Origin of the sequence: Proteus sp. G2674 (assembly GCF_009915195.1) — a bacterium.
Taxonomy (GTDB): domain Bacteria; phylum Pseudomonadota; class Gammaproteobacteria; order Enterobacterales; family Enterobacteriaceae; genus Proteus; species Proteus mirabilis.
Window position 1 is genome coordinate 1 of record NZ_JAABLS010000017.1, and the last position, 57,671, is coordinate 57,671.

Annotated in this window: 55 protein-coding genes, 1 tRNA gene, 2 rRNA genes and 1 pseudogene (1 of these 59 running past the window's edge); 44 read left to right on the forward strand and 15 right to left on the reverse strand. The window is 37.4% G+C overall.

Annotated features, from left to right (window positions below):
- From GWI58_RS07420 to GWI58_RS07450, 7 genes are all read left to right on the forward strand, one after another.
- Window positions 1-1,167 (forward strand): 23S ribosomal RNA (locus GWI58_RS07420); the annotation flags it as partial.
- Between the two features lie 112 nt (window positions 1,168-1,279).
- Window positions 1,280-1,395: ribosomal RNA gene (gene rrf, locus GWI58_RS07425) — 5S ribosomal RNA — on the forward strand.
- Window positions 1,396-1,446: 51 nt separating this feature from the next.
- Window positions 1,447-1,523: transfer RNA gene (locus GWI58_RS07430), tRNA-Asp, on the forward strand.
- A gap of 227 nt (window positions 1,524-1,750) precedes the next feature.
- Entirely contained in the window at window positions 1,751-2,536 is a 786-nt protein-coding gene (locus GWI58_RS07435; RefSeq protein ID WP_049217985.1) for an endonuclease/exonuclease/phosphatase family protein, read from the forward strand.
- A gap of 185 nt (window positions 2,537-2,721) precedes the next feature.
- A complete protein-coding gene (locus GWI58_RS07440) occupies window positions 2,722-3,915 on the forward strand; it encodes an NAD(P)/FAD-dependent oxidoreductase (protein WP_004250259.1) in 1,194 nt (397 codons plus the stop codon).
- Window positions 3,916-3,927: 12 nt separating this feature from the next.
- Window positions 3,928-4,326: a hypothetical protein gene (locus GWI58_RS07445; RefSeq protein ID WP_004248702.1), complete on the forward strand. Its 399-nt coding sequence runs from the start codon at window positions 3,928-3,930 to the stop codon at window positions 4,324-4,326.
- Between the two features lie 19 nt (window positions 4,327-4,345).
- Window positions 4,346-5,527 (forward strand): methionine gamma-lyase, encoded by a 1,182-nt coding sequence (locus GWI58_RS07450; RefSeq protein ID WP_094960194.1) that lies wholly within the window; start codon window positions 4,346-4,348, stop codon window positions 5,525-5,527.
- Window positions 5,528-5,604: 77 nt separating this feature from the next.
- On the opposite strand, the gene GWI58_RS07455 is transcribed toward GWI58_RS07450, so the two are convergent.
- Window positions 5,605-6,972, reverse strand: coding sequence for an amino acid permease (locus tag GWI58_RS07455; RefSeq protein WP_004248701.1), 1,368 nt, complete (start codon window positions 6,970-6,972; stop codon window positions 5,605-5,607).
- Window positions 6,973-7,140: 168 nt separating this feature from the next.
- Between GWI58_RS07455 and queE the strand changes: the two genes are divergently transcribed.
- On the forward strand, window positions 7,141-7,812 hold the full coding sequence (gene queE, locus GWI58_RS07460) for a 7-carboxy-7-deazaguanine synthase QueE (protein WP_004248700.1): 672 nt from the start codon (window positions 7,141-7,143) through the stop codon (window positions 7,810-7,812).
- A 59-nt stretch (window positions 7,813-7,871) separates the two neighbouring features.
- On the opposite strand, the gene queD is transcribed toward queE, so the two are convergent.
- Window positions 7,872-8,237, reverse strand: a complete 366-nt coding sequence (gene queD, locus GWI58_RS07465) for a 6-carboxytetrahydropterin synthase QueD (protein ID WP_168713146.1) — start codon at window positions 8,235-8,237, stop codon at window positions 7,872-7,874.
- A gap of 294 nt (window positions 8,238-8,531) precedes the next feature.
- Between queD and cysJ the strand changes: the two genes are divergently transcribed.
- The 15 genes from cysJ to rpoS all read left to right on the forward strand — a co-directional run bounded on the left by cysJ (window position 8,532) and on the right by rpoS (window position 24,656).
- On the forward strand, window positions 8,532-10,346 hold the full coding sequence (gene cysJ / locus GWI58_RS07470; protein WP_094960193.1) for an NADPH-dependent assimilatory sulfite reductase flavoprotein subunit: 1,815 nt from the start codon (window positions 8,532-8,534) through the stop codon (window positions 10,344-10,346).
- Window position 10,347: 1 nt separating this feature from the next.
- Window positions 10,348-12,078, forward strand: a complete 1,731-nt coding sequence (gene cysI, locus GWI58_RS07475) for an assimilatory sulfite reductase (NADPH) hemoprotein subunit (protein WP_172409596.1) — start codon at window positions 10,348-10,350, stop codon at window positions 12,076-12,078.
- Window positions 12,075-12,806 (forward strand): phosphoadenylyl-sulfate reductase, encoded by a 732-nt coding sequence (locus tag GWI58_RS07480; RefSeq protein WP_004244358.1) that lies wholly within the window; start codon window positions 12,075-12,077, stop codon window positions 12,804-12,806. Before cysI ends, GWI58_RS07480 begins: the two co-directional genes overlap by 4 nt.
- Window positions 12,807-13,023: 217 nt before the next feature.
- Window positions 13,024-14,445, forward strand: a complete 1,422-nt coding sequence (cysG, locus tag GWI58_RS07485; RefSeq protein ID WP_064505971.1) for a siroheme synthase CysG — start codon at window positions 13,024-13,026, stop codon at window positions 14,443-14,445.
- A gap of 11 nt (window positions 14,446-14,456) precedes the next feature.
- Window positions 14,457-15,365 carry a sulfate adenylyltransferase subunit CysD gene (gene cysD, locus GWI58_RS07490; RefSeq protein WP_004244356.1) on the forward strand — a complete coding sequence of 303 codons (909 nt, stop codon included), beginning with the start codon at window positions 14,457-14,459 and terminating at the stop codon, window positions 15,363-15,365.
- A gap of 11 nt (window positions 15,366-15,376) precedes the next feature.
- Window positions 15,377-16,834 (forward strand): sulfate adenylyltransferase subunit CysN, encoded by a 1,458-nt coding sequence (gene cysN / locus GWI58_RS07495; protein WP_004244355.1) that lies wholly within the window; start codon window positions 15,377-15,379, stop codon window positions 16,832-16,834.
- Window positions 16,834-17,448, forward strand: a complete 615-nt coding sequence (gene cysC / locus GWI58_RS07500) for an adenylyl-sulfate kinase (RefSeq protein WP_060556469.1) — start codon at window positions 16,834-16,836, stop codon at window positions 17,446-17,448. The genes cysN and cysC overlap by 1 nt, the downstream gene beginning before the upstream one ends.
- Window positions 17,449-17,739: 291 nt before the next feature.
- Window positions 17,740-18,030 carry a cell division protein FtsB gene (gene ftsB, locus GWI58_RS07505; RefSeq protein ID WP_026090399.1) on the forward strand — a complete coding sequence of 97 codons (291 nt, stop codon included), beginning with the start codon at window positions 17,740-17,742 and terminating at the stop codon, window positions 18,028-18,030.
- A 39-nt stretch (window positions 18,031-18,069) separates the two neighbouring features.
- Complete coding sequence (gene ispD, locus GWI58_RS07510) at window positions 18,070-18,816, forward strand: 2-C-methyl-D-erythritol 4-phosphate cytidylyltransferase (RefSeq protein ID WP_017627876.1); 747 nt, start codon at window positions 18,070-18,072, stop codon at window positions 18,814-18,816.
- Window position 18,817: 1 nt separating this feature from the next.
- Complete coding sequence (gene ispF, locus GWI58_RS07515) at window positions 18,818-19,300, forward strand: 2-C-methyl-D-erythritol 2,4-cyclodiphosphate synthase (protein WP_004248690.1); 483 nt, start codon at window positions 18,818-18,820, stop codon at window positions 19,298-19,300.
- Window positions 19,300-20,352, forward strand: a complete 1,053-nt coding sequence (gene truD, locus GWI58_RS07520; protein ID WP_110229481.1) for a tRNA pseudouridine(13) synthase TruD — start codon at window positions 19,300-19,302, stop codon at window positions 20,350-20,352. Before ispF ends, truD begins: the two co-directional genes overlap by 1 nt.
- Window positions 20,330-21,094, forward strand: a complete 765-nt coding sequence (surE, locus tag GWI58_RS07525) for a 5'/3'-nucleotidase SurE (protein WP_004244347.1) — start codon at window positions 20,330-20,332, stop codon at window positions 21,092-21,094. Before truD ends, surE begins: the two co-directional genes overlap by 23 nt.
- The gene (locus tag GWI58_RS07530; protein WP_004244345.1) at window positions 21,088-21,714 is read left to right on the forward strand and encodes a protein-L-isoaspartate(D-aspartate) O-methyltransferase; all 627 of its coding nucleotides are present in this window, start codon (window positions 21,088-21,090) and stop codon (window positions 21,712-21,714) included. Before surE ends, GWI58_RS07530 begins: the two co-directional genes overlap by 7 nt.
- 153 nt (window positions 21,715-21,867) lie before the next feature.
- A complete protein-coding gene (gene nlpD, locus GWI58_RS07535) occupies window positions 21,868-22,992 on the forward strand; it encodes a murein hydrolase activator NlpD (RefSeq protein WP_004244344.1) in 1,125 nt (374 codons plus the stop codon).
- 674 nt (window positions 22,993-23,666) lie between these two features.
- On the forward strand, window positions 23,667-24,656 hold the full coding sequence (gene rpoS / locus GWI58_RS07540) for an RNA polymerase sigma factor RpoS (protein ID WP_004244343.1): 990 nt from the start codon (window positions 23,667-23,669) through the stop codon (window positions 24,654-24,656).
- Window positions 24,657-24,721: 65 nt separating this feature from the next.
- On the opposite strand, the gene mutS is transcribed toward rpoS, so the two are convergent.
- From mutS to GWI58_RS07595, 11 genes and pseudogenes are all read right to left on the reverse strand, one after another.
- Complete coding sequence (gene mutS, locus GWI58_RS07545) at window positions 24,722-27,286, reverse strand: DNA mismatch repair protein MutS (RefSeq protein ID WP_094960185.1); 2,565 nt, start codon at window positions 27,284-27,286, stop codon at window positions 24,722-24,724.
- Between the two features lie 786 nt (window positions 27,287-28,072).
- Window positions 28,073-29,185, reverse strand: coding sequence for an adhesin (locus GWI58_RS07550; RefSeq protein ID WP_052124761.1), 1,113 nt, complete (start codon window positions 29,183-29,185; stop codon window positions 28,073-28,075).
- 15 nt (window positions 29,186-29,200) lie between these two features.
- Window positions 29,201-29,734, reverse strand: a complete 534-nt coding sequence (locus GWI58_RS07555; protein ID WP_094960184.1) for a fimbrial protein — start codon at window positions 29,732-29,734, stop codon at window positions 29,201-29,203.
- Window positions 29,734-30,267, reverse strand: coding sequence for a fimbrial protein (locus GWI58_RS07560; protein WP_036895539.1), 534 nt, complete (start codon window positions 30,265-30,267; stop codon window positions 29,734-29,736). Before GWI58_RS07560 ends, GWI58_RS07555 begins: the two co-directional genes overlap by 1 nt.
- Window positions 30,260-30,667 (reverse strand): fimbrial protein, encoded by a 408-nt coding sequence (locus GWI58_RS07565; protein ID WP_237611672.1) that lies wholly within the window; start codon window positions 30,665-30,667, stop codon window positions 30,260-30,262. The genes GWI58_RS07560 and GWI58_RS07565 overlap by 8 nt, the downstream gene beginning before the upstream one ends.
- Window positions 30,668-30,719: 52 nt before the next feature.
- Complete coding sequence (locus GWI58_RS07570) at window positions 30,720-31,451, reverse strand: fimbrial biogenesis chaperone (protein ID WP_036895537.1); 732 nt, start codon at window positions 31,449-31,451, stop codon at window positions 30,720-30,722.
- A gap of 27 nt (window positions 31,452-31,478) precedes the next feature.
- The gene (locus tag GWI58_RS07575) at window positions 31,479-34,016 is read right to left on the reverse strand and encodes a fimbria/pilus outer membrane usher protein (protein ID WP_110229479.1); all 2,538 of its coding nucleotides are present in this window, start codon (window positions 34,014-34,016) and stop codon (window positions 31,479-31,481) included.
- Between the two features lie 58 nt (window positions 34,017-34,074).
- Entirely contained in the window at window positions 34,075-34,653 is a 579-nt protein-coding gene (locus GWI58_RS07580; RefSeq protein ID WP_036895536.1) for a fimbrial protein, read from the reverse strand.
- Window positions 34,654-34,866: 213 nt separating this feature from the next.
- A complete protein-coding gene (locus GWI58_RS07585; RefSeq protein ID WP_036895535.1) occupies window positions 34,867-35,418 on the reverse strand; it encodes a fimbrial protein in 552 nt (183 codons plus the stop codon).
- A gap of 223 nt (window positions 35,419-35,641) precedes the next feature.
- Complete coding sequence (locus tag GWI58_RS07590) at window positions 35,642-35,926, reverse strand: helix-turn-helix domain-containing protein (RefSeq protein WP_036895534.1); 285 nt, start codon at window positions 35,924-35,926, stop codon at window positions 35,642-35,644.
- 462 nt (window positions 35,927-36,388) lie between these two features.
- A pseudogene (locus tag GWI58_RS07595) lies at window positions 36,389-36,505 on the reverse strand (IS5/IS1182 family transposase); the annotation flags it as partial.
- Window positions 36,506-36,590: 85 nt separating this feature from the next.
- Here GWI58_RS07595 and GWI58_RS17705 point away from each other — a divergent pair.
- The 13 genes from GWI58_RS17705 to GWI58_RS07655 all read left to right on the forward strand — a co-directional run bounded on the left by GWI58_RS17705 (window position 36,591) and on the right by GWI58_RS07655 (window position 49,300).
- Window positions 36,591-36,755 (forward strand): hypothetical protein, encoded by a 165-nt coding sequence (locus tag GWI58_RS17705; RefSeq protein WP_187357461.1) that lies wholly within the window; start codon window positions 36,591-36,593, stop codon window positions 36,753-36,755.
- A 293-nt stretch (window positions 36,756-37,048) separates the two neighbouring features.
- Window positions 37,049-37,909 (forward strand): BglG family transcription antiterminator LicT, encoded by an 861-nt coding sequence (gene licT / locus GWI58_RS07600; protein ID WP_161769048.1) that lies wholly within the window; start codon window positions 37,049-37,051, stop codon window positions 37,907-37,909.
- A gap of 108 nt (window positions 37,910-38,017) precedes the next feature.
- Entirely contained in the window at window positions 38,018-39,907 is a 1,890-nt protein-coding gene (locus GWI58_RS07605; protein ID WP_161769049.1) for a beta-glucoside-specific PTS transporter subunit IIABC, read from the forward strand.
- 83 nt (window positions 39,908-39,990) lie between these two features.
- Window positions 39,991-40,815, forward strand: a complete 825-nt coding sequence (locus GWI58_RS07610; protein ID WP_161769050.1) for a PHP domain-containing protein — start codon at window positions 39,991-39,993, stop codon at window positions 40,813-40,815.
- Window positions 40,816-41,561: 746 nt separating this feature from the next.
- Window positions 41,562-41,870 carry a helix-turn-helix domain-containing protein gene (locus tag GWI58_RS07615; protein ID WP_004244333.1) on the forward strand — a complete coding sequence of 103 codons (309 nt, stop codon included), beginning with the start codon at window positions 41,562-41,564 and terminating at the stop codon, window positions 41,868-41,870.
- A gap of 185 nt (window positions 41,871-42,055) precedes the next feature.
- Window positions 42,056-42,607, forward strand: a complete 552-nt coding sequence (locus GWI58_RS07620; RefSeq protein ID WP_004244332.1) for a fimbrial protein — start codon at window positions 42,056-42,058, stop codon at window positions 42,605-42,607.
- A 59-nt stretch (window positions 42,608-42,666) separates the two neighbouring features.
- On the forward strand, window positions 42,667-43,233 hold the full coding sequence (locus tag GWI58_RS07625; RefSeq protein WP_004248677.1) for a fimbrial protein: 567 nt from the start codon (window positions 42,667-42,669) through the stop codon (window positions 43,231-43,233).
- A gap of 77 nt (window positions 43,234-43,310) precedes the next feature.
- Entirely contained in the window at window positions 43,311-45,809 is a 2,499-nt protein-coding gene (locus tag GWI58_RS07630; RefSeq protein ID WP_161769051.1) for a fimbria/pilus outer membrane usher protein, read from the forward strand.
- Window positions 45,810-45,843: 34 nt separating this feature from the next.
- Window positions 45,844-46,554, forward strand: a complete 711-nt coding sequence (locus GWI58_RS07635; RefSeq protein ID WP_161769052.1) for a fimbrial biogenesis chaperone — start codon at window positions 45,844-45,846, stop codon at window positions 46,552-46,554.
- Window positions 46,555-46,577: 23 nt separating this feature from the next.
- Window positions 46,578-47,081: a fimbrial protein gene (locus tag GWI58_RS07640; protein WP_185686989.1), complete on the forward strand. Its 504-nt coding sequence runs from the start codon at window positions 46,578-46,580 to the stop codon at window positions 47,079-47,081.
- 15 nt (window positions 47,082-47,096) lie between these two features.
- A complete protein-coding gene (locus tag GWI58_RS07645; protein WP_036895529.1) occupies window positions 47,097-47,663 on the forward strand; it encodes a fimbrial protein in 567 nt (188 codons plus the stop codon).
- Window positions 47,656-48,201, forward strand: a complete 546-nt coding sequence (locus tag GWI58_RS07650) for a fimbrial protein (RefSeq protein ID WP_094959905.1) — start codon at window positions 47,656-47,658, stop codon at window positions 48,199-48,201. Before GWI58_RS07645 ends, GWI58_RS07650 begins: the two co-directional genes overlap by 8 nt.
- A gap of 70 nt (window positions 48,202-48,271) precedes the next feature.
- Window positions 48,272-49,300, forward strand: coding sequence for a PixG protein (locus GWI58_RS07655; protein WP_161769053.1), 1,029 nt, complete (start codon window positions 48,272-48,274; stop codon window positions 49,298-49,300).
- A 131-nt stretch (window positions 49,301-49,431) separates the two neighbouring features.
- Here the strand turns inward: GWI58_RS07655 and GWI58_RS07660 are convergent, their stop codons facing one another.
- Entirely contained in the window at window positions 49,432-50,361 is a 930-nt protein-coding gene (locus GWI58_RS07660; RefSeq protein ID WP_161769054.1) for a Dyp-type peroxidase, read from the reverse strand.
- Window positions 50,362-51,055: 694 nt separating this feature from the next.
- Here GWI58_RS07660 and GWI58_RS07665 point away from each other — a divergent pair.
- From GWI58_RS07665 to GWI58_RS07700, 8 genes are all read left to right on the forward strand, one after another.
- The gene (locus GWI58_RS07665; RefSeq protein ID WP_004244318.1) at window positions 51,056-51,580 is read left to right on the forward strand and encodes a fimbrial protein; all 525 of its coding nucleotides are present in this window, start codon (window positions 51,056-51,058) and stop codon (window positions 51,578-51,580) included.
- A gap of 70 nt (window positions 51,581-51,650) precedes the next feature.
- On the forward strand, window positions 51,651-52,316 hold the full coding sequence (locus GWI58_RS07670) for a fimbrial biogenesis chaperone (RefSeq protein ID WP_094959903.1): 666 nt from the start codon (window positions 51,651-51,653) through the stop codon (window positions 52,314-52,316).
- Window positions 52,317-52,332: 16 nt separating this feature from the next.
- Window positions 52,333-54,840, forward strand: coding sequence for a fimbria/pilus outer membrane usher protein (locus GWI58_RS07675; protein WP_161769055.1), 2,508 nt, complete (start codon window positions 52,333-52,335; stop codon window positions 54,838-54,840).
- A 66-nt stretch (window positions 54,841-54,906) separates the two neighbouring features.
- Complete coding sequence (locus tag GWI58_RS07680; RefSeq protein WP_094959901.1) at window positions 54,907-55,428, forward strand: fimbrial protein; 522 nt, start codon at window positions 54,907-54,909, stop codon at window positions 55,426-55,428.
- A gap of 12 nt (window positions 55,429-55,440) precedes the next feature.
- On the forward strand, window positions 55,441-55,938 hold the full coding sequence (locus tag GWI58_RS07685; RefSeq protein WP_004244312.1) for a fimbrial protein: 498 nt from the start codon (window positions 55,441-55,443) through the stop codon (window positions 55,936-55,938).
- Window positions 55,939-55,960: 22 nt separating this feature from the next.
- Window positions 55,961-56,254 carry a helix-turn-helix domain-containing protein gene (locus GWI58_RS07690; protein ID WP_094959911.1) on the forward strand — a complete coding sequence of 98 codons (294 nt, stop codon included), beginning with the start codon at window positions 55,961-55,963 and terminating at the stop codon, window positions 56,252-56,254.
- Window positions 56,235-57,218, forward strand: coding sequence for a fimbrial protein (locus tag GWI58_RS07695; protein ID WP_094959900.1), 984 nt, complete (start codon window positions 56,235-56,237; stop codon window positions 57,216-57,218). Before GWI58_RS07690 ends, GWI58_RS07695 begins: the two co-directional genes overlap by 20 nt.
- Window positions 57,211-57,564: a helix-turn-helix domain-containing protein gene (locus tag GWI58_RS07700; RefSeq protein ID WP_004244307.1), complete on the forward strand. Its 354-nt coding sequence runs from the start codon at window positions 57,211-57,213 to the stop codon at window positions 57,562-57,564. Before GWI58_RS07695 ends, GWI58_RS07700 begins: the two co-directional genes overlap by 8 nt.
- Before the next feature lie 53 nt (window positions 57,565-57,617).
- Here the strand turns inward: GWI58_RS07700 and GWI58_RS07705 are convergent, their stop codons facing one another.
- Window positions 57,618-57,671 carry the final stretch of an anion permease gene (locus GWI58_RS07705; RefSeq protein ID WP_049198917.1) on the reverse strand. The gene runs 1,419 nt beyond the window's last position, so only the last 54 of its 1,473 coding nucleotides appear in the window; the start codon falls outside the window, past its right edge — the gene reads right to left on this strand; the stop codon is at window positions 57,618-57,620.

The following is a 57,671-nucleotide window of genomic DNA, read 5'->3' on the forward strand; positions in this document are numbered from 1 at the left end:
GCTGAAGCCAGTCGAAGATACCAGCTGGCTGCAACTGTTTATTAAAAACACAGCACTGTGCAAACACGAAAGTGGACGTATACGGTGTGACGCCTGCCCGGTGCTGGAAGGTTAATTGATGGGGTTAGCCGTAAGGCGAAGCTCCTGATCGAAGCCCCAGTAAACGGCGGCCGTAACTATAACGGTCCTAAGGTAGCGAAATTCCTTGTCGGGTAAGTTCCGACCTGCACGAATGGCGTAATGATGGCCAGGCTGTCTCCACCCGAGACTCAGTGAAATTGAACTCGCTGTGAAGATGCAGTGTACCCGCGGCAAGACGGAAAGACCCCGTGAACCTTTACTATAGCTTGACACTGAACATTGAGCCTTGATGTGTAGGATAGGTGGGAGGCTTTGAAGTGTGGACGCCAGTCTGCATGGAGCCAACCTTGAAATACCACCCTTTAACGTTTGATGTTCTAACCTAGGCCCATAAACTGGGTCGGGGACCGTGTCTGGTGGGTAGTTTGACTGGGGCGGTCTCCTCCTAAAGAGTAACGGAGGAGCACGAAGGTTGGCTAAGCATGGTCGGACATCATGCGGTTAGTGCAAAGGCATAAGCCAGCTTGACTGCGAGAGTGACGGCTCGAGCAGGTACGAAAGTAGGTCTTAGTGATCCGGTGGTTCTGAATGGAAGGGCCATCGCTCAACGGATAAAAGGTACTCCGGGGATAACAGGCTGATACCGCCCAAGAGTTCATATCGACGGCGGTGTTTGGCACCTCGATGTCGGCTCATCACATCCTGGGGCTGAAGTAGGTCCCAAGGGTATGGCTGTTCGCCATTTAAAGTGGTACGCGAGCTGGGTTTAGAACGTCGTGAGACAGTTCGGTCCCTATCTGCCGTGGGCGTTGGAAGATTGAGAGGGGTTGCTCCTAGTACGAGAGGACCGGAGTGAACGCACCACTGGTGTTCGGGTTGTCATGCCAATGGCATTGCCCGGTAGCTAAGTGCGGAAGAGATAACCGCTGAAAGCATCTAAGCGGGAAACTTGCCTCGAGATGAGTCTTCCCTGTCGCTTTAAGCGACCTAAAGGAACGTTTAAGACTAAGACGTTGATAGGCTGGGTGTGTAAGCGTAGCGATACGTTGAGCTAACCAGTACTAATGAACCGTGAGGCTTAACCTGACAACACCGAAAGTGTTTTGTCAGAGAGACGAAACAATAAAGTCAGCTTGTTCAAGATTGAATTACTGGCGACTTACCGAAAGGAAGGAAGCGAGTAATAGACAAGAATTTGCTTGGCGGCCATAGCGCGGTGGTCCCACCTGATCCCATGCCGAACTCAGAAGTGAAACGCCGTAGCGCCGATGGTAGTGTGGGGTCTCCCCATGTGAGAGTAGGGAACTGCCAAGCATTAAATTAAAGCCTTAATGTAAAAAGACATTAAGTGCGTAAAGAATAAGCGGAGCGGTAGTTCAGTTGGTTAGAATACCTGCCTGTCACGCAGGGGGTCGCGGGTTCGAGTCCCGTCCGTTCCGCCAACACATAAGAAAACCTAAGTCATTAGATTTAGGTTTTTTTTTGTTTAAAATTCAAAGTTGCTCACATTACCAGTGCTTATTTCATAATAATTCGCCATTAAAGCTATTTTTTACAAAAATAGTTACACTTATTTATCATTATATTCTTTAAAAAGGTGAGGGGAGATCCCAGCTTTGGTATACTAGATAGGTAGCAAGAGATCCTATTGGTTATCTGAGGTTGCTTAATGGCGAAAAAACCGACTTATTCAGTACGTTTTGTAGCAGGTCAACCTGTAGAAAGGATTGAACCTAGTCTACCTTTAGGCCAAATAGAAGAGATGCTACCGATTGGGATGCCACTATATACAGAAGGCACTTTAAAAATTGCTGTTTGGAATATTTACAAACAGCAACGGGTCAATTGGCGTAGTATGCTGGAAACGCTTGCCACCGATACTCAACTATTACTTTTACAAGAAGCGCAAACAACACCTGAATTAGTTCGTTTTGCGGGTAAAAACCATTTAATTGCTGATCAAGTTCCTGCTTTAGCCTTTCAACAGCACCCTGCGGGTGTTATGACCTTATCAAGTTCTCATCCTATCTATTGTTGCCCATTAAGAGAAAAAGAGCCTTTTTTAAGGCTTGCTAAATCTGCATTAATTACGGTTTATCCACTTATTACTGGTGAGCATTTAATGGTGATAAATGTACACGCGATCAATTTTAGTTTCGGTGTTGATGTTTATCAAAGACAATTAAACAGCTTATCGACTCATATCATCGATCATAAAGGGCCTGTTATTTTGGCGGGGGATTTTAACGCTTGGAGTCGTCCAAGAGTTAATGTGTTAAAGCGTTTTGCTAGAAGATTAAAACTTAAAGAAGTGATCTTTGAAAAGGATTTACGCACTCGCGCTTTTGGTAAGCCACTTGATTATATATTTTATCGTGGATTATCACTAAATAACGCGGAAATCTTAATTACAGATGCATCTGATCATAATCCTTTGGTGGCGACATTTTCTTAACTCGTGATGATTACATTCGTTAATATTAAAATATAAATATTTTAATATAATATGATTGTATTTATTATTGATTAGTATTATTACTCTATATTTAATTTATCTATCTATTTAATCTATTTGTTATATTAACTCGCTTTACTATACTTTTTTTGTCTATCTAATTCCCTACAAATATAGGAAATAATATGGCAACAAAAAATATAGTTATTATTGGCGGTGGTACGGGCGGTACTATTCTCGCTAATATCTTAGCTAAAAAGTTAAATGATGAAATATTTTCAAAAAAAATAAAAATTACGCTTATTTCAGATAATCCATACCATTATTACAAACCTGCATTTATGTATATTGCATTTAACCTTTTCTTAAAAGAAGAGTTAATGCGATCACAAAGAAGTTTATTAAGACCAGAAATTGAATTTGTTATAGATAAAGCTGAAAGTTTCGATTTTAATAATAAAACAGTTTATTGTTGTTCTAAGAAAAAATATCACTATGATTTTCTCGTATTAGCCACAGGATGTGTTCCTCGTCTTGATAGAATTGAAGGTTTAGCTGAAGCTGGAAATCATTTTTATCAATATGAAGCTGCACGAAAATTAGCAGATAAAATTGCTACCATTGAAAAAGGGCGTGTATTTATCACGGTAACTTTCCCTGAAACGCCAAATGTACCTCACCAATGTGGTATTGCGCCAATGGAAACAACCTTGATGCTGGATGAATTTTTACGTCAGCGACGGGTAAGAAGTAATATAGAAATTGTTTATACCTATCCTACTGTAGCTCAACTATTAAGAAATTGTCTTTTTATGCAGCAAGAAGTTTGTGAAGTACTTCCTGCGGTCTTTTCTGAACGAGATATCAAAGCAAAGCGTGGTTTTACATTAAGTCATGTTGATCCTGATAAGAAAATCGCCTATTCGAAAGAAGGAGAAGCAGAGCCTTTTGATATCTTAATGAGCACACCTCCTATAACAGCGGTAGAAGCCATTCGTAATACAGGATTAAGTGAATATAACAATGGTGAAGGCTGGCTACCGACCGATCCTGAAACATTACAGGTATATGGGTTAAATCAAGTTTATGTGTTAGGTGATACGGTTGATTTGCCTATTAGTAAGGCCGGTGGTAGCTGTCATAACCAAGCGGGGGTTATAGCTAATAATATTTGTGGTGAACTGCGTTATGGTTATCCGGCAGCAATTTATGATGGGCGAGTACAAGCTGTTGCCCAAATGGGATTATCAGCGGGTATGCCATTACAGTATGACTATAAACATGATGTTATTCCAACACCTCCAACAAAACTCGGTGGCATGTTACGTAACGGTTATAACCGGGGCTTATATTGGGCAACGGTCAGAGGATTATTGTAGGGGAATAAAATAATGAGTGAAAATAATTTAAGCCCAAATGAAAAACCGTTGTTATCTAATGAAGATAAAATTCATTTAGAACATTTATTAGAAAAAATAAGGCCTTTATTAGCATTAAAACGCCTAGATAATATTGTTGATTTATTATCTTTAGCCTCAGATACCGTCGATATTATGGATAACGCAACGGTAGAAAAATTGGCGGTTGCTTTTGAAGAAACATTAATTCCGGTTTGGGAATTAACTACGGCCTTTAATATGGCTAAAAAAGAATCTCTTTATCAGGATAAAAAATATACCTTAGGTGCGACTTTTTCATTATTAAAAAATCCTGACACCTTAAAAGGATTAACTATTGTATTAAGGACATTACAAATTATTGGGGAAAATAATCAGAAAATAGAAGTTTAATTAATGTCAAGGAGATATAATGACGCAAAGTAATAAGTGTTTTAATACTCAAGCAATACATTATGGCTACTCTCCGTTAGATTATCAGGGGGCATTGGTGCCTCCTGTTTTTCAAACGTCCACTTTTGCATTTCCCACGGCTCAATATGGTGCTGATTGTTTTGCTGGGAAAGAAAAAGGGCATTTTTATACTCGTATATCTAACCCTACATTGGATTTATTAGAAAAACGATTAGCTCAGTTAGAGCAAGGAGACGCCTCTGTTGTTTTTTCTTCCGGTATGGGGGCTATCACTTCAACATGTTGGTCATTATTGCAGCCAGGAGATGAACTCATTGCTGATATGACCGTTTATGGTTGTACTTTTACTTTCTTTAATCATGGGTTGGCTAAATTTGGTATCACTATCAAACATGTTGATTTAACCGATCCTGAAAAATTAGCCGAAGCAATTACAGATAGAACAAAGCTTATTTTCTTTGAAACACCGGCTAATCCTAATATGCGGGTTAGTGATATTGAAAAGATCGCTAATATTGCGCATCAACATGATGTTTTAGTCATGGTTGATAGTACTTACTGTTCGCCTTATTTACAAAAGCCACTAACCTTAGGCGCGGATATTGTCGTACATTCTATGACTAAATATTTATCAGGTCATGGTGATGTGATGGCGGGCGCAATTATCACTAATTATCAATTAGCAGATAAAATTCGCGTTGAGGGCTTAAAAGATATGACGGGGGCTTGTTTATCACCTCATGATGCAGCACTCGTCTTAAGAGGGATAAAAACGCTTAGCATTAGAATGGAAAAAATTTGCCATAACGCGCAGCTTATTGCGCAATTTCTTGAAAATCATCCTAAGGTGGCAACGATTTCATATCCCGGATTAAATTCTTTTCCTCAATATGAACTTGCCAAAAAGCAGATGGCGTTACCTGGTGGCATGATAAGTATGGAGTTGAATGGTGGAATAAAAGCTGGGAGAGAATTTCTTAATCGCTTAATGCTTTTTACTCGAGCGGTGAGTTTAGGTGATTGTGAATCATTGGCTCAGCATCCTGCGACTATGACTCATGCGACATACAGTGCACAAGAGCGTCAACGCCATGGTATTAGTGATGGATTAATTCGTTTATCAATCGGTCTTGAAGACGTTGATGATTTAATTGCTGATTTAACCCAAGCGCTAGCCTAATTGTATTGAGCGCAGATAATGGATAAAGAAAAGGCTGTGAATGACTCACAGCCTTTATTTTTCTTGATAACAGCAGATTATTTCTGCGTTATTCTTGGTTTGATACCAATATAGTAACCAACAGTTAAAATAGCCACCCATACTAACCCAACGATTAATGCCATTCGGGTTGATTCAAAGTAGCCTAAAATTGCTATCACAAATGCCATAAAAATAATGGTAATGGCGGGTGCTATTGGCCAAAATGGTACAGGGAATTTTAGTTTTTTCGCCTCTTCAGCACTCATTTGACGACGCATAGCCACTTGAGAAAGTAAGATCATCAACCAGACCCATACAGTGGCAAATGTCGCGATAGAGGCAATAAGTACGAAGATTTTTTCTGGGATAAGATAGTTAAGCACAACCCCTAATAATAGCACCACTGACATCACTAATACGGTCATCCAAGGTACACCGTTACGCGTCAGTTTCATAAAGGATTTAGGTGCTTGCCCTTCTTGTGCCATGCCGTACATCATGCGGCCAGCACCGAAAATATCACTGTTTATGGCAGAGATAGCGGCGGTGATCACCACAAGATTAAGAATGTTAGCGGCTGAATTGATACCCAGATTGGAAAAAATTTGTACAAATGGACTACCATTATGGCCAATTTGTTGCCATGGGAAGATGCACATTAAAATAAAAATGGTCAGTACATAGAATAGTAAGATACGAAATGGCACCGCATTGATAGCTTTAGGGATCGTTTTTTCTGGATCTTTAGCTTCACTGGCGGTAATACCAATAACCTCAATACCACCAAATGCAAACATCACAATGGCGAGTGAGGCAATAATGCCTTCTATACCATTTGGCATAAAGCCGCCAAACTCCCATAGGTTAGAAATACCAATTGGATGTTCTGTTTGCTGACCAAAGCCGTAGATCATTATGGCAACACCACCGATAATCATGGCAATAATCGCAGTCACTTTAACGATAGAGAGCCAAAATTCCATTTCACCAAATATCTTCACATGACATAAATTTAAGGCACCAATAAAACAGACTATGCCTAATACCCATATCCATTGGTCGACATCGGGAAACCAAAGTTTCATATAAAAACCAAATGCGGTGACGTCTGCAAGACAAACGATAAGCATTTCAAAAACGTAGTTCCAGCCAGTTAAAAATCCGGCTAATGGTCCCATATAATGGCTAGCATATTGTGAAAAAGAACCTGCCACTGGATGATGGACTGCCATTTCCCCTAATGCGCGCATAACCATAAATACTGCGGCACCACCAATAAGATAAGCAAGAAGTACAGCGGGGCCTGCTTTTTCAATCGCCGCGGCTGAACCATAAAAAAGCCCTGTCCCAATAGCAGAGCCTAGCGCCATGAAACGAATATGCCGCCCTGATAGTCCTCGTGAAAGTTTATTCTCTTTTTGCATCTAAAGTGTTTCCCATCTCTGTCCAACCGAAAAATCGGCTCTCTTTTTTTCAGTGTCTTTTCGCACGTTAGCTATCCAAAACAAAGCATGTACCTTATCATAAAGCCTCTTACGGTGAGACAGTTATCTGTAATAATCATCAGCATTCATTGGATATCAGAGTTTCTTATGCAATACCCCATTAATGAAGTGTTTCAAACCTTGCAAGGTGAAGGTGTTTTTACTGGCGTTCCTGCGCTTTTTGTTCGATTACAGGGATGCCCTGTAGGATGTAGTTGGTGTGATACCAAACATACCTGGGAAAAAGAAGAGAGCAAGAAAGTCCCTCTTGGAGATATTCCCATTAAAACACAAGAAAGTGATACTTGGGGTATAGCCACTGTCGAAGATATTTTATCACTTTTCCGGCAACAACGTTATAGCGCAAAGCATGTGGTGATAACGGGAGGGGAACCTTGCCTTTATGACTTACGTCCTTTGACGGAAGGCTTAGAAAAAGCAGGTTTTGATTGCCAAATAGAAACCAGTGGCACGCATGACATCCTCTGTAGTGAAGCAACATGGGTAACACTTTCGCCGAAAGTTGGTATGCGAGGTGGATTGAGTGTTTTATCTAGTGCGATTAATCGTGCCAATGAAATTAAACACCCTGTTGCTCGTGAAAAAGATATCGAAGCACTGGATGATTTACTGCGATTAAGAACTCAACAACCTATGGCGATCGTTGCCTTACAACCAATCAGTTGTAAAGAGAGTGCAACAGCGTTATGTATTAAAACCTGTATTGAGCGTAATTGGCGTTTTTCAATGCAAACACATAAATATTTAAATATCGCCTAGTGTGTCATTTATCGTTAAAAAAAATCAGCCTATGAGTGGCTGATTTTTTTAGGTGAAAATTACTCACCACGATAAATACATCCTGCGGTACATGTCTCTTTAACCATCACGGCGGATAACAGGGGGAGTGATGGTTTAACTTGTTGCCAAATCCATTTTGCCAGTACTTCGCTGGTTGGATTTTCTAAACCTTCAATGTCATTAAGATAATAGTGGTCGAGCCTATCAAGAGTCGGTTTAAATGCGGCTTTCACATCAGCAAAATCAATTAGCCAACCTGACTGCGCATCTACTTCACCAGTGATTTCTAATCTCACTAAAAATGAATGCCCATGTAAACGTCCACATTTATGGCCTTTGGGAACATGGGGTAAGTGGTGCGCAGCTTCAAACTGAAAATCTTTAAAGATGGTGGTTATCATCAAAACTCTCTTGACTTAAATAGTAAAAAAATACAGATAAAACGGTGTCTATTTAGTGTATCTGATTTAGTGTGTTACGCCTAATCGCTTAACCTTAGCGACTTATTATATTCTTTTTCGTTTATTCATTATATCGATAAAGGAAATCGGTAAATAAATTTAGTCTTTAAGGTTATTAGATAGAGCAAACCAGTCTTTAAGTCGTGCTCTGATCGTGCGATACCCTCATATTCATTAAAAAAGTCCAACCACAATAACAGCACCGATGCAGTGCAATGTTTTTTTAAGGCAGGATCGATGAGCAATCAACCCCCATTATTATCAATGCTTCCATTAACACAGGAGCAATTGAATAAATTACAGGATGTGACGAAAGACTTAACTCCAGCCCAATTTGCTTGGCTTTCTGGCTATTTTTGGGGGCAATTAAATCAGCATTCATCCACTAAAGATGAGCTGGTAAGTGTACAAAGTCAGGTTCCCCAACAAGAAACAATCACCGTGATATCAGCATCACAAACTGGCAATGCACGTCGTTTAGCTGAACAATTACGCGATAAATTGGTTGGTAATCAACTTAATGTTGAGCTCTATAGTGCGAGTGAATATAAATTTAAGCAGATCCACAAAACGACAACCTTAATTATTATTACCTCAACACAGGGGGAAGGTGAACCTCCTGAAGAAGCCATCACATTTTATAAATATTTGCACTCTAAAAAAGCCGCGCCAATGAAGCAAACGGCTTATGCTGTACTGAGTCTCGGCGATAGTAGCTATGAACATTTTTGCCAAGCAGGTAAAGATTTTGATCATCAACTGGCGCAACTTGGCGCGACCAGTCTATTAGAAAGATTAGATGCAGATGTTGATTATCAAGCTGACGCTGATAAATGGATAACTCAGCTGACTGATATTTTAAAAATACGTATACCTGAGCAAAATACTCAAGTATTACAACAAACACAATCAGGAACAACCGACAGTGTCGATACCGCACGCTACCATCGTGATGCACCTTTTAGTGCCACTTTATTAACTAATCAGAAGATCACCGGTCGACATTCAGATAAAGATATTCGTCATATTGAAATCAGTCTAGCAGGCTCTGAATTGCAATATCTTCCCGGAGATGCGCTAGGAGTATGGTTTAAGAATTCGGAAGAAAAAGTGGATGAGCTTATTACCCTATTATGGTTAACGGGGGATGAGCAGGTAAATGTTAAATCACAAACATTAACGTTAAAAGAAGCATTATTGCATCATGTTGAATTAACTCAAAATAGTGCACCAATTATTAAAGCGTATGCCCAATTATCCCGCCACGAAGAGTTATTATCGCTGGTGGCTGATAAAAGCAAACTTCAGCAATATGCGCAAACCTACCCAATTAATGAAATGGTACGTCAATATAGTGCGCAACCTAATGCTCAAGAGTTTATTGATATATTGCGCCCATTAACTCCACGCCTTTACTCCATCGCTTCATCACAACAAGAAGTTGATGATGAAGTTCATCTTACCTTAGGTGTTGTTCGTTATAACGTCGATCAGCGTGCTTATACAGGAGGTGCCTCAGGGTTCTTAGCTGATCAACTTCAAGAAGGCGATACAGTAAACGTTTTTATTGAACGTAATGATCATTTTCGTTTACCTGAAGATAATCAAGCCCCTGTAATTATGATTGGCCCGGGAACGGGGATTGCGCCTTTTAGAGGGTTTATGCAACAACGTGAAAGTGAAGGTGCGACGGGGAAAAACTGGCTCTTTTTTGGCAATCCTCATTTTGTAGAAGATTTTCTTTATCAAGTGGAATGGCAACGTTATGTCAAAAGCGGGTTGTTAACACGTATTGATTTAGCATGGTCGCGTGATCAAGCCGATAAAATTTATGTGCAAGATAAATTACGGGAACAAGGTCAGGAAATTTGGCAATGGTTACAGCAAGGTGCTTATCTCTACGTTTGTGGTGATGCATCAAGAATGGCTAAAGATGTTGAACAAACATTGTTAGAAATAGTAATGACCCATGGCAATAAAAATATTGAGCAAGCAGATGATTATTTAAGTGAGCTACGTTTAGCACGTCGTTATCAGAGGGATGTTTATTAAAATGAAATCACAAACTCAAGCGCCCTTAGTGGTTGAAGGAAAACTATCTGATAGTGAACGTATGAAAAAAGAGAGTAATTTCTTACGAGGCACTATTAGTGATGATCTACAAAATGGTCTAACCGGTGGTTTTGAGGGCGATAATTTTTTATTAATTCGTTTTCACGGTATGTACCAACAAGATGATAGAGATATTCGTGCCGAGCGTGCCCAACAGCTACTAGAGCCTCGTCATGCCATGATGTTACGTTGTCGTTTACCGGGGGGTGTCATCACACCAAAGCAGTGGCTAAGTATCGATAAGTTTGCCAGTGAAAATACGCTCTATGGCAGTATTCGTATTACTAATCGTCAAACTTTTCAATTTCATGGCATTTTAAAAGGTCATGTTAAACCAGCTCACCAAATGCTAGCGTCAACAGGCCTTGATGCCCTTGCAACCGCCAATGATGTCAATCGAAATGTGCTATGTACCTCAAACCCTGAACAATCTTCATTACATCAAGAAGCTTATGAATGGGCCAAAAAACTATCCGAGCATTTATTGCCACGCACCCATGCCTATGCAGAAATTTGGTTAGATAAAGAGAAAGTGGCGACAACAGATGAGGAGCCTATTTTAGGTGAAACCTATTTACCTCGGAAATTTAAAACATCGGTGGTGATCCCCCCTTATAACGATGTTGACTTGCATGCCAATGATATGAATTTTATTGCCATCGCAGAAAATGGGCATTTGGTTGGTTTTAATGTGCTAGTCGGTGGCGGCCTTGCGATGACCCATGGTGATAAAAAAACCTTTCCGCGTTTAGCTAGTGAATTTGGTTATATTCCTATTGATAAAACATTAGCAGTCGCTGAAGCGATTGTGACGACGCAACGAGATTGGGGCAATCGTACTGAACGTAAAAATGCCAAAACCAAATACACCTTAGAGCGCGTTGGTATTGAAACATTTAAACAGGAAGTTGAACGCCGCTCAGGCGTTATGTTTGATATGATCCGACCGTATCAATTTACTCACCGTGGTGATCAAATTGGTTGGTTAAAAGGGGTTGATAACAAATGGTATCTAACCTTATTTATTGAAAGTGGTCGATTAATCGATAAACCTAATGCGCCGTTAAAAACGGGGGTTGCTGAAATTGCCAAAGTGCATCTTGGTGATTTTCGTTTAACAGCTAATCAAAATTTGATTGTTGCTGGTGTCCCAGAGGCACAGAAAGAGCAGATTGAGGCGATAGCGCGTCAATATGGTTTAATTAATGATGAGGTTACACCGCTGCGTAAACATGCCATGGCGTGTGTTTCATTTCCAACCTGCCCATTAGCCATGGCAGAAGCGGAGCGTTTCCTTCCCGCATTTACCGACACCCTTGATAATATCATGGCTAAATACGGAGTCAGTGATGAGCATATTGTTGTACGTGTAACAGGGTGTCCTAATGGTTGTGGTCGTGCGATGTTGGCGGAAGTCGGATTGGTGGGTAAAGCCCCCGATCGCTATAACTTACATCTAGGAGGAAACCGCATTGGTACTCGCATTCCTAGAATGTATCGTGAAAATATTTCATCACAAGAAATCATTGAAATTCTTGATACTTTAATTGGTCAGTGGGCTATTTCACGTCAATCAAATGAAGGTTTTGGTGATTTTCTTATTCGCACTGATGTTATCAAACCCGTTGTTAATTCAGCCATTGATTTTTATGAAGTGCAGGAGGGGATATGAGTCGATTATCACTTTCTCAATTGGTGTTGCTATCGATTGAAGAGCAGCGACTGGCGCTTGATGAAATCAACCAACAATTAGAGCAAAAAACGGCGATAGAGCGGGTGATTTGGGCTTTAGAACATCTTCCTAACCAGTTCGTTTTAAGCTCAAGTTTTGGTATTCAAGCGGCAGTTTGTTTGCATTTGCTCACCAGACAATATCCCGATATACCTGTAATTTTGACAGATACAGGTTATCTCTTTCCCGAAACATATCAATTTATTGATGAATTAACCTCTTCACTACAACTTAATTTAAAAGTATATCGCGCTGAAATATCTTCATCTTGGCAAGAAGCACGCTATGGCAAGCTTTGGTTGCAAGGGATTGAAGGTATCGAACGTTATAACCAAATAAATAAAGTTGCGCCAATGGAAAGGGCATTAAAGGAGTTACAGGCGAAGACATGGTTTGCAGGGCTACGACGCCAGCAATCCAAAAGTCGAGAGCATTTACCTGTTTTATCTATAGCGAAAGGTATTTTTAAGTTACTACCGATAGTCGATTGGGATAATAAACAAATTTATCAATATCTTAAACAGCATAATTTACCTTACCATCCATTATGGGAACAAGGTTATCTGTCTGTGGGTGATACGCATACGACACGCAAATGGCAAGAGGGAATGAGTGAAGAAGAGACGCGATTCTTTGGCTTAAAACGTGAGTGTGGATTACACGAATAATATTATTCATTATTAATATCGCTATTTATTTTGAGTGGGCAATAGAGTCATCTGTTGCCCTCTTTGCCGTGAGTAAAATAATAACCATTTGAAATTATTATATTTTTGCTTATTCCTTTCTGTTCCATCACATAGCTTTTTGTCATTTCATAACCCCGAATGCACCTTTTATAGTCGTTATTCATATAAGTAAACAATAAAAATGTGAGATACGCGTATGGATTACCTACCCTTATTTGTGGAATTAAAACAGCGCCCAGTATTACTGGTTGGCGGTGGGCATGTCGCTGCGCGTAAAGCCGTACTGTTATTAAAAGCGGGCGCTCGGTTACGTGTTATCGCGCCACAGTTATGTGATGAATTGCATCTTGCTTATCAGCAAAATCAAATTGAGTGGATTGCAGGGCAATATCAGTCAGAGTATTTACTTGGCATGATGTTGGTGATCGTGGCAACAGACGATAAGGTATTAAATCAACAAGTGTATCTAGATGCGCAAGCACGCCACATTTTTGTCAATGTCGTCGACTCTCAACCCCAATGCTCTTTTATCTTTCCTGCCATTATCGATAGAAATCCGATATTAATTGCTATTTCATCAGCGGGCAAAGCTCCTGTTTTAGTTCGTATGATACGGGAAAAGCTAGAGGCATTATTGCCTACCTCATTAGGGACTATGGCGACTATTGCGGGGAAATGGCGCAATAAAGTGAAACAAAAACTGACTGGTTTTCAAGCACGTTGCCGCTTTTGGGAGCAAGCGTTTAGCGGCAAATTTGCCTCATTAGTGGCAAGTGGTCAATTAATACAAGCGCAAGCACAGCTCGAACAACAACTATCTCATCCAGATAGCCCACAAGGTGAGCTTGCTTTAGTGGGGGCAGGGCCGGGTGATGCCGGTTTATTAACCTTACGAGGTTTGCAAGTTATCCAGCAGGCCGAGGTGGTACTTTATGACAGTTTAGTCAGTGCAGACATCTTAGAACTGGTGCGCCGTGATGCTGATAGAATTTGTGTGGGTAAAAGAGCGGGGCAACACAGTACGTTGCAAGAAGAAATCAATCAATTGATTGTGAAATATACTCAGCTTGGTAAACGAGTTGTCAGACTAAAAGGGGGCGATCCTTTTATTTTTGGACGAGGAGGAGAAGAGCTTGAAATTGCGGTACAACATGGCATTCCTTTTCAAGTTGTTCCCGGTGTTACCGCAGCTAGTGGGGCCAGTGCTTATGCGGGTATTCCATTAACTCATCGTAACTATGCGCAAAGTGTCACTTTTATGACTGGGCATTGCCAATCAGGGGGGATAGAGCCAGCTTGGCAAGCTTTAGCGCAAGCTAATCATACGTTAGCAATTTATATGGGAACGACGAAAGCAGAACTTATTAGCCAGCGTTTAATAGAGCAAGGTCGTTCACCACTCACCCCTATTGCCGTCATTAGTTGCGCTACACGCCATGATCAACAGATCTTAACGGGAAATTTAACACAATTAGCGCAATTAGCTAAGCAAGCTCCCACCCCGGCATTATTAATCGTTGGAGAAGTTGCTGCATTACATCACCAACTTGCGTGGTTTGGTGATAGACAAACTCAACATACCTCTGCCATCCACTCATCTTTGGTTCATTTTGCCTAAACGAGGTTGTTATGAATGAAACACAATTAACCCATCTTCAGCAATTAGAAGCAGAAAGCATTTATATACTGCGTGAAGTTGTCGCTGAATTTGAAAATCCCGTCATGCTTTACTCAATAGGCAAAGATTCTTCGGTGATGTTGCATCTAGCACGTAAGGCTTTTTATCCGGCGAAATTACCTTTTCCTCTTTTACATGTTGATACGGGTTGGAAATTTCGTGAGATGTATGAGTTTCGCGATAAAACGGCCAAAGAGTATGGTTTTGATCTCAAAGTTTATCGTAATCCCCAAGGGGCACAATTGGGGATCAATCCCTTTATTCATGGTAGCGCTAAGCATACAGATATCATGAAAACAGAAGGTCTTAAGCAAGCTCTGGATAAATATGGTTTTGATGCCGCATTTGGTGGGGCGCGTCGTGATGAAGAAAAATCGCGTGCTAAAGAGCGTATTTACTCATTTAGGGATAGATCTCATCGTTGGGATCCGAAAAATCAACGTCCAGAATTATGGCAAAACTACAACGGCCAAATTAATAAAGGGGAAAGTATTCGCGTTTTTCCATTATCAAATTGGACGGAGCTAGATATTTGGCAATATATCTATTTAGAAAATATCGATATTGTGCCGCTCTATTTCGCTAAACACCGTCCAGTTATTGAGCGGGATGGTACCTTGATTATGGTTGACGATGATCGAATAGACCTAAAAGCTGGAGAGGTGATCACACAACAAAAAGTACGCTTTAGAACATTAGGTTGCTGGCCATTAACGGGTGCTATTCCTTCACAAGCAGACACATTACCCGCCATTATTGAAGAGATGTTAATTTCCACCAGTAGCGAGCGACAAGGGCGTTTAATTGACAGTGATCAGTCTGCTTCAATGGAACTTAAAAAACGTCAGGGTTATTTTTAATAGGAGTCACTATGGGACTTGCAGCCATCAAAACCAACCAACTGATCGCCGGTGAAATAGCACAATCAGGTGGTGTAGAAAATTATTTAAAAACACAACAGAACAAAGGGTTATTACGTTTTTTAACCTGTGGCAATGTTGATGATGGAAAAAGCACCTTAATTGGTCGCTTACTTCATGATACGCGGCAGATCTACGAAGATCAGCTCTCCACCTTACAAAACGAGAGTAAAAAGATTGGTACTCAAGGTGAAAAATTAGATCTCGCTTTGCTGGTGGACGGTTTAGCGGCTGAACGAGAGCAAGGGATCACTATTGATGTAGCTTATCGCTATTTTTCAACAGCCAAACGAAAATTTATTATTGCCGATACGCCGGGACATGCACAATACACCCGCAATATGGCGACAGGAGCATCAACGAGTACGCTTTCTATTCTGCTGATCGATGCTCGAAAAGGGGTACAAGAGCAAACTCGCCGCCATAGTTTTATTAGCACACTCCTTGGGATCCGTCACTTAGTGGTCGCGATTAATAAAATGGATCTACTTGATTATCAACAAGAGATCTTTGAGTCGATCCAACAAGATTACCTGCACTTTGCACAACAATTACCGCGCGATCTCACTATCGAATTTGTGCCTATCTCTGCACTGGAGGGAGATAATGTAGTATCTCCTTCATTAAATATGCCTTGGTATACAGGAAAAACACTGCTGGCATTACTTGAAGATGCGCCGGTTAAATTTAAATTAGGGGCTAAATCTCAAAGATTGCGTTTTCCTGTACAGTATGTGAATCGTCCTGATTTAGATTTTAGAGGCTACAGTGGCACAGTTTCATCAGGCTCTCTTTATCAAGGACAACAAATCAAAGTATTACCCTCAGGACAGCGTTCAACCATTAAACGTATTGTGACTTTTGATGGCGATCTGACTCAGGCGCAAGTGGGTCAAGCGATTACACTGCTGTTAGCGGATGAAATCGATATTAGTCGTGGCGACATTATTGTTGATGCTAACGATACTACTGCTAATGTTAGCAATCATGCGTTGGTGGATATCGTATGGATGTCAGAACAACCGTTAGTACAGGGGCAAACCCTTGATATCAAAGTGGCGGGAAAAAAAAGTCGTGCCAAAATAGAGAATATTCACTATCAAGTTGATGTGGATAAGCTCACTCAACAAGTGACCGAAAGTTTAGCGCTAAATGCCATTGGGCATGTTGAAGTATTATTTGAAGAGCCATTGGTGCTGGATAACTATCAACTTAATGCACAAACAGGGGGGCTTATTTTTATTGATAGATTAAGCAATGTCACGGTGGGTGCTGGTCTTATTCGAGAAATTCGCGACAACGTGCAACCCACAACTTCCCAATACGATGCGTTTGAAATTGAACTCAATCAGTTGATCCGCCGCCATTTTCCGCATTGGGGCGCAAGAGACTTACTGGGAGGAAAATAGTGACGATACATCAAGATATTGTCTGGCATCCTCATCAAATAGGGTTAAAAGAGCGTGAAGCACAACAGGTACACAAAGGATGTGTACTTTGGTTTACTGGGTTATCTGGCTCAGGTAAATCAACACTGGCTGATGCGCTAGAGCAAACCTTATATCAGTACTCGACAATCCATGCGCCTATTCGCACCTATTTATTAGATGGTGATAATTTACGCCATGGTTTATGCCATGATCTTGGGTTTAGTGAACAAGATAGGCATGAAAATATTCGTCGTGTAGGGGAAGTGGCTAAACTAATGGTCGATGCCGGATTAATTGTCTTAACAGCATTTATTTCTCCTTATCAGCAAGATAGACAACAAGTAAGAGAAAGGTTTGCTCAAGGGCGATTTATTGAGATCTTTGTTGATACACCTTTAGCCCTTTGTGAAGCACGTGATCCTAAAGGCCTCTATCAAAAAGCACGACGAGGAGAGATCAAACAGTTTTCCGGCATTGATTCACCTTATGAACCACCCACTGCGCCAGAAATTCATTTAGACGGCTCACTCGCGATTAATGAGCTTACACAACAAATCCTCGCTTATTTACAGCAACAACAAATTTACCGCTAATCATATCTCTACATCATTTTCTCTTATCTGGGAAAATATGTAGGGATAGAAGGGGTTTTTTAATAAACTGATTTGGCGGCAAATACAGTGTAAATACCACTTCTTTACTTACCACTCCAGTAGATAAAAACGCGCTTTTAAGCATATAACTTATACTTTATCTGAAAAATAGCGTGATTGTTTATGTTAAGGGTGGGGGGAATACGAATATTCATGTAATATATCTGCGCGCTTTTGTGGCGCAGATGGGAGAGTTGTGGGATGATTAGCCCATTCATTTTGGGGGTGGTAATGGGGAAATTAACAGTCTTACTTCTGATCTTACTTGGTTTTCTACAATATTCATTGTGGTTAGGTAAAAATGGTATTCATGATTACAACAAAGTAAGTCAAGAAGTTGAATCTGCATTAGCGCAAAACGCACAATTAAAGTCGCGTAATGATCGCTTATTTGCGGAGATTGATGACCTCAATGGCGGGCAAGAAGCGTTAGATGAGCGTGCTCGTAGTGAACTTGGCATGATAAAGCCTAATGAAAGCTTTTATCGTATTGTTAATGATAAATCCCAACCACGTCGTTAATTTGTTGAATTAATAGTGTGCCTTGATATAAATACTATAATGAATATACCAAACTCTACTTTTCCTATTGTGGCGGTTATTCCCGCTGCCGGCATAGGTAGTCGAATGCAAGCAACCTGCCCGAAGCAATACCTTAAAATTGGCAGATTGACTATCCTTGAACATACTATTAATGCGCTATTAAAACATCCACGCATTTCGCAAATTATTGTCGCAATTAACCCAGAAGATGACTATTTTTATCACCTAGCTCTTGCTAAAGATAAACGAATTATTGTCGTTAAAGGAGGGGGACAACGTGCTGATTCGGTATTATCAGGGCTTCGCTATATTACAGAACATCTTGCGCAAAATACATGGGCGCTAGTTCATGATGCGGCAAGACCTTGCCTGTCCTTTAGTGATTTGGATAATCTTATTCAAATCATTGATGATAACCATCTTGATCCTCAATTTTGTGGTGGGATCTTAGCCTCTCCTGTGCGTGATACGATGAAACGTAGTCATCAACAAGATAACCATATTGAAAAAACAGTGGCAAGAGACACGCTATGGCATGCTTTAACGCCACAATTTTTCCCAGCGGCCTTGTTAAAACAAAATCTTGAAAACGCATTGGCACAAAACGTACCCATTACTGATGAAGCATCTGCGATGGAGTTTGGTGGATATGAACCCTTATTAGTTAAAGGCCGTGCGGATAATATAAAAGTCACACAACCAGAAGACTTGGCTCTTGCAGAATTTTTCCTCTCTCGACAAATTACCAGCATAAGGAACACATAATATGAGAATTGGACACGGTTATGATGTACATAAATTTGGCGGAGAAGGCCCAATTATTATTGGTGGTGTGAGAATTCCTTATGAACAAGGTCTCCTAGCCCATTCAGATGGCGATGTTGTACTACATGCGGTGACAGATGCCATTTTAGGTGCTGTTGCGATGGGCGATATTGGTACATTATTTCCTGATACAGATCCGGCTTATAAAGGTGCGGATAGCCGAGTATTATTGCGCGAAGCCTTTTCAAGAGTGATGGCTAAAGGTTACCGTATTGGTAATCTTGATGTCACTATTATTGCTCAGGCACCTAAAATGCTACCTCATACTCCACAAATGCGTGTCAATATTGCTGAAGATCTCCATTGTCATGTCGATGATATCAATGTTAAAGCGACCACTACTGAGAAATTAGGTTTTGTAGGACGCAAAGAAGGTATAGCTTGTGAAGCGGTGGTGTTATTAATCAAAGAGTCTTTATCTTAATGAGTGATTTACCAGAACTTCATTGGCTACATGGCAAACCGACAGCGACAGGGCGATTAAAATCGACACCAGAAGATTTTAAGGTCAGCGAAGATCTCGGCTTTACCTTAGATGGTGAAGGCGAACACGTGATGGTTAGAGTCAGAAAAACAGGTTGTAATACGGCTTTTGTGGCTGAAAAGTTAGCTAAATTTGCCGGTATTCATCCTCGAGATGCTAGTTATGCTGGGCTCAAAGACAGAAATGCGGTTACGGAACAATGGTTTTGTTTGCGTATGCCGGGTAAAGAGATGCCCGACTTTAGTCAATTTACGTTAGAAGGTTGCGAAATATTAACAACCACCCGCCAGCAACGTAAGCTACGAATTGGTACATTAAAAGGGAACCATTTCACCTTAGTATTACGTGATATCTCCGATGTGACATCGGTGGAAACTCGTCTAGTAGAGATACAAAAACAAGGGGTTCCTAACTATTTTGGTGTGCAACGCTTTGGTCGTAATGGCGACAATTTACGCCAAGCATGGCGTTGGGCAACCAATGAAATTCGGGTAAAAGAGCGTAGCAAACGTAGCTTTTATCTCTCAGCAGCACGTAGTGCGATGTTTAATCATCTGGTGAGCCAACGACTTGAGCGTCATATTTATACTCAAGTGCTTTGTGGTGATGCGATGCAATTGCACGGTAAAAGAAGTTGGTTTGTGGCAGAAGAAGCGGAACTTGCCCAAACACAAACACGCTATGAAGAGCATGATATACATATTACCGCTCCATTGCCGGGTAAAGGTGACTTAGGTACACAAACTCAAGCACTGATATTTGAAACCGACAACTTAGCTGACTACGAAGCATTATGGTCATTAGCGCAACAAGAGCGAGTTGATACCACTCGCCGTGCGATTAATTTGCTACCAGAAAATATGTCATGGCATTGGCTAGATGATACTACGGTTTCTTTATCGTTCTTTTTGCCAGCAGGAAGTTTTGCCACTAGCGTTGTCCGTGAATTGATATTATTAGGGAATATTGATGCTGAAAATATTAGTGAGTAATGACGATGGTGTTATGGCAAAAGGGATACAGACACTCGCAAAAGCCTTACGCCAGCGTTATGATGTACAAATTGTCGCACCTGATCGCAATCGTAGTGCAGCATCCAACTCATTAACTATTGATAGACCGTTACGTAAACAGCGACATGAAAATGGTGATATCGCGATAGTTGAAGGTACACCCACGGATTGTGTCTATCTCGGTGTTAATCATCTCGTCAGACCGCGTCCAGATATTGTGGTGTCTGGCATTAATCATGGCCCTAATTTAGGGGATGATGTGCTTTACTCAGGTACTGTTGCTGCCGCTACAGAGGGCCGGTTCTTAGGTTTACCTGCGATTGCGGTATCACTTGATGGCGAAACGCATTTTGACACAGCAGCCCAAGTGACTTGTGATGTTTTAGCTATGCTACAACGAGTGCCTTTAAGAGCTGGGAATATTTTAAATATTAATGTGCCTGATATTCCGTTAGCGGAGATCAAAGGTTTTCGTATAACACGTTGTGGAAGTCGTCATGCTTCACAACATGTTTATACACAAACAGATCCGAAAGGAAATACCCTTTATTGGATCGGGCCTCCTGGCGAAAAAAATGATGTGGGGCCGGATACAGATTTTGCAGCGGTTGATGCAGGTTATGTTTCCATCACACCATTACATGTTGATTCAACAGCGTATAAAGCGCTTGAGTTATTAAAAGATTGGTTAAATAAAGCAGAGGTCGAAAAAACATGTTAAGTCGGTCAATGAAAGACTTACTGACAATGTTAAAACAACACGGCATCAATGATGAGCGTCTGTTGGAAGCTATGAGCAAAGTACCCCGAGAGCTATTTATTGATGAAGCGCTCTCCCATAAGGCTTATGAAAATACGGCTTTACCTATTGGTAATGGTCAAACTATTTCACAGCCTTATATTGTTGCTAAAATGACATCACTGCTTGAATTACAAGCAACGGATTCTGTGTTAGAGATTGGCACAGGCTCTGGTTATCAAACTGCAGTATTAGCAAACTTAGTGCATCATGTCAGTTCAGTTGAACGGATAAAAATATTGCAGTGGCAGGCAAAACGACGCTTTAAACACCTTGATTTACATAATATTTCGACTCGTCATGGCGATGGTTGGGAAGGTTGGGTATCAAAAGGCCCCTTTAATGCTATTATTGTTACTGCCTGTGCAACAGAAGTACCGCAACGACTCTTGATGCAATTAGCTGATGGTGGCAGGATGATCATTCCTGTCGGTGAACAGCAGCAGATGCTTAAGTTTATTCGTCGTTTAGGTAATGATTTTCACTATCAATCTATCGAGGCTGTACGCTTTGTCCCCCTAATTGCGGGTGAGTTAGCATAACTTCCAGATAAATCTGACCATTTTTTATTACTGCTTTTTTGTAGCTTGTCGTAATCTGCACTAATAAATGAAATATTTTCAAAAAATTGCAGTCTCTTTGTGTTACTCAACAAATTGCTAGACGCTAATGCCTTTTAAAAGGGAGAAGGAAGTATGAATTCAGAAAGCCCAATTAAGCATGTCCGCTGGGCAATCATGTGTTCGGTAATCGGATTTGCATTAACAGGCTGTGCCGACACGCCTTATCGTCCTGCACCGATAACCTCTGTCAATGATAGTTCGTCAAATCGTACCGTTTCTACATCACCTGTTACAACTAACAGTAATGCAGGAGTGGCAACACCTATTGAAAGAGGTTCAACTCCGTTACAAACAACGCCTCCTCCTTCTATTAGAGTGAATAACACAACCGCGCAGCCTCAAAGCCAGCCTCGTACGCAAAATGTTACCCCCCAAAATGTCAATACGGATGGTAGCGGACGTATTGTGTATAACCGCAATTATGACAATATCCCTAAAGGGAATTACAGCGGTAACACTTATACGGTTAAACGTGGCGATACAATGTTTTATATTGCGTGGATCACGGATAGTGATGTAAAAGATTTGGCCTCGATGAACAATATTCCAGAGCCATATAGCTTAAATGTTGGACAAGTACTTAAGATTGGTAACCGTCAAGTTAATACCGGTACCAATACCAATGTAAATACTTCGGTAATTAATAAACCAAGTAGTGAAGGTGTTCAGACAGCACAAACTAAGCCGTCAAATAATAATAGCTCAATGGGACCGTTGATCACGAAACCAACAACAACGACACCGCCAAAGACAACGACTTCGACACCAACAACTTCGGCAACAACCAGTAATAACACAACGGCAACCTCTAAACCTGCAGCCGCAACAGGTAAATGGGTATGGCCAGCACAAGGTAAAATTATTGAGAGCTACTCAAATGCACCTGGTGGTAATAAAGGTATTGATATTAGTGGTACACGAGGTTCACCCATTGTGGCAACAGCCGCAGGTAAAGTGGTTTATGCAGGGAGCGCATTACGAGGTTATGGTAATTTAGTTATCATTAAACATAATGATGAATATCTCAGTGCTTATGCTCATAACGATACAATCTTGGTACGTGAACAGCAAAATGTAAATGCAGGACAGCAAATTGCGACCATGGGAAGTACTGGTACTAGTTCTGTTCGATTACACTTTGAGATCCGTTATAAAGAAAAATCACTTAACCCAATGAGCTATTTACCTAAAAGATAAATAAACGCTTAACGTTGTTAGTGAATAATCTGAAAATTAAGCCCTTTTGTTAATATTAACAAAAGGGCTTTTTTAGTTATTAAATTAATTAAAACCTTGAAAATAAATTTCTTTCACTAAGTAAGATTGCTTAGTTGGAACGTAAACAAAATGAGATATTTCTGTCAAATTATAGATAAGATTAAATTAGACTGTTGATTATCGAACAATGAATGAGTATGCTAAAAAACGTTAGTTAAAAGTATGAATAAAAATCTAATGTATTCAAAGATAGTGTATTGAATTAACTTATTGTTTTTATTATAGGTTTATTTTTTGTCTTATCTTTAGAATAATATATATTATTGAATATTATTTTATTATTGCGGATTTTTGTTTATCTTTTTTTTGATGTACATTGTCACATATTGCTTGTTAAACAGTGAATATACGTATAGATAAATATACGTAAAATAATAATAATTGCTGTTAATAACTAATACTTATAGTTAATAAATATATTGAATAAACTATAAAGTAAATTAACAGTAAAACAGATTATGTTATTTTTTTATTTTGTAATTCGTTACAAGGGAAAATCAGTAAACCCGTTGTGTCGTGACACAGCGATAAACTGGTAAATCGATCTCATTAAGAGCGTCGTTTACCTAAATTATCAAGGGTAGGAGCAGCTGATGAGCCAAAGTACGCTAAGAGTAGACGAGTTATATACTGATGATATTGATGAGAACATGGAAGAGTTCGATGAAGCAGCCGCAACAAAAGAGGCTGAAAATGAATCTGACGCTCAAGATGAAATTGAACTCATTGAAGGAGTCAATCAGCGTGCGTTAGATGCAACTCAGCTCTATTTAGGAGAAATTGGCTATTCTCCATTGTTGAGTGCTGAAGAAGAAGTATTCTTTGCTCGTAGAGCGTTACGAGGTGATATCCCGTCAAGACAACGGATGATAGAGAGTAATCTACGTTTAGTTGTTAAAATATCTCGCCGTTATACGAACCGAGGGTTAGCTCTTCTTGACTTAATTGAAGAAGGTAATTTAGGCCTTATTCGTGCTGTTGAAAAGTTTGATCCTGAAAAAGGATTTCGTTTTTCAACCTATGCCACATGGTGGATACGTCAAACTATTGAACGTGCCATTATGAACCAAACCCGCACTATTCGCCTCCCCATTCATATCGTTAAAGAACTCAATGTCTATTTAAGAACCGCAAGAGAATTAGCACATAAGCTCGATCATGAGCCAAGTGTTGAAGAAATTGCGCAAACGCTGGATAAACCGGTTGATGATGTCAGCAAAATGCTACGTTTAAATGAACGTATTTCTTCTGTTGATACACCGATTGGTGGGGATTCAGATAAAGCCTTACTAGATATTATTTCAGACGAAAATGAAGAAGGGCCAGAAGCAACCATTCAAAATAATAACCTCAAGGAAAATATCGTAAAATGGTTATTTGAATTAAATCCAAAACAGCGTGAAGTATTAGCGCGTCGCTTTGGATTACTGGGTTACGAGGCTGAAACATTAGAAGATGTTGGTCGAGAAATTGGTTTGACAAGAGAGCGGGTTCGTCAGATCCAAGTTGAGGGATTGCGTCGTTTAAAAGATATTCTGCAAGGGCAAGGATTATGCATAGAGGCACTTTTTAAGATGAACTAGTTGCTTTAGGTGCTCAATGCGTTATCAAGCCGATTAGTTAAATTAACTAATCGGCTTTTCTTTTGTTATTTATTTAGCTCTTTTAAGTGATAGAGCAATTCCAACGCTTGTTTTGGTGTTAATGAATCCGGATCAATTTTATTTAATGCTAATTCAACTTCAGAAGGCTCAATATCTGCTAATAACATCAGTTGTGACGTTTCTACATGGCTTGCCCCTGAATGACCTGATAGGGTTTCCAGCTCTTTTAATTTCTGCTTTGCACGGCGGATCACCTCTTTTGGCACACCGGCTAATGCCGCAACCGCTAAACCATAACTTTTACTGGCAGCACCTTCTTGAACACTGTGCATAAAGGCAATAGTTTCTCCATGCTCTACCGCATCTAAGTGAATATTGGCAGTGCCTTCTAGTTTTTCTGGCAGTGTCGTTAATTCAAAATAGTGTGTGGCAAAGAGTGTCATTGCTTTGATGCGATTCGCTAAATTTTCGGCACAAGCCCAAGCGAGAGAAAGCCCATCATAAGTAGAAGTGCCACGGCCAATTTCATCCATTAACACTAAACTGTTTTCAGTGGCATTATGAAGGATATTTGCGGTTTCTGTCATTTCCACCATAAATGTTGAACGACCCGAAGCCAGATCGTCAGAGGCACCCACGCGGGTAAAAATACGATCAATTGGGCCTATTACCGCCTTTTCTGCGGGCACAAAACTACCAATATAAGCCAGTAGCGTAATTAATGCCGCTTGACGCATATAGGTACTTTTACCGCCCATATTAGGGCCGGTAATAATGAGTAGACGGCGTTGAGGCGCGAGTTGTAGAGGGTTTGAGATAAATGGCTCACTCAGTACTTGTTCTACAACAGGGTGACGTCCACCAGTGATTTGAATACCTGTTTTTTCTGTTAATTCAGGGCGTGTATAATTGAGTGATTCTGCACGCTCAGCGAGATTAGCCAGAACATCGGTTTCAGCTAACGCTTCGGCACTGGTTTGTAAGGCGGTTAGATGAGGTAATAGTTTTTCGAAAAGCTCTTCGTAGAGCATTTTTTCAATCGCTAATGCTTTACCTTTAGAGGTTAATACCTTGTCTTCATACTCTTTTAGTTCAGGAATAATATAGCGTTCAGCATTTTTCAGTGTTTGACGACGCACATAGTGCATTGGAACTAAATTGCTTTGGCCGCGACTGACTTGTATGTAGTAACCATGAACCCCATTAAAGCCAACCTTTAAGGTATCAATACCCCATTTTTCACGTTCACGAACTTCAAGCTTTTCAAGATAGTCACTCGCACCGTCAGCCAGTGCTCGCCATTCATCTAATTCTGCATTATAACCTGGGGCTATCACCCCTCCATCGCGTACTAATACGGGTGGTGTTTCAACAATGGCATTTTCCAGTAATTCACGCAACTCATCAAACTGGCTGATACGCTGCTGTAATTCTGTAATATAGGGCATATCCGCCTGATCAAGCACTTGGTGGATATCTTGATATTGTTGAAAGGCATGGCGCATACGTGATAAGTCACGAGGACGAGCGGATCGCAATGCTAAACGAGCAAGTACCCGCTCTAAATCACCCACCTGACGTAAAAAAGGCTGTAATTCAAAATAGAGGGGTTGTAAGGCACTAATCGCATCTTGGCGTTTAATTAACTGTTCACGCTGGCGTAAAGGGGTGTGTATCCAACGTTTGAGCATACGGCTTCCCATTGGGGTCACGCACAGATCAAGTACAGATGCCAAGGTGTTATCACAACCGCCAGCAAGATTTTGGGTTAATTCTAAATTACGGCGAGTGGCTGCATCTAAGATAATGGTATCTTGCGGACGCTCCATGGTAATGCTACGAATATGAGGCAACGCAGTGCGTTGCGTATCTTTAACATATTGTAATAAGCAACCTGCAGCACAAAGTGCAAGTCGGGCATTTTCAACACCAAATCCAGTTAAATCACGGGTTCCAAACTGTAAATTAAGTTGTTGTTTGGCGGTTTCACACTCAAACTCCCAAATTGGACGCCGGCGTAAACCTTGCTGACGCTCAATTAATGCCATTGACTCAAAGGTTTCTGGATAGAGTAGTTCTGCTGGGTGAGTGCGTTGCAGTTCAGCAGCCATACTTTCGCTATCCGGCATTTCAGTGACCCGAAAACGTCCAGAGGTGATATCTAAAGTGGCATAACCAAAAGCGCCATTTTTATCTTGCCAGATAGCGGCTAATAGATTGTCTTGGCGCTCTTCAAGTAGCGCTTCGTCCGTAACGGTGCCCGGTGTGACAATACGGATCACTTTACGCTCAACAGGGCCTTTGCTGGTGGCCGGATCTCCAATTTGTTCACAGATGGCAACGGATTCCCCCAATTGCACTAATTTAGCCAGATAATTTTCAACCGCATGATGAGGAACGCCAGCCATAGGAATAGGTTGACCTGCCGACTGACCTCGTTTTGTTAATGAAATATCTAATAAGCGTGAGGCTTTTTTAGCATCATCAAAAAACAGTTCATAAAAGTCACCCATACGATAAAACAGTAAGATTTCTGGGTGCTCTGCCTTAAGCTTAAGATACTGCTGCATCATGGGGGTGTGGGATTCGAAATTTTGGCTGTCAGTCATGGTGTCGTCTTTCTTAACGTATTGAAGTTTATCTCGTTTGTGAGTGTTGGTTGTTAAACTCTATCTGGTTTTATTTCACAAACATAATACGGCATCATACCATAAGGTTTCAGTGTGTTGCTTTAATCATCTAAATATCTTTGCCAATAAAAGTATGAGTGATGGCTTATTTTTATGATGTTCTGTGAAAGTGTAGTGTTATGTGTATTTGGCTATGCAATAGATATTAAGATATCTTACTTTTAGCGAAAAATGCCGTAAGCCCTTTCTCAATGCGAACGGGGAGCAGTCACGACGAAGCCCTGTCTCTGAACTAAAAGAAGAAAAGCAATATAAAAACAAGAACAACGTCAGTCGCAAAAAACACAGTTAACAGTAAAAGAACTTGTTGAGCTTTATTTAGTTGATCATCTCGAAGCTAGTAAAGGCAAAGACGGTAAAATTATTTCTGGCTCAAGAAAGAAGAAAGGGTAAATAGAAGTTCGTCGTATACTTGAAGCCGATGCTGTCCGTGTTTTAGGTGAGCTTATGGCGCATGAAGTAACCCGAAAAAAATGTGATAGAGCTTGTGCGTGAAATTAATGGACGAGGCGCTAAGGTTCAGGCACTACGAGAACTCATCAATATTTCAGGTGCTCGATTACGGATATAATTAATTTCTTCGAGGACTTTAGCGAGTTGCTCGCGGTTTTTTGTGAGACTTGCTGATAATTACGAAGGTAGCGACTTACTATTCGTAAGTAAAAATAGTGCCTTGATTGACACTATTTTTAAATAAAAAACAACTTAATCAAATGTCGCTATCAGCCAAGCGGAGCCTTTATAGTCACCTGCTACGGCATTACTGCCTTGAATATGACTTGTTATCTTAATGGTTCTTAAATCTTTAATATCAATTTTAAAATCTTTCCCCGTTTGACCAGTTATTTCATCGGTCATAGTTAATTCACTGTAAATTTTATAATTGCTATTCTGACTATTCGTCATTGGTAATCGTTTTTGCGGATCACTGTCAGTAGCATAATCCAGATGTAATCGGACTTTTGTTGGAATCGAAAACTTACAGCTATAAGTCACATTTTCAGTAACTACGCTATCGTAATTTAACGTATTTAGATTACCATGGCGTAAATTAATCGTTTCGGCTTGCCCTGTACTGCTCATCGTACTACAAGATGCGTTGAGATTAATTGAGGATGGTAAAATCCTTACAGGTGCAGAGCTAGTTCCTATTGGCCATGAAGTAAAATCAGGTGTTTTAAGTGGCTTAACAAAAGCTCTAACATATCCTGCAAGATCCATTGCAGGAATAATGATCTTTCCATCAATAATATTATCTCTAATATAAAATGTCAGTGTAAGTCGCCTAGGAGTCACAAAGCCCGAAACAGGAACTGAATAAGTATCTGACCTTGGATTAGAACAGCCTATAGATTCATCCAATAGCGTCCATTCAGACATATCATTATACACTGTCATTAACACATTATTATTGATAATGTAAGCATCACTATTATTGATAGTTATATTGGCTGGGCTAGGGTATATAAACATTTTATGGTAAGCTGTTTGTCCCAATTGATGGGAACTCACATCTCCCCATGTTGTTCCTACGCAAAGAACATTACCACTTACCATCATCTCCTGAAGTTTTATTGTTTGGCCTATTTGATAATAATTTAATCCATCAGAACCAATATAAGGTGAAGTACTAATTGACGTATTATTATTCAGATTTACTTTATAACCAGCACTTGGATCAACAATCTTAGGTGCATAGTTTGCGAATGCAATTGATGGAAGTAACAAGCCACCCAAGGAAATTAAGCCACACCAAATTTTCTTTTTTTGAAAAGATAGCAACCAGTGTGTAGGAATAGTACCTTTTAAGTCCAACATAATAAAATGATCCTACTAGTTATAAGTCACAGCAAGGGTGACAGTTGAAGTAAATTTCCCCAGCGTCAACTGATTGATTGGCACCGCATTGACTAACTGTGCCTGTAAATCCATACGGTATAATGTCGAATTCACCCGTTCGGGATAGATTTGTTGTTTTTTACTCATTTCCAGCGCACGCACCGTTCCGCCCGTCACTTCTTTAAAATCAATCCCTAAGCCATCGATACTGGTGGCGAGAATATTTTTTCCGTTGTATAACAAGGTGCTTCTCCCTTTCGGGTTCAACATGATCGCGAGGCTATTATTGAAATTACACCCCGATATATAGAGTGAAAAATCTTTCACTGCCGTCGATTTACTGAGAGACTCTGGATTGAGCGTACCAAAACCAATTTTCAACGGTGAACTGCTATTTTCACTGCGAATGTTACAAGCTGGGTCGACCATGCTGGCGGTAACCTCCACTAATACGTCGGCTGAACTGCCTAATGCTGTGAACAAGAGGAGTAACCCTAACGGTTTTTGTATTTGGTTAAGTATGGTCACTATTCGTACTCCACATTAAAGGTTACGATACTGGAAAAATCGCCAATTTTTGCTTCCCCTGTAGCAGGCTTGCGAACAAAAACGCCAAAATCAAATTGTTGTAAACCCTCAACGACACTAACATCACCAATCGTCATTGGCTTATTCCACACAATAGGTTTTTCATCATGATCAATGATCCCTAGCACCACCCCACTGTCACCTTTGGTAGTTAAAAAACTATCACCACCAATGTTGACTAATTCCTGACTTTGCCAAGTCAGTTTGATACTTTTTTGCAAATCCGTTTCACTGCATTTATCAATGGCAATGGAAAAAGGCGTCACTGCACTGGTCGTATTTTCATTAATAAATTGCCAACGTAAGTTGTACAGTGTGATCTTTTTATTGATGGATTCTGCTGCTACTTGGCATGCAGTACTGACCAATTCTCCACTAAACTCAACATCCAAGCTGTTCGCTGCCCATGTCTGAGCTGGGCAACTTAGAAGTACCACAGGAAATAACCAAAAATGCATCGTAGCCTTACTCATAGCTCACCTCTAAACGCAATGTATGCCGATCACTCATCAATATTGGCAGGCGAATTGGATTATCCCCATTAGGCAATGAAAGCGGATAACGCACTGAAAACACATCGCGTTGCACATCATAAAATCGTATACTTGTTGGCGTATTAGCAGTGGCATCAAATAATTTCATTTCTCGGTAATCATTTCCTGCGCCACACCCTGTTAAACGCAACGTTTTATCTAGACTTAAATTACATGGAGCATTAAATAGTGTGGCACTCACTTGTATTCGTCCTTGATGCAACGGTTCATAGTCCGATTGATTTACTGGTGTATTCGCCACAGGGAGCTCAGCGTTGGCCAATTGACCGAATACACTGCACGCAATGAGTAATGCGGCTTTGTACCATGTTAATTTCATGAAAATATTGTCTTTGCGCATCATCTTTCCCCGTTAGCTAAACCCTTTGAAATTACTGTTCACCCGTAACAGCGCATGTATCACCTTGGCAACGAAACGCCAGCGTCGGCTTGCCGCCATAATCATTAATGTACGTGAGATACGGTGTGGATAACGCTGGTGACACTACATCTTGTATTGACTTAGGTGGTACCATGACGACATCAAATGAATTTTGTTCAGAGGCCGCTTTGCTATTTCCTAACCCAATTACGGTTAAATTAAAGGGGGTGTTATTGTTGATGCGATAACCTTTTGCGATTTTGGTTAATGTGACCTTATGTGCCCACTTTGTTTCCGACTCAGCTAAAATAGCATGTGGGCGATAAAACAGTTTTACTCGTGATTGCAACGCGATTTGTAATGTATTGCCATCGGTAGATTTTGGTGGTACTTCACGCAAATTGAAGTAAAACACTGACTCTCGGTCTTGTGGCAGTTTGCTCAATTCAGGCGTCGTACTTAAACGAACTAAACTGGTACTGCTAGGCTCAATGCGTTGCAACGGAGGCGTTGCTAAGATCGCACCTTTGGTCAGTTTATTACCCTGTAAGTCTTCAATCCAACTTTGAGCTAAGTAAGCTTCTTCTGGATTATCATTAGAAATAGTCACGTTAATTGACTTTTCAGAGCCAGGAAAAATAATACGAGTTCTATCTAATGTAACGGCACTGTAAGCACTGATTGAAACTAATGCTGCAACCCCTGCTACTACACGATATAACCCATGACCTAAATTCAACATAATTCACCTCATAAAACGAACTAAAAATTATTTTTCTGGCGTTGCATTACCCGTTGATAATGCGGGAATGACTGGAGAGCATGGTAGTAATAACATGCTTGATAATGATGTGATATTGTCAGGCATTTGTAATTCACATTGCTTTTCTCCGGCCCAATAAACAGAGAGTGTCTCTTGAGGAGAAATACCAACCAACCACGTCACACCATCTTCTCCAACAATGCCTAATTCACGGTTATCGATATTACGTACACTGGCACCAAACGGCGGATTTTTACCATTATTCAACGATAAAATGGCAAATAGCTTTTCACCTTTCATCACTGATAAGCTGCGATAACCAATCGCGCCTTTGGTTAAGGTGATATCCGTCGTTGATTGCAATGTTTCTAGATTCTCCGGTAGCTGGCTGGTATTAATCGATGCTGTCGATTTACGATAACTATTCACGTTAGGAATAACCGCAAGCCCAAAACGGTTAGTTTTGATCACACCGCTATCTAGAGGTACATCTCTCACCCCTGGTGTTTCAACCATTAGACGCGTGTCGCCATTCGCGCTACGGTGTAAAGCGACCCCATGAGCCGTCGCGGTGATCCCACTGTTAATTGAAGCCCCAAAACTACGATATTGTTGCGGCACATAACTAGCGTTCGCCGATAAGTTAGCTTGCGATAAGTCACGTGAATAATAGCCACTGATACTCGATTGACTTTCCATATTTTGTCCGTGATTATAGCCAACATTCAGGCTGTAATTATCACGGTCGCTATAGCCGCTATACCCAATACTATGGTTATATTGGGTATTACCCCCGGCGCGCGAATACAGCTCGGAAAAGGTAATATTGTGCCCGTTATACAAAGGAATCGTTAAATACAGGTTGATCGCATCATCTCTATACCCGTTATTACGCTCAGTACGCATTGCCGATAATGAAATATTGGCATCTTGCTGTGATAGCATGGGAATACTGATATTGGTGCTGGCATATAATCCATACTGTGTCTGTGGCTTATCTTGCCAATAAGTACTGTATTGATAATTCAGCGATAAATTGAAATTATCAAAATACTTATTCAAATAAATTTGATAGTTTTCTTTTGGTGCTCGCACCACGTACCCTGTCCGCTCTTGATCCATAAACTGAGTGAGGGTGCGGTAATTTCTATCCGCAAATCGGTAACCCGCGAAGGTAATATCCGTACGTAACGCATCAAACGACTTTGCATAGTTGAGGCGAAATGAGCGTCCTTGCAGAGTTTGGTTGGTAAAATGGGCGAAAGACTGTGTAATATCGAATGACAAAGCACCGAAAACAAACAAGTCTCGACCAATACCAATCGCCGCAGTTTGGTAATCACTATTAAGTTGTGAGCCCCCATATAGTGACCATGCATTGGACAAACCATACGACAATTCACCACCAATTACAGGTTTACCGGTCAGGTTATGGCCGTCATAGCGTGTTTTACCTGCAACTAATTTATAAATAATGCGTCCGGGACGGGTTAAATAAGGTAGCGAGGCCGTACTAATGCTAAATTTTTTCTCTTCGCCATTTTCTTCACGCACCGTCACATCAAGTACACCACGTACACCACTGTCTAACGTCTGAATACGGAATGGGCCCGGAGGTACTGTAGTTTCTAAAATAATTCGATCTTGGCTACGAACAATGACCGTAGCATTGGTATTTGCCACACCAATAATTTCTGGTGCATAACCTACTAATTTAGGCGGTAACATACGGTCGTCACTTTCTAAGGAAAGACCTGTGTATTGCCATGACTCAAATACAGCGGAATAGAAGTAGTTTTCCCCAATGGTTAAAATGGAGGCAAGTTTCTTCAAAGACGTAAACGCATATAATCGGCTAAAATCAAAATTATGCGTTTCTTGTGGATTACTGCCGCCGTGCTGCTTTTGATAGGTCGCGTTATAGTCGCCACGTAAACGCCAAACACCTAGGTTAATACCCGCCGTACCATTAGCAGATAAATAAGTACGCTTGTTGCCTTTGTTCTCTTCGGTCACCGAAACATTCGCGTTGTAATCAACAAAAGCCCCATTAATCCCTTCTTCCCATAATGCAGGTGGTGTCCAGTTAGGATCACGATATTCCATCCATAATTGTGGAATGGTGATTTTCAGTGATAGCGTGGGCAATTCAATTATCGATTGCATACCTTTTAATGCGGAAAGATCGAGGCACTGGCCATTATCATAAGTCGTGACTTTTTCTTTTGCCGAATCTTTCAAACCAATCAGATCCAATAAATTAGCCGGTATACAAGTTGCTTGGTGCTGAGCATTTTGTTCAAGGACCGCAATATCACGAGGCGCGCCTAAGCGCTGCCCGTTAACAAAAACGGTTAATACATAGTTTCCGGGAGGCACATAACCGGCAACAGAAAATTGGCTCATATCCACGTTTTGCATATCTTCTGCATCCAATACATCTGTATTGAATTCTGTTGCATACACCGTGCATGCACTGACGCTCACCGCCAATAAAACGGCCAGCCTTATTTTGCTAAGTTTGAACATCATGCTCTGTACCATCCCCAAGACAACAAAAATGCCGTCCTCAATGTTATTATTGAAGAAGTGTTTCTATGCTTTATTGATAATCGATAAAAAAACGAACTAGCCCCTGATAACTTCCTGCTTGTAACGGTTTCCCAGTCAGCTCTAGCCGTAAAAAATAACGTAAAAAGAGGGTTTGCCCTGATTTACCTTGCCGTAACACACTCTTAAACAAAGGGTAGCTTTCTCCAGGTATCAAGATATTTTTCGTGTTATCAAGCACAGAGACTCCTAAACCTTGGGAAGGCCCTTGTAAGACAAATGCATGGATATTGTCAGCTCCTTGCCCATCAAAACGTATCGTCCATGTTTTGCTATCAATAGTGCTATACACACTGCCACAATCACGAAGCTCAATATCAAACGGCCGAGTTTGTTGCTCTCGTTCTACTGCCGTTGAAAGCTTTGTCATCGTTAAAGATGAAAAATCGACCGTTTGATAACGATTTGACATCACAATCGAACATGGCGTTGAGATCACACTGCCAACAAGTTGAGTCACCCCTTCATGGCGCATACCCACCTCTTTTGCGGCAAAAACTGGTGTACCACCAAAGATAAGCGAAAATAAGATCCCTGTTATTTGCAGACCAACATGTTGATAAACAGTCACTCATCTCTCCCTAACAGGCATCAAAAATCCGCCCGTAATCTGACTGCTAACAAACAAAAACTGTTTGACGGCGGTCACTAGAGGTTGTTAAATATTCGAAGAAAATCAATTTATTGATTTTCAATTGAAAATACGAAGAGGGAGAAATTACCGTTTGCCCCTCTTCGTGAGCAAGATTGGCCGCCAGTGTTCGCTGGCGGTCAATTTATCGACTTATTGATATGTGATACGGAAGTTAGAGATAGCACTGAATTTACCTTCAGCTACATCTTTAGTTGTATCAACTGCTTTAGCTAGTGCCTTGAAAGTTAATGTGTTATCACCAGTTTGGTTTGCAATACGAGGTAATACGTCAGTCGCTTTACCGAATTCGAAACCGTCGATCAAAATACCAAGGTTGTTTGTATTTCCTGTTGAAGTTGCCAACAATGTATTGTCTTTATCTGCATAAGTTTGACCAGTAAATACCAATTCCATTGATTTCACTGCTACAGGTTTACCTTCAGTATCTTTGCCAAAGTTAGCAAAATCACAGCCTGTAAATTTGATATCGAAATCTGCTTCCGCCGCTTTACCACTTTCTAATGCTTTACGTGACAACTGCCCAAAATCAACAGTTTGTTTCAGAGAAGACTGCTCAATATTGCAAGGTGTGTTAACAACAGAGCCCAGAAAGTTAATTGTCCCTGTGTTATCGGCCATTGAGCTGAATGGAACAACAGATGCCGCAAATACAGTTGCAATCGCTAATTTAGTTAATTTCATTTATTTTTCCTTCTAATAAAAATATAATAGAAACCATTCACTCTTTTAAATAAAGGGTGTTAGTTTCATTTTTTGAAATGTAAAAGTTACAGCATGAATAACAGCATCATCCTGTTGCTATTTAAGTCCCTTATTTATCGCTAAGCGATATAGTTGATCCTATAGACTATAAATAGACTATAGGATATTTTTCATACTCATTATTAAATAGAAAAGTAATCTTCTATAGAAAGTGCTTTTTTTCCTGTATTCTCATTTCCATCATTTCACCTGAGTAATTAATCATGACGGAGAAAAAAAATTCTGACCAATTTTTCCCTAAAATATTGAGCATAACATCGAGAGTTTCTATATTAATGCCGGATTCGCCTCGTTCATAGCGCGAAATTTGTTGCTGACTAATCTGCATTAATTTGCCCAATTGATGTCCTGTGAGAGATTGATTCTTTCTTGCTTTTTTTAAAAAGCTTCCAATCTCTTTTCGTAATAACTCTTTATTTGTTGTCATAATATAAACCAATAATAAATAGTTTACTCAATTTATCTTAATATCTTATTACTCTTAAAAAATAACTCTGTAAGAAGATAAAAATGAAAAAAACGTTACTTTTAAATCGAAAAAAACACTTAACTGGAATTGAATATAGGGTTAACCACGTCAAGAGTAAATACGTTTATAACGATCGATTTTAAAACTTTAATAGGTAATGGCTATCAAAAAGGAATTATTGATCGTTGTATGCAATAATAAATTTAACTTAAGTCAATAATATCAATATATTGAGGAAATAACCCATAATAAGGGTTTTTGTTATACTCATATTATGGGTTATTTATATTCAGTGTAAGTTAATATAATTAACGATATTTTCATTTTGTTAAAAATTTAATTTTTTGATATAATTTCCTTATTTTAAAATAAAACATAGTCATTGTCTGAAATAAGCTACTATTCCAATAGGAGCTTATTTCAGACAATGATGTTGCATGCAAAATGCAGTATCGCTTCGTAGTTCTCGACTTTCTTCTTTTAACGCGTCAGTTCGCGTCGATAGCGATTCATTTAGCTATGCGTTCTTTCCACAACCAATACGAAAGTATTCAGTAATCTATGTTGTTATATAAAACAACGGTGATAAAATACACTATCGTTCGTTTGAAGTGAGGCTAGCATGAAAAAGAACGAATTAATTCAAGCAACAAAACCAACTCGCGCTCAACTTATTCGTTCGGTCGCAATCTCTACGTCGATTGAAACAGGGGAGGAGTTCCATCGACTTGAAGAAGAGATGAAAGTGAAGCGTGAGAAGTTTGGGCATTTGAAACTTGCGATTTAGTTTTCTTTTAAGGTTTCATTCTAATTTCTCTTTTTTATTATCTAATAATGACAATTTTTGTGAGCTATAAAATGTTTTTTATAAGTCACATAAATATGTGATCTATTACTAACTTTACTGTGCTAAGTTTGACGATATAAATATCCCATGTTAACGTCCTAGTGAACGTAGGGATTGTAATAGTACCTGGCTTACTACACAAAACCCATTTGTAGATGAAAAGTATTTTTTTGTCTACAAATGGGTTTTTGCGTTTTTAAGCCTTAATAAAAGAAAATTTTTGAGCATGCCAGATGAACATGAAAATTAAAAAAATATTAAATAACAGTGTTGTGATCTCTCTGGATGAAGCAGAAAAAGAAATTATCGTCATGGGAAAAGGGATTGCCTACGCCAAAAAAGTAGGTGATGAGATAACATCTGAACAAATAACCAAAAAATTTATCTTAAGTCCTAAAAATTGTCCGCAGAGAGTGCTCGATCTTTTATCGAATATTACGTTAGATTACGTAGAAATTGCGGACAATATTATTCAGTATGCAAAAGAAAAAATGACCTTAGATACACAAGATAGTATCTATATTGCATTGATTGACCATATTCAAGCCAGCATTGAACGGTATAAAGAAGGGACTTTTATAAGAAATAAAATATTGTGGGAGATAAAAAATTTTTATAGCGAAGAGTTTGATATTGGTCTTTATGGCTTAAAATTAATTAATGATAGATTTAACATTTCAATGCCAGAAGATGAAGCAGGATTTATTGCATTACATATCGCCAGTATTAGAACAAACGATAATGTTCAGCAAACCTACAAAGTGACCCACTTTATCCAAAGCATTACTAATATAGTCAAATATTATTTAAATATAGAGTACGACATAGGATCGTTAAATTATCGTCGTTTTGTGACACATCTTCGCTATTTCTCTATCCGATTATTTTCACAACCTGAAAATGATCACGAACCTTTAGAAAATGAGTTACTCGATATAATAAAAGACAAGTACCATCAACCTTATATGTGCTGTTTGAAAATAAGTAAATTTATTAAAGATAAATATAATTACACCTTAGATGACAATGAAATTTTATATCTAATAATCCATATTGCAAAAATTGCAGAGGATAATAAAAAGATGAATAAATAAAAAAATATGCCGTAATAATAAATCATTTAAATTTAGTTGGTTAGGTGATAACCAACTCTATCCATATATCTTTAATTTATTTTTACAGAATAAATAAAAGGCAATGCTATGAATTATAAAGAATTTGCAAAACAAATTCTCGCTATTGTTGGTGGCGAGGATAATATAAAGTCATTAGTACACTGCTCCACTCGATTACGTTTTACATTACATAATGAAGATAAAATTGATCCTTCAAAAGCCAAAGCAAATAGTAAAATATTATCTGATGTGATGAAGGGAGGACAATATCAACTGGTTATCGGTAATGATGTTGATAAAGTATTTAATGAACTAACAAAAATGATAAAAACAAATAATACTCCTCATGATAATAATAAAGACCAGAAGAAACAATCTATCGTAAATAAAGTATTATCAGCAATTACTGGCTCTATCGCTCCGGTTATCCCTCTGTTAGCGGGTGCCGGTATGGGGAAAGTGTTACTTATTGTATTAACGATGCTAGGTTGGTTGGATAAAAGTGACCAAACCTATTATATCCTTAACTTTATCTTTAATACGGCCTTCTATTTTATGCCGGTATTTATTGGTTTCTCGGCGGCGAAAATATTTAATTGTAACCAATATTTAGCTGCAATGGTCTGTTTGGCGATGGTCAGTCCTGAATGGACAAGCTTAGTTAAAGCCGGTGAGCCTGTCGAGTTTATGCATATTCCTGTCGCTTTGGTTAAATATTCATCTCAACTGATCCCTGCTTTAATTACTGTTTGGATGATGTCTTATATAGAACGCTTTATTGTTCGTATTGTGCCAGAAATGGTTAAAGTATTTATGGTGCCTTTATTGGTGATTTTAGTTTCGACACCCATTGCGTTGATTGCGATCGGTCCTGTCACTTCATGGTTCGCTCAATTAATTGCTGATGGGGTGATCTTAATCCAAGAGCACACCGGTTTTATTGCTATTCCATTATTAGTGGCTATTTACCCATGGTTAGTATCTATTGGTATGCATAAAGCACTTAGTCCTGTCAGTATTATGTTAGTGGAACAAAAAGGCTTTGACCCGATTATTCGTGTTATGGCGCTATGCTCCAACATGTCTCAGGCTGCTGCTTCTTTAGCTGTTTCTGTGCGTACTAAAAACAAAACCTTAAAACAATTAGCTTTTTCTGCCAGTATTACCGCCTTTTTTGGTGGTATAACTGAACCCGCTATGTATGGGGTGAACCTCAAACTGAAAAAACCAATGTACGCTTGTATGATTGGTGGTGCTATTGCAGGATTATTTGCTGGTATTGTTAAGTTAAAAGCGTTTGTCTATGTTACTCCGGGGTTATTAAGTTTACCAATGTGGATATCTGATACAGATAACCAAGTGGTAAATGCAATAATCACCTTATTGATTGCCAGTGTAGCCACTTTTATTGCAACGCTTATTATTGGTTTTGATGATCCTACTGACGACCCAATCCGTGACGAAGAAGAAAATAATAAACAAGCTGCATCAACCAACAAAAAACCACAAATAGCGAATAGCAAATTACCTGTTGGGTTAATTTCACCTCTACAAGGTAAAACGGTTGCACTTTCAGAGGTTAATGATGAAACATTTGCTTCTGGCATTATGGGACCTGGCATGGCAATTATCCCCACAACAGGAAAAGTGATTGCACCTGCAGATGGCGTTGTTGATATTACCTTTTCTTCTGGTCATGCGATTGGCTTAACACTGGTTAACAATATTGAAATGCTGATCCATGTGGGGATTGATACCGTTAATTTAGCGGGACAGCACTTCACATGCTGTGTTGTTAAAGGTCAGAAGGTGACAAAAGGTGATACGCTAATAGAATTTGATTTAGATGCGATAATAGCAGCAGGCTATGATCCAACAACGATGATCATCATTACTAATGATGATAATAAGCTAGACGTTGTTCAGACCGATAAAAAACATGTCGACCAAAATACAGTTTTACTAACCGTAGGTTAAAACAATATGAATAACAAGCTGATGGTAAATAACGATTATTGCGCGACTATTTTTAATGGAAGAATTAACAGAGGTACTTCTTCATGATCTATGCTGATTTACATGTTCACACAAACCATAGTGATGGTGTTTGTGAAATAAAAGATGTCCTTGAAAATGCATTTAGAAACGGCATTAAGACTATTGCGATCACCGATCACGATACTACCAATCATTACGACGAAATTTACCGAGAAGGGGAGCGTCTTGGATTAAATATCGTCAAAGGTGTTGAAATGAGTTGTTATGACTTTGACGTTTATAAAAAAGTCCATGTAGTGGGACTTTGGCTTAACGAAAAAACGCCCAATGTTGACAAGCTGTGTGATAACACTCTCAACTGTCGTGATCAGTTTCACCGAGAATTAATATTATCTCTCAATCAACAAGGCTACGATATTTGTTATGAAGATGCGAAAAAGTTTTCAAAATATAATATCGTTTTTAAAATGAATATATTCCAGGCATTGAGAGAAAAATATCCAGAGGAAATGACCAAAGAGCGTTATAAACAACTTTTTGGCTCTAAAACAAAAATAGAAACAGACTTAAAGATGGGGTATATCCCTGTTGATGAAGGAATTGCTGCTATCTTACAAGATGGTGGTATTCCTATACTTGCTCACCCATGTGTCTATGACAACTATGATGAAATAGAAAAATATGTCCAGTTTGGATTGAAAGGATTAGAAATAAGTCATTCTAGAATGAAACCTATCGACTATGAACTGACCCAAAACTATGCTAATAAATTTGGTTTGCTAAAAAGTGGCGGTAGTGACTTCCATGATCCTGCGTTACTTAAATTTGGCGATTTTGGCCTAAATCAAACACAATTTGAGACTTTAAAAAAAGAAGCAAATAAGTAATCAGTTGTTTGATTTAATATGGTGAAACGATTAAACGTCCAAATTGTTATTGGGCGTTTTTTAAGCTCTTTATTTTCCAACCCTATCAACTTTACTCATTTAATATCCTTAGTTACTATTTCTCACTATCCTTTTATTTTTAAATTATCGATAGTTGTAAGTCGATTATTTAGGCAATAGAATTCTTTCTCTTTCTATACCTGGCTCAGCCTATTTCAAAATCAATTTACTGAATTTCAGTAAATTGATTTTTCTTATTATATTCTTATCAAATTTTAATGCTGATGTTTAATTAATAATAGCGACATTTTTTAAGAAAAATGAACGTTGTAATTATTAAAAAAACATCAATTACTTAATTTTATCTTATTGAGATGCTCTTTTTTTGATTGTGAATATATCGCAAAAATTAAAGCAAACTAAATTAATTTGACTTAAGTGAAAATAATTAACACGTATTGCGTGTAAAATTGCATTTATTAACGAATTTAGACTAAGTAATTTTACTATTGAATTTATTCATTTTTTTCTACATACATGAAACAAAAAATAGATAAAGTTTTAACAAACAATAGTTGTAAACTATCGTATTTTGATTATCTATCGTTTTAAACATGTTTACATAAATTGATAAGCAAACTATTGTCTCTGCAAATCAGATGTAAATCGTATTTTAAATTTTTCTATTTAAATTTATTAATGAGAATAAAGTAAGTGGTAATTTACATATACGAAGGTGGCTTTTCATGAATATCGATAAGAATAGAGGATCTGATTCTTTATTATTAAGGAAGAATATTGGAAATTTTATTAGAGAATCTCGTATACGTAAATCTCTAACAGGAGCCCAATTAGGCGAATTACTTGATGTGAGTCAGCAACAAATATCAAGATATGAAAATGGAATAACAAGTATCAATATTGAAACATTAGATATGATATTAAAATTATTGGATGCTGACTGGTCTGAGTTTTATCGAAAAGTTCTTGTCGTAGATATTATAAAACATAAATTAAAAAATAGTGATTCGTTTCCATTCTATTTGCGTGTTTAGATGATTTATATCATCTGTACAAATACAGTTTAAATTTTATATAAAAATTTAAATAGTCATAAGTTTTTAAAAGTAATGGAAGTAACAATATCATCTCTGGATGGGATGAGGATAATGTGTGTAACTATATATCATAGTTAATTTTTTAACGCTTTAATTCCTACGTTAAATATAAAGGTAAAAATATGAAATTGAATAAATTAGCGATGTTCGCTATTGCATCAATGGCTTTTTCTGCGACTGTTGCTCAAGCGGCTTCAGGTGATGGTACTATTACTTTCACTGGTAAAGTTATTGATGCACCTTGTGGTATTGCTACCGAAAGTGCTAACCAAGCTATCGATTTTGGTCAAATCAGCAAAAGCCTATTAGAGAAAGATGGTATTTCTCAAGTTAAACAAATCCCAATTAAATTGGTTAATTGTGATTTAACTAAAGCCGGTTCTGATACTGGTGCTGCTGGTTCTTATAAAGGCGTAAAAGTAACCTTTAATGGAAATACTATTACTGGTGCAACAGAAGAGTTAGCAACAACTGGTAATACAGGGACTGCTATTGTTATTTCAGGAACAACAACTGGTTCAATGGTTAAATTCAATGAAGCAGGTGAATTACAAGCACTGGGTAATAATGATAATACGCTGATGTATACAGCTTGGGCTAAGAAAGCAACAAACGGAACAATTGCTGAAGGTGAGTTTAACGCTACAACAAACTTCACATTAGCCTATGAATAAAAAATATTAAATTTAACGAGAGCAGTTAATCTGCTCTCGATTATTTAAGGCCAAAATCTATGTTTAAAAAAATCATAATATTATTATTTTTCACTAAAATCTTTTCAACATATGCAAGCGGAGCTGTATTGGATAAATATATCCCATCAGATAAAGTTTGGTGGCAAGGAACAGCAAAGTTTTTAGGAAAAGTAATTTCGCCTGCTTGCACATTAGATATGGATAGTAAATATCAATTGGTTGATCTAGGTACTATACCTGTTAATAAAATGAACAATAATGATGATTTATTAGCGAGTAAAAAAATAAAAATAAAACTATCTGATTGCCAATTTATTAATAAGACTAAAAATATCGATAAAGTGAAAGGCGTTACGTTAACATTTTATTCAGATGTTAGTGGATCTAAAGCTGATTTATTTTCATTTAATAACAGTGATGAAGTCTATTTTAAAATAATAGATGAATATGGATATAGCGCTAATTCTGGAGAGTCATTACCATTAATATATGTTGATGGGGATAATACATATCTATATTACAAAATAGACGTTGTAAAAAAGTTGGATGTAATTACTCCTGGTGATTATTATGCAAGCGTTTTATTCAAAATAAATTATGAATGATTAGCTGCTTTCAACTTCTCATTAAAACTTTAAGACTTAAATAATTAAGGTTATTAGCCAATATGAACAGAGAGAATATGAGTGGAAGATCTACAAGCATTTTGGCAACTATATTATTTATAATTTATTCTCAAAATGTATATTCTGTAGAGTTTAACTTAGATGTTGTTGACTCTAAATCTAAAGATAATATTAACTTTGCTAGGTTTAGTGAAGCCGGTTATATTTTACCGGGCAAATATCAACTTAACTTAGTGCTTAATGGACAAGGGATCGGTTCATCAACATATACTGTTGACGTATTAGAAAGAGAAAACAAATTTCAAGATGAAAATAAAAAACTGTTACCTCAAGCCTGTTTAACAGGTGATATTATTTCATCTTTAGGATTAAAGGAAAAAATAGAAAATAATCTACCAATATGGAATGATGGAAAATGTATTGACTTATTAAGTCTAGATGGTGTTGAAGTTACAACAAAATTAAATGAAGGTATATTATCAATTAAAATACCTCAAATATGGCTTGAGTATACAAGTGCTACTTGGTTACCACCATCTCGCTGGGATGATGGGATCTCAGGTTTGATCCTTGATTATAATATTAATACCAATGTTAATATTCCTAAGGAAGGCAACAATACACAAAGTATTTATTACAATGGTACTGTTGGTTATAACTTTGGTAGTTGGCGTATTCGTTCTGATTATCAAGGAAATTATAACCGAACCTCTGGTGATGCGGAAAACAATAAAGATTTATTAAATTTTACTCGAGTTTATGGATATCGCGCGATCCGCAGCTTAAAGTCTAACTTAACCATCGGTGAAAACTTTATAAACTCTAATATATTTAATTCTTGGCGTTATACGGGGATTAGTTTAGAAAGTGATGATCGGATGCTCTCTCCTCAACTAAGAGGATATGCACCACAAGTTACAGGGATCGCTGAAACTAACGCAAGGGTAGTTGTTAAGCATCAAGGGCGTATTCTTTACGATTCAACAGTACCCGCAGGTCCATTTGCCATTCAAGATTTAGACAGTTCGGTACGTGGTAAATTGGATGTTGAGGTTATTGAGCAAAATGGAAAGACGAATAAATTTCAAATTGATACAGCCTATGTTCCTTATTTAACAAGACCGGGGCAAGTTCGTTATAAGGTTGTTGCAGGACGCTCTAGAGATAAATTACATAATACAGAAGGACCTATATTTGGTACGACTGAAGCTGCTTTTGGTTTAAGTAATGCTTGGACTATGTATGGCGGTACCATTTTCGCCGGTGATTATAATAGCGTAGCGATTGGGATTGGGCGCGATATGTTCGCTTTCGGTGCAGTATCTGCCGATATTACACAATCTTATGCTCGATTACCTGATCGTGGCACCATGCAAGGTAAATCATGGCGAGTCAGTTACTCTAAACGTTTTGATAATTTGGATGCGGATGTGACGTTCGCTGGATACCGATTTAATGAACGTAATTATATGACGATGCAAAATTATTTAGATGCACGTTATCGTGATGACTTTACTGGAAAAGAGAAAGAGCTTTATATAGTAACCTTTAATAAAGGTCTTTCTGAATATAACACTACAATTGGTGTACAATATAATCATCAGACATATTGGGATCAAAGTAATTCCGATTATTATTCTGTTAATTTAAATAAATATATGGATGTTTTTGCGATTAAAAATATTTCATTAAATTTATCGGCATCGAGATCTAAATACTATGGTAAAGATAATGATGTCTTCTTTGCGAGAGTTAGTATTCCATTAGAGAATAATAGAGGATTTATAAGTTATGATGGTTCAAAAAACTCAGGAAACTATACGCATAATATAGGCTATTTTAATACTTCTGAAGATAACTTAGCTAATTATAATTTAAATGTCTCAACTACATATGGCGATGATATGAATAGTAGCTCAAGCTTCTCTGGCTATTATGGACGCTATACTTCAATCGCTAATATCAATGCAAATGCGACTATTTCAGATAATAATACATCATCGTTTGGTTTCTCTGCTAATGGGGGCTTAACGATTACCGCTAAAGGAGCCGCACTTCACCCTGGTGGATTTAATGGTGGAACTCGCTTATTAGTTGATACTGAAGGTGTTGCAGGAGTGCCTGTTGATGGTGGCCGTGTAACAACCAATAATTGGGGTTATGGTGTTGTTACCGATATTAATAGTTATTATCGTAATGAAACATCGATCGATTTAACTAAATTACCTAATAATATAGAAGCGACACAGGCGATTGTAGAATCTTCATTAACTGAAGGGGCAATTGGTTATAGAAAATTTGAAGTGTTAAAAGGTGAGAAGGCCTTTGCAATAATTAGGTTAGCTGATAACTCTTATCCACCATTTGGTTCAATAATTAGTAATGCTAAAGGACGAGAGCTAGGAATAATTAGTGATGATGGTTTTGCTTGGCTAACAGGGATTAATCCAAATGAAGAAATTAATGTATCTTGGGGTGCTGAGCAAAGATGTGTTGCTAAACTGCCAAATAAAATAGAACCGAGTAATAAGATATTATTATTGTGTGAAAAATAACAATCGGTAATTCATAAAATTCAAAGGTCTCAAAATGAAAAAAATATCATGTTTATTATTAGGGTTAATAGTTACATCAAACGCTTATGCAGCAATTTCTTTAGATAGAACAAGAGCTATATACGAAGGTGGATCAAATGCATTAGTTATTAATATTACTAACGATAATAAACAATTACCGTATTTAGCTCAAACATGGATTGAAAATGATAAGAATGAAAAAATTGAGCTAGGGCCATTAATTGCTACACCATTAGTTCAGCGATTAGAGCCTGGTGATAAAGCGTTAATTAAAGTATCTGCGACACCAGATATTGAAAAATTACCTAACGATAGAGAAACATTATTTTATTTTAATGTCAGAGAAGTTCCACCTAAAGCTGAAGACAATAATGTATTACAAATTGCCTTACATACAAAAATAAAATTGTTTTATAGACCGAAACAAATATTGAGAGAGCCAAATGCTATTTGGCAAGATCAATTAGTTTTAAATAAGCTATCTGATGGTTATGAAATAGAGAATCCAACACCTTATTACATCACTGTATTCGGTATTGGTGGTTCAAAGAAAGAAGCGGTTGATTCTGAGTTTAATGCTGTCATGATTGCCCCTAAATCGTCACAAAGGGTTAATAGTAAAGTGTACTCAACGCCATACTTATCTTATATAAATGATTATGGTGGAAGACCGACAATTAAATTTCAATGTCAAGCTAATCGTTGTGTAGCCGAGAAAAAATAAAAACTGATTTTGGAGATAGAAAGGTGAAAAACAGAAAATTTATCTTTATGTTGATACTTTACATTAATGGCCTTTTTATTTCTCAAATTGGCTTTGCAGAACCTGTCGCTCGAGATAAATCATTCTTTAATGTTAATGAGGCAAAAATTAATTTTTACAATCAAAATGAAAAAAATCAACATGGTTTTATATATATAAAAGGCTCATTTTTAAATGCTCCTTGTGAGCTTATTTCGAATGAAATTAGTTTAAAGGAACTATATATTAAAGATATCGATGTTGTTATTGGTGGTTGTAATATTTATAGTGATTTTAAAAACAGCTCAAATAGTAAACCTATGTTTACTAGTGTGTTAAGTTTTACAAATAAAATCAACGATAACGTAGAAAATATTGATATAAGAATGAATAGATTAAAGCATTATAAAGATAATGTTATTTTGAATTACCTCTTTTCAGATGAAATAAAGAGAAATATTCTTGACCGGAAGTTAAATATATTAACTCTTAAATTGCAGTATAACTAATTTAAGGTAGATCATATGGTTATTTATTTTTATAGAGAATGGGTAAAAATATTATTTTTTATGCTTATTTTTTTACCTGTTGCAAATGCGGCTACAACAATGAATTTTGATGGTACTTTGATTGATACGCCATGTAGAATTGATCAATCAAGTTTAAACCAAAATGTGTTTTTTTTGAATAGTACACCAAGGGATTATTGGAAATATCCTGCGGTTAGACCTGCAGAAAAATTTACCATTAAACTTATCCAATGTGATGCCAAATCGTTATGGAAATCAGTGAAAATTAAATTTAATGGACAGCCAGAGCCAGAGATGGGAGCTGAACAACAAAAGTACCTTACACTTTCATCTGGTGTTAATAAAAGTAAGTTAGCCATTGGATTAATTGATATAGATGGAAACCAACGTATTACGTTAGGTGAAAACCATAACGGTGGAAATGGAACTCAACTTAACGATGGCACGATGTTGCTGACCTTTAATGCATTTGTTGAAGCGACACCAAAAGCAATACAGGAAAAAAGTGTTGTACCTGGAGTTTATAATGCCACGGTAGAATTTGAGGTTTCTTATGAATAAAAGTAAATATTTTATACTGCCTATTTTTTTATATTTACTATCAGGAGCTGCACGGGCAGTTGATATAAATATAGGTATTACAGGAACTATTTATGTTCCTCCGTGTGTTATTAATAATAATATTCCTATACAATTTTCCTTTAATCAAATAATGACATATAAAGTGGATGGCCAAACAAGTGCTATCACAAAAAATATTCCTATTACATGTACTTATTTTAAGGGGTCGCCTTACGTTAAAGTATCCGGTATTCAATTAGCTGGAGCGCCTGATAACGTTCTTCGCGTTTCCGCAGATAGCGTGAATTCAAATCGATTTGGTCTTGCCTTATATCAAGGGGATAGTGTTGATGCTAATCACCCTTTACGCTTGAATGGTTCAGCCTCTCGAGGTTATGCCGTCACTAAAGGTTTCTCTAATTCAGGGCAAGAAAGGAGCCAATTTACTATTACCGCAGTTCCTTTTAAAACAGGTACCGCTGATTTATCTCCTGGAAATTTTACGGCCTCCGCATCATTAAGCATTGTTTATAACTAAACCTAAAACAGAGTCAATGATGAGTATCAGAGACTGAGGTTTATATAATCCTAAAAATAGGACGGTTTAAATGAATAAGATATTAATAGGAATTGCTTTATTTTCTATTGCAGCACCGTATGCACATGCTGCTTGGCAACAAAATTTCTTGCATATTCCAGCAGGTGGAGGCGCTGCATCCGCAACAGCTCCTAGACTTAATGTAACCGATTCTAATGCAAGTGGCGTAATAAAGGTGACTATCCCTCAAGTTGGTGGGTGGCGGGTTATATCTTCATACTGTAGTGGTTCTGGCTCACGGGCAGAAGAAGGAAAATATCGCTATTGGATAAGATTCCCACAAACAAACACTTGGCAAAAACACTCATCAGGATTGAGTTATTATTTATCTAATATCTCTTGGTCATTAGCTGCTACCAATAATAATAATAATCAAGTTTATGTTGGACCAAATTATTATGCTAAGCAGTCACCGAGTGGTTGTCATAGTGTTGGAACAGTTTGGGGTTTAGGCTCTGAAGTGCTTCCGTTAGATCGAACAATGTCTTTAAGTGTGGCTGTTGCCAGATCAACGGCGTATCCAGGTACATATAATTTAAGCATTCCTTTTGCATGGGCTTATGAAGAAAATAAAGGATCAAGTACATACAATTCTTGGGATGGCTTTCGCCAGTTTGGTGATGCTATGAAACCTCATATGAACAGCTATATTAATATTCCTGTGACTATCACAAGTAAATGTAATATTAAAAACCAAGTTATTAACTTATCTCATGGAAATATGACACCAGAAGAATCTATTAACAATGTGACTCCGCCTTATAACTATCAACTAACGTGTGATTATGATGCATCAGTATCCGTTTCATTAATAGGAAGTGCACCTGTTTCTGGAAAAACGGAAAACTATACAAAATGTGGTAATGGTGGCTCTTGTGAGTTGAAATATAACGATACCGAATATAAAGGTAAATTTAAACTTAACGCAGGTGCTACAAAAACATTTTCTATCACATCAACCTTTCATCCTAATGATATAAGAAACCCCGTTGAAGGTAGTTTTCGAGGAAGTGCTATTTTGCGGGTGTTGGTTGACTGATCAGGCGATTAATATTGTAAGTTAATGCCGTCATCATATTGAATAGCAATAGCTCTTTCTTGTTCTTATCGAATATAGAGTAGTATATGAGCTATTGCTATTAACTTTTTGTTTGTACTGATAATCAATTTTTATTCTATATCATCTAAAAACGCCGGAGATGGGACAAAGAATAATGTGCCCGTGACGGGGGTACTGAATTTCAGTAGTTTATCGGTATGTCCTTCAGGTGTTCCTGCAAACATATTTTCTAACATACGGTTTGTTGTTGAGAAATAGCGAGCATAACCAATAAAATAGGTACCATATTCATTTTTGGAGGGATTTGAAAACGGCATATTTGCTCGTACGATTTTTAAATCATCACCGTTTTCATCTTGAATATTGGTGACGACATTGTGTGAGCCTGGATCTTTTTCTTCATCAGTTAGTTCAACATCATTGAATTTATGCCTACCGATCACTTTTTCTTGCTCGATGAGAGATTGGTTTTCCCAAGCCGCCATATCATGAATGTATTTTTGTACAAATGCATAACTTCCACCGGTAAACAGTGGATCTTCATCACCAACAACCGCATAAGCGACACGCTCATCTTCAAACTCAGGATTTTCTGTTCCATCCACAAAACCAATAATCGAGCGACCATCAAAATAGCGGAAACCATGTACTTCATCTTCTGAGGTGGCAATAGAGTTTAATTTTTGGCTAATAATTGCGGCTAATTCATAACAAGCGGATACCTTTAGTGCCCGTATGTGAAAAAACAGATCACCAGGTGTCGATACTGCGGTATACACATCGCCGTTGATTTGCTTAAAGGTATTTAATTCTCGCGGTTTAGCTTGATTAGGGAATAGTTTAGACCATGCATCAGCACCAAATCCCATCACACAACTTACGTCTAATTCAGGGAAACGGGTTCTCATACTACGAAGAAGACCTGATAGATTATTACAAAAGTCGATAAGAGTAGGGCGGGTTTCCGATGAGTTAATAAGATTAAAGACTAGAAAATAAGCGTTCTCACAGGGGGTTTTTGTTACATCTTGATATTTCATAGTGCTTCCTAATAGATACGTGGCGGAAAATTTTGCTTAATGCGATATAAGTAAAAACTAAATTTAGTTTTACACCAAAGTATTTCCTTTTACAAAGCATGGTTTTTGATTTTTATCATTAAAAATGAATAGTAAATATTTTTTGGGTTGGAAAACAATCGAACTGTGATTTTTGTGATAAATAATGCTTTTTATATAAATTTGAAAAAATTCTTAGCTTTTCTTTAGAGTAAATCACTAACTTATACAGGTATTTAGAATATAGTATTGATGTTTTTTAGCCATAGTGTTGATTAAATAAGCATTTAGAGCTTATATACAGCTAGAATTTATTTTATTTTAATCAGAAAACTCATTTTTATTGAAAATTAATATACGATTAACACTATATGAGTTATAAAAGAAAACAAAAAAATATTTTATTTAAAAAAGAAAAATTTTATTTTTATTTTTGTTTTTATTTTTGTTTCAAATTATTAAAAATAAGATTTATTAAAAGTAAAAAATATTGTTTAACTTATACTGTGTTTTATTAGTTAATAACACTATTTAATATTAAAATGTTATCAATATTATGCTGTAATAACCGAAACTTGTTTATTTCAAATAATAAATAGATAATACTCGCGTATTGAGTTAATTAATCTTATTTCTATTATCTCAATGTATTTAAAATAATTATTTGGAGAAATAAATGAGAAAAAGCTTTATTGCAATGTTGATTGCTACAACGTCTATTTTTGTCGCGAATAATGCATTAGCTGCAGATGGAACAATCGATTTTACAGGCGAAATTATCGATAACGCATGCGAATTAGCTGCTGGATCTGATGCTTTAAAAGTTAATTTAGGTAAGGTATCTAAAACAGCATTACCTAGTGCCGGAGTTACTGCTGCGGCAACTAAATTTACGATTAAATTAATTAATTGCCCTGCAACAGTAAGTACTGCATCTGTTAAATTTGATGCAGAGTCTTATTCTGGAGACGATACTGTTATTGCGCTAAAACAAGAGTCGGGAGTGGCAACAGGTGTCGGTATTCAAATTACGGATGATGCAAATACCGTTGTCCCTTTATTTACCGCATCTAAAACTTATCCATTAAAAGAAGGTGTTGAAAATAATTTAGACTTTAGAGCTCGTTATATTGCTAAAACAGATTCTGTCACTGCGGGTTTAGCAAATGCGAATGCAACATTTACTATTAATTATAATTAAAAATAACTAGGTAAGTCATAAGGTTTAAAGGGATTTAAACCTTATTATACAATCATTTTATGGTGATAATATGAAGTCTATTATTCTATTTTTTATTTCTTTATTTATTATTAATGCATCTTATGCAGGTGTTATTATTAGCGGCACAAGGGTAATTTATAATGAAGGCAATAAGAATGTCAGCATTAACGTGAAAAACCCAGATAAAATGCCTTATTTGATCCAGTCATGGATAGATGATTTTGAGGAAAAAAAACAGTCAAAATTTACGATCACGCCACCTTTATTTAGATTGAATCCAGATAAAGAGAATACATTGAGGATCTTTTTAACAGAAGAAGGGCTACCAAGTGATCAAGAATCTCTTTTTTGGTTAAATATAAAAACGATCCCTGCTACAGAAAAAACAGAAAATTCATTACAAATTGCATTTAAAACGCAAATGAAATTGATCTATAGACCTAAAAGTCTAAAAGACGTTAATTTTGAAGAAGAACAAAAAAAATTATCTTGGTCAAAAGAAAGAGGGAAAGTCATAGTTTATAATCCCACACCTTATTTTATGAATTTTCAAACAATCAAATTCAATGGAAAATTGGTTGATGATGTTTCTTATGCTAAACCTTTTTCAACGAAATCATTTGATATAAATGATAATAATGAACATGGTCTTATAAGCTGGGAGCTTATTAATGATTATGGGGCTAATGTGGATTTATCCGAAGTTAGAATATAATAATTAGGTTTCTAATATGAAAATAAGTAAGGTATGTATTAGCCTCATTTTATACTTAGGCTATGCAGCTTTATTATATGCAGAAAATAATAATTTAGATGATATCTATTTTGATCCAGATTTTTTAGAGCTGCCAAATAAAGATATTATTGATTTATCTTCTTTTGAGAATAACCAACAGCTAGCAGGTGACTATTATGTTGATATTTATGTTAACACTAATTTAATTTTAACTAAAAATATTAGATTTGATAAAGACAAAAATAATCAGCTTAAACCTTGTTTATCAGTAAATGATCTAAATGACTTTGGGGTTAAAACAACAGATTATCCTGGGCTTTATTCTGAATATACTAGCTGTGTCAATTTGTCTGCGATACCAGAAGCTAAAAGTGAATTAGATTTTGATTCACAAAGGTTATATTTAAGTATTCCGCAAATTGCATTATCTAAAAACCCAAGAGGATATATAGAGTTAGATAATATTGATAATGGTATAAATGCCTTATTACTAAACTATAGTTATAGTGGTTCTAAAAACTATGATCGTAAGAATGGCAGTTCAAATACAACTTCAAATTATATAAATTTAAGACCAGGTTTAAATTTAGGACCATGGCGTTTAAGAAACTACACAACATGGTCGAGTACAAGTAATCAATCAGGGAAGTGGAACACCCTTTATACCTATTTATCTAGGAATATAAATAAAATAAAAAGTCAGTTAATACTAGGGGATGGGATATCTTCATCTGATGTTTTTGATAGTGTTCCGTTTCGAGGCATGCAATTATCAACAGATGATGAGATGTATCCAGAAAGTTTAAGAGGCTATGCGCCTATCATTAGAGGGATTGCAAAAAGTAACTCGCAAATAACTATCAAACAAAATGGATATACTATTTATCAAACTGAAGTGGCAGCTGGCCCTTTTGAAATTAATGATTTATATCCATCAGGTAGTAGTGGGGATTTATACGTTACGATTAAAGGTGCTAATGGTAGTGAGCAACATCAAATCGTACCTTTCGCCTCTTTACCTGTATTACAGCGTGAAGGTCATTTCACTTATAGCGTAACGGGCGGTGAATATCGTGCTTATGATAATAATGTAGATAAAACGAAGTTTGGCCAGTTTACATTAGTTTATGGTTTACCTTATGGCACTACTGCTTATGGGGGGAGTCAGTTGAGCCAAAATTATCAATCTTACTCCCTAGGTATTGGGAAGAATTTAGGCTCATTTGGTGCTGTTTCTGTTGATGTTACACAGGCTAAGTCAACTTTTAATGATGGAAGGAAGCAACAAGGTCAGTCTTATCGGTTTAGATATAATAAGAATTTGAACGATATAGGAACCAATATTGCTTTAGCAGGTTATCGCTATTCAACGAGTGGCTTTTATAGTTTATCTGAAGTATTTGATAGTTTTCGTCGTACTCATTATAGCCCTGAAATTGAGCAACGCCGTCATCGTGCGGAGATAACGCTTAATCAAAATTTAGGTGATAAATATGGCTCTTTAGCTATCGGATATATACAAGAGGATTATTGGAACAGCAAAAGCAAAAAACAATCAGCAACACTTGGTTATAATAATAGCTGGCAAGGTATCAGCTATGGAATAAATTATACCTATAATAAAAATACAGTTAATCATTCTTATATTTCTGATCAGAAATATAAGAATGATGATGAACATTTGTTGGCTTTTTCGGTGAATGTGCCCTTTAGCGTATTTGATAATACTTTTTATTATAATTTTAATGCGAATAGTAACAATAATAGTTCAAGTACAGGAAGTGTAGGTATATCGGCATCTCAGTTAAATAATCGATTAAATTGGAGTGTGCAACAAGCATTTACCAATCAAGATCAAGGATCTTCTGGAAATATCAATGCATCCTACAAAGGCCAACTAGGTGATATTACGGGGGGGTACAGTTATAGCAAAGATAATCATAATCTTTACTATGGTGTGAGCGGTAGCGTAGTTGCTCATTCTCAGGGAGTTGTTTTTGGACAGCAACTGGGAGAAACCGCGGCAATCGTAGATATTCCTAATGCGGGTGATATTACGATATTAAATCAAGCGGGAGTTAGGACTAATAACTCAGGGTATGCATTAGTTCCTTATGTCACACCATATCGTAAAAATACTGTCGAGATCGATACATTAAGATTGCCAGAGAATGCTGAAATGGAACTTACCAGTCAGACGGTTTTACCGAGTCGAGGGGCTTTAGTAAAAGCGAATTTTTCAGCAAATGTAGGCTATCGTGTATTAATGACGATAAATTTGGAAAACAAAAAGCCAGTACCATTTGGCGCTCAAGCTATTTTTAAAGACAATAGTCAGTTAAATAGTATTGTAGGTAATGATGGAGAAGTTTATTTATCAGGGCTAAAACAGAAAGGGAACTTTACTATTAAATACAACAATGAAAGCTGTCAGGTAAATTATGATCTATCTGATATTCCAGATTATTTAGGGCTCTATAAAACGACTGTAACTTGCTATTAATTAATTTAAATATCAAACATAGTTATTTTTATAGCTATTGATGTTTGCTACCTGTAGGAAAGTAAAATGATAAAAGTAATGAGGCTCTTCCTTCTTATAACTACTATTGGAATAAGTTTTTTTTCATCTGCAGGAAGTACTGTGACACTTCAATTTTCTGGAAATATAAAAGCCGCGACTTGTAATGTTTCTGGTAGTAAAAATATTAATATTGATTTGAAACAGATGCCAGAAAGTTTATTTAATAAAGTAAACTCTAGTTCTGTTTGGAATGATTTTAATATTAAGTTAATAGATTGTTCTCCGGGAGTAAATCAAGTAAAGCTGAATTTTTCTGGAACGCCTGATAATGCTGATGTGAATAATTTATATAAAAATGAGGGGACGGCAAAAAATATTGCCGTTCAATTACAAAATAAAAACAGTAATGGCGAAATTCCATTAGGCAATGGAAAAAATTTATATATCGCGGTTAATGGTAAACCATCGGTTACTGTTCCACTAAGAACACGAGCATTTAGTAAATTCGGTAATGCAACACCGGGGACGGTGTCCGCCAAAATAACAGCAACGCTTATTTATCAATAAAAAGAGGGTGTTATGTGGAAATCACTAACGTTATTTTTATTATTTTCATATTCTCCTATCGCATTAAGCAACACTGTTAATATTAATGTATATGGGTCAGTAGTAGCCTCACCTTGTGAGTTAGAAACGAAAAACCATTTAATTGATTTAAAAAAAATCAATATTAGAAATATTAAAAATGGTCAAGCATCAGACTGGATAGATTTTTCTATAAAATTAAAAAACTGCCCAGTTAATACAGAGAAAGTCACTATGATTTTAAGAGGCCAAAGTGTTCCTAATTATTCGGAATATTTTATTAATAGTGGGACGGCTAAAGATATAGCACTAAATTTAGCAATGCAAAATAATAAAGGTATTGTAAAAAATAATGATAAATTAATGACGGCTGTTAATAAATATAACCATAATGCGGAATTTGCTTTATCGGCAAGAATGGTTGGCTATGGAAATAATATAACGGTGGGATCATTTAAGAGCCATCTTGAATTTACTCTTATTTATAATTAAATGTGTCATAAAGGGGGTTCAAGTGAATCGCTCTTATCCAGCATCAAAGATGGTAGGAAAAAAAATCGCTTATTACCGTAGGGTTAATGGCCTCACATTAAGTGAATTGGCTGATAAAATAGGTATAAGTCAACAGCAGCAATCAAGATATGAACGGGGAATTAATCGAGTGAGTCTAGATAGGCTTTATCAATATGCTTGTTTTTTCGGTATTAGTTTAAGTGATCTTTTTCAATTAGATGATGAAGATAAAGTAGAAATAGAAAATAAAATATCAAATATAATAGGGAATAAAAATGAATCATTTAATAAATAAAAAAATTTTTTTATTAGCTACATTATTGTTTTTTTCAGCTAACTCTTTTGCGGCTTGTATTCAAAATCCTAATTTAAAAAATATTTGGGTTAATATACCCAATAAAGTTTATACACTTCAATATGATGATATGCGCACAGGTATATTAGATAAGATTATAATTAATTATAGAGCAGGACCTATAAAAACTTTTTCAGGTAATGATGGGAAATGTGGTAACTCTATAATTTCGGCAAATTATACTAATGGATGGGTACCAAATGCTGAGAAAATAGTACAGACAAATATCCCTGGTATAGGAATTCAAGTTTATTTCAATAAATTTGGCGCGTTAAACACCACTTGGTCTAAGAAAGGAGATGGAACACACAACTCATATTTATTTGAATACCCGAATTGGACAGTTTATATAATGAAAACAGGCAGAGTAACGCAATCAGGAAGCCTTCAATGGGGTAAGATTGCTCAAGCAGTACAAAATAATACACAACCTAAAAACACAACTTGGAACTTAACTTCACTTTATTTGCCTCTTAATGCAATAAAGATAAATTCATTAAAATGTACTACAAAATCATCAAATTATAATATTAATATGGGGACTTGGTATGATACTCAATTTAAAAATATTGGTGATGTCAGTAAAAGTGTAGATGTTCCTATTACATTAAACTGTGCGGCTGGCACTAACATTAAAGCGACAGTGACAAGTAGTGCTGGATATATAGATGCAAATACAGGGAAATTAAACCTATCGGGCACTAATCGAGCCACTGGTGTTGCCATTCAGTTATTAGATAAAAACAATAATCCGATAAAACTAAATACAAAAAATAGTCTACAAAATGGGGTCTCCTCCGGTGATTATATATTTGGTTGGAAAGCAAGATATATAAAAACAGGTAATAAAATAACGCCTGGTAGTGCTAACTCAACAGCAACAGTAAATATCTTATATGAGTGATAATAATATATTTTTCGATATGGTTTTGTCATTCGAGGCGATTATGAATAAAAAAATATCAAAGATAGTTGGCGCAAGAATAAAAATGTTAAGACAACAACATGGTATGACCGGCAGTGAGCTTGGTGCTTTATTAGGAGTAAGCCAGCAACATCAATCACGCTTTGAAAATGGGGAGTGCAATATTCATGTGGATGTAATTTACTTATTATCTTATATTTTTAAAGTTAAATTAAATTATTTTTTTCAAGATATAAATGACTGTTTTGATCAAGAAGGAATAGCCTATAAAGAAAGTTATTATCATTCTGAGACGATTGTCGAAAAGTGTGAACTTTGGCGCTAGTTAATATGATGCCTAACAGACAGATTAGGCATCATATTTTTGTTTTTATTATTTTACCAATATCCCAGCACCTTCCACCATAAACTACCAAGGGTTATCCAGATAAT

What these genes read in the sequence shown, in the direction of transcription:
- rpoS (WP_004244343.1), top strand. Translation starts at nt 23,667, where the DNA reads ATGAGCCAAAGTACGCTAAGAGTAGACGAGTTATATACTGATGATATT.
- GWI58_RS07585 (WP_036895535.1), bottom strand. Translation starts at nt 35,418, where the DNA reads ATGAAATTAACTAAATTAGCGATTGCAACTGTATTTGCGGCATCTGTT.
- GWI58_RS07655 (WP_161769053.1), top strand. Translation starts at nt 48,272, where the DNA reads ATGAATAAGATATTAATAGGAATTGCTTTATTTTCTATTGCAGCACCG.
- mutS (WP_094960185.1), bottom strand. Translation starts at nt 27,286, where the DNA reads ATGACTGACAGCCAAAATTTCGAATCCCACACCCCCATGATGCAGCAG.
- GWI58_RS07450 (WP_094960194.1), top strand. Translation starts at nt 4,346, where the DNA reads ATGACGCAAAGTAATAAGTGTTTTAATACTCAAGCAATACATTATGGC.
- GWI58_RS07650 (WP_094959905.1), top strand. Translation starts at nt 47,656, where the DNA reads ATGAATAAAAGTAAATATTTTATACTGCCTATTTTTTTATATTTACTA.
- GWI58_RS07480 (WP_004244358.1), top strand. Translation starts at nt 12,075, where the DNA reads ATGAGTCGATTATCACTTTCTCAATTGGTGTTGCTATCGATTGAAGAG.
- licT (WP_161769048.1), top strand. Translation starts at nt 37,049, where the DNA reads ATGAACATGAAAATTAAAAAAATATTAAATAACAGTGTTGTGATCTCT.
- GWI58_RS07445 (WP_004248702.1), top strand. Translation starts at nt 3,928, where the DNA reads ATGAGTGAAAATAATTTAAGCCCAAATGAAAAACCGTTGTTATCTAAT.
- cysG (WP_064505971.1), top strand. Translation starts at nt 13,024, where the DNA reads ATGGATTACCTACCCTTATTTGTGGAATTAAAACAGCGCCCAGTATTA.
- GWI58_RS17705 (WP_187357461.1), top strand. Translation starts at nt 36,591, where the DNA reads ATGAAAAAGAACGAATTAATTCAAGCAACAAAACCAACTCGCGCTCAA.
- queE (WP_004248700.1), top strand. Translation starts at nt 7,141, where the DNA reads ATGCAATACCCCATTAATGAAGTGTTTCAAACCTTGCAAGGTGAAGGT.
- GWI58_RS07635 (WP_161769052.1), top strand. Translation starts at nt 45,844, where the DNA reads ATGAAAAAAATATCATGTTTATTATTAGGGTTAATAGTTACATCAAAC.
- cysN (WP_004244355.1), top strand. Translation starts at nt 15,377, where the DNA reads ATGGGACTTGCAGCCATCAAAACCAACCAACTGATCGCCGGTGAAATA.
- GWI58_RS07625 (WP_004248677.1), top strand. Translation starts at nt 42,667, where the DNA reads ATGTTTAAAAAAATCATAATATTATTATTTTTCACTAAAATCTTTTCA.
- GWI58_RS07610 (WP_161769050.1), top strand. Translation starts at nt 39,991, where the DNA reads ATGATCTATGCTGATTTACATGTTCACACAAACCATAGTGATGGTGTT.
- GWI58_RS07435 (WP_049217985.1), top strand. Translation starts at nt 1,751, where the DNA reads ATGGCGAAAAAACCGACTTATTCAGTACGTTTTGTAGCAGGTCAACCT.
- ispF (WP_004248690.1), top strand. Translation starts at nt 18,818, where the DNA reads ATGAGAATTGGACACGGTTATGATGTACATAAATTTGGCGGAGAAGGC.
- GWI58_RS07605 (WP_161769049.1), top strand. Translation starts at nt 38,018, where the DNA reads ATGAATTATAAAGAATTTGCAAAACAAATTCTCGCTATTGTTGGTGGC.
- GWI58_RS07590 (WP_036895534.1), bottom strand. Translation starts at nt 35,926, where the DNA reads ATGACAACAAATAAAGAGTTATTACGAAAAGAGATTGGAAGCTTTTTA.
- GWI58_RS07615 (WP_004244333.1), top strand. Translation starts at nt 41,562, where the DNA reads ATGAATATCGATAAGAATAGAGGATCTGATTCTTTATTATTAAGGAAG.
- GWI58_RS07550 (WP_052124761.1), bottom strand. Translation starts at nt 29,185, where the DNA reads ATGTTGGACTTAAAAGGTACTATTCCTACACACTGGTTGCTATCTTTT.
- truD (WP_110229481.1), top strand. Translation starts at nt 19,300, where the DNA reads ATGAGTGATTTACCAGAACTTCATTGGCTACATGGCAAACCGACAGCG.
- GWI58_RS07575 (WP_110229479.1), bottom strand. Translation starts at nt 34,016, where the DNA reads ATGGTACAGAGCATGATGTTCAAACTTAGCAAAATAAGGCTGGCCGTT.
- GWI58_RS07700 (WP_004244307.1), top strand. Translation starts at nt 57,211, where the DNA reads ATGAGTGATAATAATATATTTTTCGATATGGTTTTGTCATTCGAGGCG.
- GWI58_RS07620 (WP_004244332.1), top strand. Translation starts at nt 42,056, where the DNA reads ATGAAATTGAATAAATTAGCGATGTTCGCTATTGCATCAATGGCTTTT.
- GWI58_RS07530 (WP_004244345.1), top strand. Translation starts at nt 21,088, where the DNA reads ATGTTAAGTCGGTCAATGAAAGACTTACTGACAATGTTAAAACAACAC.
- GWI58_RS07670 (WP_094959903.1), top strand. Translation starts at nt 51,651, where the DNA reads ATGAAGTCTATTATTCTATTTTTTATTTCTTTATTTATTATTAATGCA.
- cysJ (WP_094960193.1), top strand. Translation starts at nt 8,532, where the DNA reads ATGAGCAATCAACCCCCATTATTATCAATGCTTCCATTAACACAGGAG.
- GWI58_RS07675 (WP_161769055.1), top strand. Translation starts at nt 52,333, where the DNA reads ATGAAAATAAGTAAGGTATGTATTAGCCTCATTTTATACTTAGGCTAT.
- GWI58_RS07645 (WP_036895529.1), top strand. Translation starts at nt 47,097, where the DNA reads ATGGTTATTTATTTTTATAGAGAATGGGTAAAAATATTATTTTTTATG.
- cysI (WP_172409596.1), top strand. Translation starts at nt 10,348, where the DNA reads ATGAAATCACAAACTCAAGCGCCCTTAGTGGTTGAAGGAAAACTATCT.
- GWI58_RS07680 (WP_094959901.1), top strand. Translation starts at nt 54,907, where the DNA reads ATGATAAAAGTAATGAGGCTCTTCCTTCTTATAACTACTATTGGAATA.
- GWI58_RS07560 (WP_036895539.1), bottom strand. Translation starts at nt 30,267, where the DNA reads ATGAGTAAGGCTACGATGCATTTTTGGTTATTTCCTGTGGTACTTCTA.
- GWI58_RS07630 (WP_161769051.1), top strand. Translation starts at nt 43,311, where the DNA reads ATGAGTGGAAGATCTACAAGCATTTTGGCAACTATATTATTTATAATT.
- GWI58_RS07665 (WP_004244318.1), top strand. Translation starts at nt 51,056, where the DNA reads ATGAGAAAAAGCTTTATTGCAATGTTGATTGCTACAACGTCTATTTTT.
- GWI58_RS07695 (WP_094959900.1), top strand. Translation starts at nt 56,235, where the DNA reads ATGAATCATTTAATAAATAAAAAAATTTTTTTATTAGCTACATTATTG.
- surE (WP_004244347.1), top strand. Translation starts at nt 20,330, where the DNA reads ATGCTGAAAATATTAGTGAGTAATGACGATGGTGTTATGGCAAAAGGG.
- ftsB (WP_026090399.1), top strand. Translation starts at nt 17,740, where the DNA reads ATGGGGAAATTAACAGTCTTACTTCTGATCTTACTTGGTTTTCTACAA.
- GWI58_RS07660 (WP_161769054.1), bottom strand. Translation starts at nt 50,361, where the DNA reads ATGAAATATCAAGATGTAACAAAAACCCCCTGTGAGAACGCTTATTTT.
- cysD (WP_004244356.1), top strand. Translation starts at nt 14,457, where the DNA reads ATGAATGAAACACAATTAACCCATCTTCAGCAATTAGAAGCAGAAAGC.
- GWI58_RS07455 (WP_004248701.1), bottom strand. Translation starts at nt 6,972, where the DNA reads ATGCAAAAAGAGAATAAACTTTCACGAGGACTATCAGGGCGGCATATT.
- GWI58_RS07440 (WP_004250259.1), top strand. Translation starts at nt 2,722, where the DNA reads ATGGCAACAAAAAATATAGTTATTATTGGCGGTGGTACGGGCGGTACT.
- GWI58_RS07565 (WP_237611672.1), bottom strand. Translation starts at nt 30,667, where the DNA reads ATGAAATTAACATGGTACAAAGCCGCATTACTCATTGCGTGCAGTGTA.
- ispD (WP_017627876.1), top strand. Translation starts at nt 18,070, where the DNA reads ATGAATATACCAAACTCTACTTTTCCTATTGTGGCGGTTATTCCCGCT.
- GWI58_RS07570 (WP_036895537.1), bottom strand. Translation starts at nt 31,451, where the DNA reads ATGTTGAATTTAGGTCATGGGTTATATCGTGTAGTAGCAGGGGTTGCA.
- nlpD (WP_004244344.1), top strand. Translation starts at nt 21,868, where the DNA reads ATGAATTCAGAAAGCCCAATTAAGCATGTCCGCTGGGCAATCATGTGT.
- GWI58_RS07685 (WP_004244312.1), top strand. Translation starts at nt 55,441, where the DNA reads ATGTGGAAATCACTAACGTTATTTTTATTATTTTCATATTCTCCTATC.